Annotated in this window: 49 protein-coding genes, 1 other RNA gene and 1 pseudogene (1 of these 51 cut by a window edge); 31 read left to right on the forward strand and 20 right to left on the reverse strand. The window is 67.2% G+C overall.

Annotated elements, in window-relative coordinates; genetic code table 11:
* Together A9G05_RS19575 and A9G05_RS19580 are read left to right on the forward strand one after the other, a co-directional pair.
* Positions 1-295, forward strand: a 295-nt coding sequence (locus A9G05_RS19575) for a calcium-binding protein (RefSeq protein ID WP_305879754.1), incomplete at its 5' end; no start/stop codon positions are given.
* A 130-nt stretch (positions 296-425) separates the two neighbouring features.
* Positions 426-1,499 (forward strand): nitronate monooxygenase family protein, encoded by a 1,074-nt coding sequence (locus tag A9G05_RS19580; RefSeq protein ID WP_069562538.1) that lies wholly within the window; start codon positions 426-428, stop codon positions 1,497-1,499.
* 64 nt (positions 1,500-1,563) lie between these two features.
* Here A9G05_RS19580 and A9G05_RS19585 read toward each other — a convergent pair whose 3' ends face one another.
* Positions 1,564-2,712, reverse strand: a complete 1,149-nt coding sequence (locus A9G05_RS19585; RefSeq protein ID WP_069562539.1) for an acyl-CoA dehydrogenase family protein — start codon at positions 2,710-2,712, stop codon at positions 1,564-1,566.
* 77 nt (positions 2,713-2,789) lie between these two features.
* Positions 2,790-3,085: pseudogene (locus A9G05_RS19590) on the reverse strand (hypothetical protein); the annotation flags it as partial.
* 495 nt (positions 3,086-3,580) lie between these two features.
* Between A9G05_RS19590 and A9G05_RS19600 the strand changes: the two are divergent.
* The 3 genes from A9G05_RS19600 to A9G05_RS19610 all read left to right on the forward strand — a co-directional run bounded on the left by A9G05_RS19600 (position 3,581) and on the right by A9G05_RS19610 (position 7,116).
* Positions 3,581-4,534: a TAXI family TRAP transporter solute-binding subunit gene (locus A9G05_RS19600; RefSeq protein WP_069562542.1), complete on the forward strand. Its 954-nt coding sequence runs from the start codon at positions 3,581-3,583 to the stop codon at positions 4,532-4,534.
* Between the two features lie 150 nt (positions 4,535-4,684).
* On the forward strand, positions 4,685-6,712 hold the full coding sequence (locus A9G05_RS19605) for a TRAP transporter permease (RefSeq protein ID WP_069562543.1): 2,028 nt from the start codon (positions 4,685-4,687) through the stop codon (positions 6,710-6,712).
* Positions 6,709-7,116, forward strand: coding sequence for a DUF1850 domain-containing protein (locus tag A9G05_RS19610; protein ID WP_069562544.1), 408 nt, complete (start codon positions 6,709-6,711; stop codon positions 7,114-7,116). The genes A9G05_RS19605 and A9G05_RS19610 overlap by 4 nt, the downstream gene beginning before the upstream one ends.
* A 185-nt stretch (positions 7,117-7,301) precedes the next feature.
* Here the strand turns inward: A9G05_RS19610 and recR are convergent, their stop codons facing one another.
* From recR to ffs, 4 genes are all read right to left on the reverse strand, one after another.
* Positions 7,302-7,901 carry a recombination mediator RecR gene (recR, locus tag A9G05_RS19615; RefSeq protein ID WP_069562545.1) on the reverse strand — a complete coding sequence of 200 codons (600 nt, stop codon included), beginning with the start codon at positions 7,899-7,901 and terminating at the stop codon, positions 7,302-7,304.
* 204 nt (positions 7,902-8,105) lie between these two features.
* Positions 8,106-8,432 carry a YbaB/EbfC family nucleoid-associated protein gene (locus tag A9G05_RS19620; protein WP_044412787.1) on the reverse strand — a complete coding sequence of 109 codons (327 nt, stop codon included), beginning with the start codon at positions 8,430-8,432 and terminating at the stop codon, positions 8,106-8,108.
* An 11-nt stretch (positions 8,433-8,443) separates the two neighbouring features.
* Positions 8,444-10,597 carry a DNA polymerase III subunit gamma/tau gene (gene dnaX / locus A9G05_RS19625; RefSeq protein WP_069562546.1) on the reverse strand — a complete coding sequence of 718 codons (2,154 nt, stop codon included), beginning with the start codon at positions 10,595-10,597 and terminating at the stop codon, positions 8,444-8,446.
* Positions 10,598-10,803: 206 nt separating this feature from the next.
* Positions 10,804-10,900, reverse strand: an RNA gene (gene ffs / locus A9G05_RS19630) — signal recognition particle sRNA small type.
* Between the two features lie 322 nt (positions 10,901-11,222).
* Between ffs and A9G05_RS19635 the strand changes: the two genes are divergently transcribed.
* Positions 11,223-11,504, forward strand: coding sequence for an HU family DNA-binding protein (locus A9G05_RS19635; RefSeq protein WP_044412796.1), 282 nt, complete (start codon positions 11,223-11,225; stop codon positions 11,502-11,504).
* A gap of 46 nt (positions 11,505-11,550) precedes the next feature.
* Here the strand turns inward: A9G05_RS19635 and ligA are convergent, their stop codons facing one another.
* The 4 genes from ligA to A9G05_RS19655 all read right to left on the reverse strand — a co-directional run bounded on the left by ligA (position 11,551) and on the right by A9G05_RS19655 (position 19,188).
* Positions 11,551-13,923, reverse strand: coding sequence for an NAD-dependent DNA ligase LigA (gene ligA, locus A9G05_RS19640; protein ID WP_069562547.1), 2,373 nt, complete (start codon positions 13,921-13,923; stop codon positions 11,551-11,553).
* Positions 13,924-13,993: 70 nt separating this feature from the next.
* Entirely contained in the window at positions 13,994-14,803 is an 810-nt protein-coding gene (gene zipA, locus A9G05_RS19645) for a cell division protein ZipA (RefSeq protein ID WP_069562548.1), read from the reverse strand.
* A 212-nt stretch (positions 14,804-15,015) separates the two neighbouring features.
* A complete protein-coding gene (gene smc, locus A9G05_RS19650; protein ID WP_069562549.1) occupies positions 15,016-18,504 on the reverse strand; it encodes a chromosome segregation protein SMC in 3,489 nt (1,162 codons plus the stop codon).
* Between the two features lie 24 nt (positions 18,505-18,528).
* The gene (locus tag A9G05_RS19655) at positions 18,529-19,188 is read right to left on the reverse strand and encodes a GntR family transcriptional regulator (RefSeq protein ID WP_069562550.1); all 660 of its coding nucleotides are present in this window, start codon (positions 19,186-19,188) and stop codon (positions 18,529-18,531) included.
* Positions 19,189-19,447: 259 nt separating this feature from the next.
* On the opposite strand from A9G05_RS19655, the gene A9G05_RS19660 reads away from it, so the two are divergent.
* The 6 genes from A9G05_RS19660 (at position 19,448) to guaD (ending at position 27,051) form a co-directional block, all read left to right on the forward strand.
* Positions 19,448-20,584: an alkane 1-monooxygenase gene (locus tag A9G05_RS19660; RefSeq protein WP_069562551.1), complete on the forward strand. Its 1,137-nt coding sequence runs from the start codon at positions 19,448-19,450 to the stop codon at positions 20,582-20,584.
* Positions 20,585-20,805: 221 nt separating this feature from the next.
* On the forward strand, positions 20,806-22,260 hold the full coding sequence (gene xdhA, locus A9G05_RS19665; RefSeq protein ID WP_069562552.1) for a xanthine dehydrogenase small subunit: 1,455 nt from the start codon (positions 20,806-20,808) through the stop codon (positions 22,258-22,260).
* Positions 22,253-24,646 (forward strand): xanthine dehydrogenase molybdopterin binding subunit, encoded by a 2,394-nt coding sequence (gene xdhB / locus A9G05_RS19670; RefSeq protein ID WP_069562553.1) that lies wholly within the window; start codon positions 22,253-22,255, stop codon positions 24,644-24,646. Before xdhA ends, xdhB begins: the two co-directional genes overlap by 8 nt.
* A gap of 20 nt (positions 24,647-24,666) precedes the next feature.
* On the forward strand, positions 24,667-24,804 hold the full coding sequence (locus A9G05_RS27705) for a hypothetical protein (RefSeq protein WP_165665115.1): 138 nt from the start codon (positions 24,667-24,669) through the stop codon (positions 24,802-24,804).
* Complete coding sequence (gene xdhC / locus A9G05_RS19675; protein ID WP_069562554.1) at positions 24,801-25,649, forward strand: xanthine dehydrogenase accessory protein XdhC; 849 nt, start codon at positions 24,801-24,803, stop codon at positions 25,647-25,649. Before A9G05_RS27705 ends, xdhC begins: the two co-directional genes overlap by 4 nt.
* A gap of 100 nt (positions 25,650-25,749) precedes the next feature.
* Complete coding sequence (guaD, locus tag A9G05_RS19680) at positions 25,750-27,051, forward strand: guanine deaminase (protein WP_069562555.1); 1,302 nt, start codon at positions 25,750-25,752, stop codon at positions 27,049-27,051.
* A gap of 77 nt (positions 27,052-27,128) precedes the next feature.
* Here the strand turns inward: guaD and A9G05_RS19685 are convergent, their stop codons facing one another.
* Positions 27,129-28,805: a DEAD/DEAH box helicase gene (locus A9G05_RS19685; protein ID WP_044409057.1), complete on the reverse strand. Its 1,677-nt coding sequence runs from the start codon at positions 28,803-28,805 to the stop codon at positions 27,129-27,131.
* 350 nt (positions 28,806-29,155) lie between these two features.
* Between A9G05_RS19685 and A9G05_RS19690 the strand changes: the two genes are divergently transcribed.
* From A9G05_RS19690 to A9G05_RS27370, 4 genes are all read left to right on the forward strand, one after another.
* The gene (locus A9G05_RS19690; protein WP_069562556.1) at positions 29,156-29,947 is read left to right on the forward strand and encodes a crotonase/enoyl-CoA hydratase family protein; all 792 of its coding nucleotides are present in this window, start codon (positions 29,156-29,158) and stop codon (positions 29,945-29,947) included.
* 25 nt (positions 29,948-29,972) lie between these two features.
* Complete coding sequence (locus tag A9G05_RS19695; RefSeq protein ID WP_256548470.1) at positions 29,973-30,653, forward strand: alpha/beta fold hydrolase; 681 nt, start codon at positions 29,973-29,975, stop codon at positions 30,651-30,653.
* An 86-nt stretch (positions 30,654-30,739) separates the two neighbouring features.
* Positions 30,740-31,474 (forward strand): ABC transporter substrate-binding protein, encoded by a 735-nt coding sequence (locus A9G05_RS19700; protein ID WP_256548469.1) that lies wholly within the window; start codon positions 30,740-30,742, stop codon positions 31,472-31,474.
* Positions 31,475-31,607: 133 nt separating this feature from the next.
* Positions 31,608-32,276 carry an ankyrin repeat domain-containing protein gene (locus A9G05_RS27370; RefSeq protein ID WP_139131192.1) on the forward strand — a complete coding sequence of 223 codons (669 nt, stop codon included), beginning with the start codon at positions 31,608-31,610 and terminating at the stop codon, positions 32,274-32,276.
* Positions 32,277-32,282: 6 nt separating this feature from the next.
* On the opposite strand, the gene A9G05_RS19710 is transcribed toward A9G05_RS27370, so the two are convergent.
* A complete protein-coding gene (locus tag A9G05_RS19710; protein ID WP_170832302.1) occupies positions 32,283-33,497 on the reverse strand; it encodes a PilT/PilU family type 4a pilus ATPase in 1,215 nt (404 codons plus the stop codon).
* A 143-nt stretch (positions 33,498-33,640) separates the two neighbouring features.
* Here A9G05_RS19710 and A9G05_RS19715 point away from each other — a divergent pair, with 143 nt between their 5' ends.
* From A9G05_RS19715 to A9G05_RS19740, 6 genes are all read left to right on the forward strand, one after another.
* Positions 33,641-33,919, forward strand: a complete 279-nt coding sequence (locus A9G05_RS19715) for a peptidylprolyl isomerase (RefSeq protein WP_069562560.1) — start codon at positions 33,641-33,643, stop codon at positions 33,917-33,919.
* Between the two features lie 118 nt (positions 33,920-34,037).
* On the forward strand, positions 34,038-35,342 hold the full coding sequence (locus tag A9G05_RS28330; RefSeq protein ID WP_069562561.1) for a PAS domain-containing methyl-accepting chemotaxis protein: 1,305 nt from the start codon (positions 34,038-34,040) through the stop codon (positions 35,340-35,342).
* Positions 35,343-35,485: 143 nt separating this feature from the next.
* Entirely contained in the window at positions 35,486-36,979 is a 1,494-nt protein-coding gene (locus tag A9G05_RS19725; RefSeq protein ID WP_069562562.1) for a glycosyltransferase family 39 protein, read from the forward strand.
* Positions 36,972-37,973, forward strand: a complete 1,002-nt coding sequence (locus A9G05_RS19730) for a glycosyltransferase family 2 protein (protein WP_069562563.1) — start codon at positions 36,972-36,974, stop codon at positions 37,971-37,973. The genes A9G05_RS19725 and A9G05_RS19730 overlap by 8 nt, the downstream gene beginning before the upstream one ends.
* Entirely contained in the window at positions 37,970-38,359 is a 390-nt protein-coding gene (locus tag A9G05_RS19735) for a GtrA family protein (RefSeq protein WP_069562564.1), read from the forward strand. Before A9G05_RS19730 ends, A9G05_RS19735 begins: the two co-directional genes overlap by 4 nt.
* Positions 38,356-39,165 (forward strand): ChbG/HpnK family deacetylase, encoded by an 810-nt coding sequence (locus A9G05_RS19740; protein ID WP_069562565.1) that lies wholly within the window; start codon positions 38,356-38,358, stop codon positions 39,163-39,165. The genes A9G05_RS19735 and A9G05_RS19740 overlap by 4 nt, the downstream gene beginning before the upstream one ends.
* A gap of 9 nt (positions 39,166-39,174) precedes the next feature.
* Here A9G05_RS19740 and A9G05_RS19745 read toward each other — a convergent pair whose 3' ends face one another.
* Positions 39,175-40,137 carry a FecR domain-containing protein gene (locus tag A9G05_RS19745; RefSeq protein WP_069562566.1) on the reverse strand — a complete coding sequence of 321 codons (963 nt, stop codon included), beginning with the start codon at positions 40,135-40,137 and terminating at the stop codon, positions 39,175-39,177.
* Complete coding sequence (locus A9G05_RS19750; protein WP_069562567.1) at positions 40,130-40,669, reverse strand: sigma-70 family RNA polymerase sigma factor; 540 nt, start codon at positions 40,667-40,669, stop codon at positions 40,130-40,132. The genes A9G05_RS19745 and A9G05_RS19750 overlap by 8 nt, the downstream gene beginning before the upstream one ends.
* Positions 40,670-40,847: 178 nt before the next feature.
* Here A9G05_RS19750 and A9G05_RS19755 point away from each other — a divergent pair, with 178 nt between their 5' ends.
* Entirely contained in the window at positions 40,848-43,772 is a 2,925-nt protein-coding gene (locus A9G05_RS19755; RefSeq protein ID WP_083272616.1) for a TonB-dependent receptor, read from the forward strand.
* A gap of 12 nt (positions 43,773-43,784) precedes the next feature.
* On the opposite strand, the gene A9G05_RS19760 is transcribed toward A9G05_RS19755, so the two are convergent.
* On the reverse strand, positions 43,785-44,699 hold the full coding sequence (locus tag A9G05_RS19760) for a LysR family transcriptional regulator (RefSeq protein ID WP_069562568.1): 915 nt from the start codon (positions 44,697-44,699) through the stop codon (positions 43,785-43,787).
* Positions 44,700-44,794: 95 nt separating this feature from the next.
* On the opposite strand from A9G05_RS19760, the gene A9G05_RS19765 reads away from it, so the two are divergent.
* Complete coding sequence (locus A9G05_RS19765) at positions 44,795-45,784, forward strand: sodium-dependent bicarbonate transport family permease (protein ID WP_069562569.1); 990 nt, start codon at positions 44,795-44,797, stop codon at positions 45,782-45,784.
* 63 nt (positions 45,785-45,847) lie between these two features.
* On the opposite strand, the gene A9G05_RS19770 is transcribed toward A9G05_RS19765, so the two are convergent.
* The 3 genes from A9G05_RS19770 to A9G05_RS19780 form a co-directional block, all read right to left on the reverse strand.
* Positions 45,848-47,437 (reverse strand): ABC-F family ATPase, encoded by a 1,590-nt coding sequence (locus A9G05_RS19770; RefSeq protein ID WP_069562570.1) that lies wholly within the window; start codon positions 47,435-47,437, stop codon positions 45,848-45,850.
* A 185-nt stretch (positions 47,438-47,622) separates the two neighbouring features.
* Positions 47,623-48,231 (reverse strand): FMN-dependent NADH-azoreductase, encoded by a 609-nt coding sequence (locus A9G05_RS19775; protein ID WP_069562571.1) that lies wholly within the window; start codon positions 48,229-48,231, stop codon positions 47,623-47,625.
* A gap of 54 nt (positions 48,232-48,285) precedes the next feature.
* Positions 48,286-48,798 (reverse strand): hypothetical protein, encoded by a 513-nt coding sequence (locus A9G05_RS19780; RefSeq protein ID WP_139131193.1) that lies wholly within the window; start codon positions 48,796-48,798, stop codon positions 48,286-48,288.
* A 100-nt stretch (positions 48,799-48,898) separates the two neighbouring features.
* Between A9G05_RS19780 and A9G05_RS19785 the strand changes: the two genes are divergently transcribed.
* The 4 genes from A9G05_RS19785 to A9G05_RS19800 all read left to right on the forward strand — a co-directional run bounded on the left by A9G05_RS19785 (position 48,899) and on the right by A9G05_RS19800 (position 51,839).
* A complete protein-coding gene (locus A9G05_RS19785; protein ID WP_069562573.1) occupies positions 48,899-49,807 on the forward strand; it encodes a LysR substrate-binding domain-containing protein in 909 nt (302 codons plus the stop codon).
* Between the two features lie 83 nt (positions 49,808-49,890).
* Positions 49,891-51,078, forward strand: a complete 1,188-nt coding sequence (locus tag A9G05_RS19790; RefSeq protein WP_069562594.1) for an MFS transporter — start codon at positions 49,891-49,893, stop codon at positions 51,076-51,078.
* An 18-nt stretch (positions 51,079-51,096) separates the two neighbouring features.
* Positions 51,097-51,444, forward strand: coding sequence for an MmcQ/YjbR family DNA-binding protein (locus A9G05_RS19795; protein ID WP_069562574.1), 348 nt, complete (start codon positions 51,097-51,099; stop codon positions 51,442-51,444).
* A gap of 86 nt (positions 51,445-51,530) precedes the next feature.
* Positions 51,531-51,839 carry a DUF2834 domain-containing protein gene (locus A9G05_RS19800; protein ID WP_069562575.1) on the forward strand — a complete coding sequence of 103 codons (309 nt, stop codon included), beginning with the start codon at positions 51,531-51,533 and terminating at the stop codon, positions 51,837-51,839.
* On the opposite strand, the gene A9G05_RS19805 is transcribed toward A9G05_RS19800, so the two are convergent.
* Together A9G05_RS19805 and A9G05_RS19810 are read right to left on the reverse strand one after the other, a co-directional pair.
* Entirely contained in the window at positions 51,830-52,795 is a 966-nt protein-coding gene (locus tag A9G05_RS19805) for an alpha/beta fold hydrolase (protein ID WP_069562576.1), read from the reverse strand. The two genes, A9G05_RS19800 and A9G05_RS19805, sit on opposite strands and share 10 nt — an antisense overlap.
* Before the next feature lie 89 nt (positions 52,796-52,884).
* A complete protein-coding gene (locus A9G05_RS19810; RefSeq protein WP_069562577.1) occupies positions 52,885-53,715 on the reverse strand; it encodes an undecaprenyl-diphosphate phosphatase in 831 nt (276 codons plus the stop codon).
* A gap of 236 nt (positions 53,716-53,951) precedes the next feature.
* Between A9G05_RS19810 and A9G05_RS19815 the strand changes: the two genes are divergently transcribed.
* From A9G05_RS19815 to A9G05_RS19825, 3 genes are all read left to right on the forward strand, one after another.
* Entirely contained in the window at positions 53,952-55,583 is a 1,632-nt protein-coding gene (locus A9G05_RS19815; RefSeq protein ID WP_069562578.1) for a methyl-accepting chemotaxis protein, read from the forward strand.
* An 82-nt stretch (positions 55,584-55,665) separates the two neighbouring features.
* Positions 55,666-56,229 (forward strand): nicotinamide riboside transporter PnuC, encoded by a 564-nt coding sequence (gene pnuC / locus A9G05_RS19820; RefSeq protein ID WP_069562579.1) that lies wholly within the window; start codon positions 55,666-55,668, stop codon positions 56,227-56,229.
* A protein-coding gene (locus A9G05_RS19825; RefSeq protein WP_069562580.1) for an AAA family ATPase crosses the window boundary here: on the forward strand, positions 56,226-56,410 show its 5' portion. Its footprint extends 340 nt past the window's final position; the window shows 185 of its 525 coding nt (coding positions 1-185); the start codon lies at positions 56,226-56,228; the stop codon falls past the right edge of the window. Before pnuC ends, A9G05_RS19825 begins: the two co-directional genes overlap by 4 nt.

The raw sequence follows: 56,410 nt of genomic DNA on the forward strand, positions 1-56,410 counted from the left end.
CCTCTTCACCCAAGGCATCAACAGCACCGACCTCTGGCTCCAACGCACCGGCAACAACCTGGAACTCTCCGTCCTCGGCTCCGACGACAAGGTCACCATCAGCAACTGGTACACCAGCGCCTCGAACCACGTCGAGACGATCAAGACCGCTGACGGCAAGACCCTTCTCGACAGTCAGGTACAGAACCTGGTCAACGCCATGGCCGCCTTCGCGCCGCCGACAGCGGGCAACTACAACCTCACGCCTGAGCAACGGGCTCAACTGGAGGTGGTGATCGCCGCCAACTGGCACTGACACCACCCGCTTTCGACAGGGCCCCGCAAGGGGCCTTGTTCGTCTTGGGCGGCAGCGCGGCAATCCGCCCGCTCTACCGCGCTGTATTTGGCAGTATCCTGTCGCCCTTTCCCCTGCCAGGAGCGCTGCCATGTCCCGTTGGCCCGATACCCGTATCCAAAATCTGTTCGGCATCGAACTGCCCATCATCCAGGCGCCGATGGCGGGGCCGTCCTATGCGGAGATGGTGGTGGCGGTGGCGCAGGCCGGTGGCTTGGGTTCGCTGCCCTGCGCGATGTTGAGTGCCGAGCAGATCCGCCAGGAGGTCGGGCGGATTCGCGAAGGGACTGCGGCGCCAATCAACCTGAACTTCTTCGCCCACTCGGCGCCGGTGCCGGATGAGGCCAGCCTGGCGGCCTGGAAGCAGCGCCTGGAACCCTACTACCTGGAACTCGACCTGGACCCGGCCGAGCCGGTGCCGCTGTCCAACCGTGCACCGTTCGATGAGGCACTCTGCGAGCTGGTGGAGGCGTTGCGCCCGGAGGTGGTGAGCTTCCACTTCGGCCTGCCGGAGGCGGCGCTGGTGGAGGGGGTGAAGGCGACCGGGGCGAAGGTGATTTCGTCGGCCACCACGGTGGCCGAGGCGCGCTGGCTGGAGGCCCGGGGTTGCGATGCGATCATTGCCCAGGGTGCGGAGGCCGGCGGTCACCGCGGGCTGTTCCTCGATACGCGGGTGGACACCCAGGTAGGCACCTTTGCGCTGCTGCCCCAGGTGGTGGATGCGGTACGGGTGCCGGTGATTGCGGCCGGTGGCATCGCCGATGCACGCGGCATCGCAGCGGCTTTCGCGCTGGGGGCGGCGGCGGTGCAGTTGGGTACGGCCTATCTGTTCACCCCGGAGGCGCGCCTGCCTGCCCTGCACCGCCAGGCGCTGGCACAGAGCCGGGACGACGGTACGGCCATCACCAACCTGTTCACCGGGCGCCCGGCGCGGGGGATTCTCAATCGGGTGATGCGTGAGGTGGGGCCGTTGAGCGACCTGGCGCCGGCCTTCCCGCTGGCGGGCGGTGCGCTGGCCCCGTTGCGGGCCAAGGCCGAGGCGGCGGGTGCCGATGATTTCATGTCGCTGTGGTCGGGCCAGGCGGCGGCGCTGTCGAAGCACCTGCCGGCGGGCGAGCTGACTCGGGTGCTGGCGACCGAGGCTCTGGAGCGCATGGGGCGCTGAAAGGCCTCTGCACGTTCATGCGCCGAGGGTGGAGCCCCGGTGCCTCATGGCACCGGACGTGGGCTCAGAGGCCCATCTGCTTGCTGATGATCTCGTTCATGATTTCCCGCGAGCCGCCGCCGATGGAGAGGATGCGGTTGTCGCGGTAGAGCCGCTCCACCAGGCTCTCGCGCATGTAGCCCATGCCACCGAGCAGTTGCACGGCGTCGTAGGTGACCCGGTCCGCCATGTCGGTGGCGAAGTTCTTGGCCATGGAGATTTCCTTGATGACGCTCTTGCCGGCGGCCATCTTCGCGGCCTGGCGGTAGGTGAACTCTCGGGAGACCTCGACCTGGGTGGCCATTTCCGCCAGGCGATGTTTGAGCACCTGGAACTTGCCGATGGGCTTGCCGAAGGCTTGCCGCTCGCGGGCCCAGCGCTCGGCTTCTTCCAGGGCCATCTGGGCGGTCATGTTGGCCATGATGGCGAGGGCCAGCCGCTCGGACTGGAAGTTGGCCATGATGCAGGCGAAGCCCATGTTCTCGACGCCGATAAGGTTGCCCACCGGGACGAGGCAGTCCTCGAAGAACAGCTCGGCAGTGTCGGAGGCCCACCAGCCCATCTTCTTCAGTTGGCGCCCGACGCTGAAACCGGGAGTGCCCTTCTCGATCAGCAGCAGACTGACGCCACCGAAGCCGTCGCCGCCGGTGCGCACCGCCACGGTGTAGTAGTCGGCGCGCACACCGCTGGTGATGAAGGTCTTGCTGCCGTTGACGCGGTAGAAGTCCCCTTCGCGCACCGCGCGGGTCTTGAGGTTGGCCACGTCGGAGCCGCCGGAGGGCTCGGTGACGGCCAGCGCCATGATCTTCTCGCCGGCCAGCACCTGCGGGGCAATGCGCTCGCGAAGCTCGGGGCGGCCCCACTTGACCAAGGGCGGCAGGCCGATGTCGAGGGAGCCGAGCCCGGCCACCAGGCCACCGGAGCCGCTGCGCATCAGCTCTTCGCTGGCCGCCACCTTGGCGAACAGGTCGCCCTCGTGACTGCCGCCGTATTGCTCGGGGTAGCCGATGCCGAGGATGCCAGCGGCACCGGCCTTGAGGTAGAGCTCGCGGGGGAAGGACTCGGCCTCTTCCCAGTCGTCGATGTGGGGGAGGATTTCCCGCTCGACGAAGCGGCGAACCGAATCACGCACCAGTTGATGGGATGGGTCGAAGTATTCCTGGCAGGCCGGCATGGCGTAGCTCCCTGGCGAAAGTCAGGAAAACTTACCGAGCGCTTGCTTGGTTTTCAAGGCGTGACATGCGCCATCGATCAGGACGTATGCGCCGCACCGAAGCGCTCCCGATAGGCCGAAGGCGGGAACCCGACGGCGTTGCGGAAGGCCACGCGGCGGGCCAGTTGGCTCACTTCCAGGGGCTCGTGCAGGTGCTGGCGGCCCAGTGCATCAGGGTGGACAGGTCATTGCGCGACGCCTGCACCATCGGGGCTGGAATGAACTGCGCCTGGCCGCCGACCCGCTGGGGCGGCATGACCAGGCGCCGGGCCACAGTGTTGGCCACCTGGGTGCCGAAGTCCCGCGCTACGAGGTGCGGGCAGGCGTCGATGCCGTCGGTCAGGGGGCACCGTCTGCGCGTGTTGAGGAGGGCGCGCTGTGGCCTCCCCTTCCTCACCGGCTTGCGCGGGCGCTACCGCTCCGGCAGGCACCGTCGCATTTGGCGGCGCCCAACATGAGCGGATTAACGCCTACTCAATAAGCCGGATAGGCGGTTTTCCGCTTACCAAATCCCCTCCCACTGGCTCCACAGGCCGCGCTGCAGGCGTTGCGAAGGCTGGCACGGCACCTGCAATATCGGCTGCGTTACCGCGCTCGATACTGCCGATACCGCAGTCATAACAACGACAAAAGGCCAGCACGCGTATACACGCCCCTCCCCGGCAACACGCCGGAGACCTGCCTTCGCCGCCTTCCCGCGGTCCTTGTCCCTCGTTGTGAGCTGCACCGGCGTTCCTGCGCGGCGGGTGACGTTCGCGCCTGCTCGTGGCTGGCCGACGTCGTCTAACGTGTAGCTCTGCATAAATCCAACAACGACGGAGAAACGTCCATGCGACTGACCAAGAAACTCAGCCTGCTCGCTGCTGCCGCGGCCTTCACGGCCAGTACTGCGGCACTGGCTGCGCCCACCTTCATCAACGTACTGACCGGCGGCACCAGCGGCGTGTACTACCCGATCGGCGTGGCGCTGTCCCAGCTGTACAGCAACGGTATCGCCGGGTCGAAAACGTCGGTGCAGGCGACCAAAGCATCGGTGGAGAACCTCAACCTGCTGCAAGCCGGGCGCGGCGAACTGGCCCTGGCGCTGGGCGACTCCGTCGCTGACGCCTGGAACGGCGTGGAGGATGCCGGCTTCAAGGCTCCGCTGAAGAAGATCCGCGCCATCGCCGGGACCTACCCCAACTACATTCAGATCGTTGCCAACGCCGAGTCGGGCATCCATTCGCTGGCGGACCTGAAGGGCAAGCGCATTTCCGTCGGCGCGCCGAAGTCCGGTACCGAACTCAACGCCCGCGCCATCTTCAAGGCTGCCGGGCTGACCTACGAGGACATGGGCAAGGTGGAGTTCCTGCCCTATGCCGAGTCGGTCGAGCTGATCAAGAACCGCCAGCTCGACGCCACCCTGCAATCCTCCGGGCTGGGCATGGCGGCGATCCGCGACCTGGCTTCGACCATGAAGATCCGCTTCGTGGCCATCCCGCCGGAGGTCACGGCGAAGATCGACAACGCCGCCTACCAGGCGGCCACTATCCCGGCGGGCACCTACGACGGCCAGGACGCCGACGTCCCCACCGTGGCCATCACCAACATCCTGGTCACCCACAGCGGTGTGTCGGACGAGGTGGCCTACCAGATGACCAAGCTGATGTTCGAGAACCTGGATCGCCTGGGCAACGCCCATTCCGCTGCCAAGGACATCAGCCTGGAGAACGCCACCCAGAACCTGCCCATCCCCCTGCACCCCGGTGCCGAGCGCTACTACAAGGAAGTGGGCGCCCTGTAGCCCACCCGGACAGGGGGCTACCGCCCCTCCGCCTTCCCCGTCGCGCAGCGTTCCGGCATTGCCCCAGGCCGGAACGCTCGCGGACCGAGGCACGGCGCTACGGTGCCGGCCTCTGCTTCTTGCATTGATGTCGTGATGAGGCTTCACCCCATGAGTGAACAAGACAATGGCCTGGCTGCCAGTCCTTCCGACTGGCCAAAGGCGCTTTTTGCCGTGGCGCTGCTGTTTTCCATCTTCCAGATCGTCACCGCCGCCTTTCACCCGGTCTCGACCCAGGTGCTGCGTGCCGTACACGTCGGCTTCCTGTTGCTGCTGGTGTTCATCAGCTACCCGGGGCTCGGCAAGGGCCGCCCCTGGCAGCCGCTGGCCTGGCTGCTGGGCCTGGCCGGCATGGCCACGGCGATCTACCAATGGGTGTTCGAGGCGGACCTGATCCAGCGCTCCGGGGACCTGACCACCGGCGACATGGTCGTCGGCCTGACCCTGATCCTGCTGGTGTTCGAGGCCGCACGGCGGGTGATGGGCATCGCCTTGCCGATCATCTGCGCCCTGTTCCTGGCCTACGGCATGCTCGGCCAGTACCTGCCGGGGGACCTGATGCACCGGGGCTACGGCCTGGACCAGATCGTCAACCAGCTGTCATTCGGTACCGAGGGCCTGTACGGCACACCGACCTATGTTTCGGCCACCTACATCTTCCTGTTCATCCTCTTCGGGGCCTTTCTCGAGCAGGCCGGAATGATCCGGCTGTTCACCGATTTCGCGATGGGTCTGTTCGGCCACAAGGTCGGCGGGCCGGCCAAGGTGTCGGTGGTGTCATCCGCCCTGATGGGAACCATCACCGGCTCCGGCGTGGCCAACGTGGTCACCACCGGCCAGTTCACCATTCCGCTGATGAAGCGCTTCGGCTATCGCCCGGCCTTCGCCGGCGGGGTCGAGGCGACCGCGTCGATGGGCAGCCAGATCATGCCGCCGATCATGGGCGCCGTGGCCTTCATCATGGCCGAGACCATCAACGTGCCGTTCTTCGAGGTGGCCAAGGCGGCGCTGATTCCGGCGCTGCTGTACTTCGCCTCGGTGTTCTGGATGGTGCACCTCGAAGCCCGCCGTGCGGACCTGCGGGGCCTGCCGAAGGACGAGTGCCCCAACCCCTGGAAGGCGGTGCGGGAGCGCTGGTTCCTGCTGATCCCGTTGCTGATCCTCATCTACCTGCTGTTCTCCGGCCGCACGCCGCTGTTCTCCGGCACCGTCGGCCTGGCACTGACGGCCATGGTCATCCTCGGCTCGGCGATCATCCTGCGGGTTTCGTCCAAGGCGCTGCGTTTCGCCTTCTGGATCGCCCTGGGCGTGCTCTGCGCCGGCTTCTTCCAGCTCGGTATCGGCGTGGTGTTCGGCGTCATCGGCCTGCTGGTGGCAGCGTGCTGGTTCGTCAAAGGCGGCCGCGAAACGCTGACCCTGTGCCTGCACGCTCTGGTGGAGGGTGCGCGCCACGCTGTCCCGGTGGGGATCGCCTGCGCCCTGGTCGGCGTGATCATCGGCGTGGTGTCGCTGACCGGGGTGGCGTCCACCTTTGCCGGCTACATCCTCGCCATCGGTCAGGACAACCTCTTCCTGTCGCTGGTGCTCACCATGCTGACCTGCCTGGTGCTGGGCATGGGCATCCCGACCATTCCCAACTACATCATCACCAGCTCGATCGCTGCCCCGGCCCTGCTGGACCTGGGCGTTCCGCTGGTGGTCTCGCACATGTTCGTCTTCTACTTCGGCATCATGGCCGACCTCACGCCACCGGTGGCCCTGGCCTGCTTCGCCGCGGCGCCCATCGCCAAGGAGCGCGGCCTGAAGATCAGCCTGTGGGCCGTGCGCATCGCCGTGGCCGGCTTCGTCGTCCCCTACATGGCGGTCTATTCGCCGGCGTTGATGCTGCAGGGTGACAGCCTGCTGGCGACGCTGTACGTAGTGGCGAAGGCGGTGCTGGCCATCGGCATCTGGGGGGCGGTGTTCACCGGCTTCCTGAACGCCCGTCTGGCCTGGTGGGAACGTGGGCTGGGTTTCGCCGCCGGTGCCAGCCTGATCCTCGCCACGCCCATCAGCGATGAGGTGGGCTTCGTCCTCAGCGCCGTGTTCGTCGCCCAGCACCTCTGGCGCGCCCGACGCGCCAGGGCGCAAACGACATGATCGGCTTGTGCCTGGGCATGGCAGGGGCGGTGTGGGCAGAGCTGCCCGTGCCGTCCTTCACCCTGGCCTGGACCCACACCATCGAGAAGATCCGCTGGGAGGAAGACTACCGCGTCACCGCCGAGGGGCTGTTGCTCGGCGAAGCGCGGGTCAAGGGCTCCGGTGCCGGCATGGAGATTCCCGACGGAGCCGTCCTGCGTGAGGGTAGTTGGCATTACCAACGGCAGATGCCGCCGCTGCAACCACTTCGCCTCGGGCGCACACCCGAGGCGGGGGACTATCAATTGTGCGTGGACCAGCGCTGCCGCCCCCTGAGCGACTGGCTAGGCCCACCCACGACGCGCCAGCCGGCACTGGAGCTGTGGAGCTGCGAGCTGGGTGCCCGAAAATCGCTCGACGACTGACGCCACCCCGCGCGACCTGTGCGGGGCCTACCCTCTTCCGCGTCAGCAGGCTGCCGAAGAACGTCGACAAGGCAACCGATGCAAGCCGAAAGCGACCAACGAAGCGCGGTATACGTGGGCTATATGAGCATGTTGAAAGCGTTTCAACGCCGCAGCAGCAGCGCCTCTAGCCTTTCAAGAGCCTGTCAGAGGCCGATGGGGCGGCGGCCGGCCAGGGCGTGGGTCAGGGTGCCGCCGTCCACCAGCTCCAGCTCGCCACCCAGCGGTACGCCGTGGGCGATGCGCGAAGCGATCAGCCCCTTGGGTGCCAGTAACTGGGCGATGTAGTGGGCGGTCGCTTCCCCTTCCACGGTCGGGTTGGTGGCGAGGATCACTTCGCTGAAGGCACCGGCCTCGATCCGCTCCATCAGTTCGGGAATGCCGATGGCTTCCGGCCCGAGGCCATCCAGGGGCGAGAGGTGTCCCTTGAGCACGAAGAAACGGCCGCGATAGCCGGTCTGCTCCACGGCGAAGACGTCCAGCGGCCCTTCCACCACGCACAACAGTGAGTCGTCGCGACGCGGATCGGCGCACTGCGGGCAGAGGTCGTCCTCGCTCAGGGTGCGGCATTGCTTGCAATGCCCGACGCCTTCCATTGCGGCGGTAAGTGCCTGAGCCAGGCGCAGGCCGCCGCTGCGGTCACGCTCCAGCAACTGCAGCGCCATGCGCTGGGCCGTCTTCTGGCCTACACCGGGCAGGATGCGGAGGGCGTCGATCAGTTGGCGGATCAGCGGACTGAAGCTCATTCAGAAATCTCGGATTGGGGCTGAAACGAGCTCCGGCGCCCTGCTCGCTTCCGACCTCTATTTACAGTCGCTGTCGCCAGGAGCGATCAGACGGCATGCAGTACAAGGCGTGAACGGCTACGGGCACCGGAGTTTACGTCTGTAAATGAGGATGCCCGGAGCCGTTCGCAACGCAGTAATGCGTGCTGGCTGGGCGCTCCCCACTTAGAAGGGCATCTTGAAGCCGGGCGGCAGTTGCAGGCCGGCGGTCATGCCGGACATCTTCTCCTGGCTGTTCTGCTCGATCTTGCGCACGGCGTCATTGACGGCGGCGGCGATCAGGTCTTCGAGGATTTCCTTGTCTTCCTGCATCAGGCTGTCATCCAGGCTCACGCGCTTGACGTCGTGACGGCCGTTCATGACCACGCTCACCAGGCCCGCACCGGATTGACCGGTGACTTCGGCGTTGGCCAGCTCTTCCTGCATCTTCTGCATCTTTTCCTGCATTTGCTGGGCCTGTTTCATCAGGCCTGCCATGCCACCCTTCATCATGATGGTTGTCCTCAGCGGTCAAGGGGTTCAATGGTGTCCGGGCGCACGCTGGCCCCGAACTGTTCGATCATCTTCAACACCAGCGGGTCGCTGGCAATCGAGTCTTCGGCATCACGCTGGCGGGCCGCACGTTTGCGGGCGGCAGCCTGGGCCGGGGTTTCCTGCTCGGGGCGACGGATCTCCACTTCCAGCGTCAGGGTGCGGCCGTGGTACTGGTTGAGGGCCTCGTTCATGCGCCGTTGCTGGGTGGCGTTGAACAGGGCGCTCTGGGCCGGGTCCAGGTGCAGGTGCCAGGTGTCGCCATCCACCGCCACCAGGGTGCAGTTGGCGGCGATGTTGCCGGTCATGCCGCTGATGCCGAGGCGCGGGAACAGGTCCAGCCATTCGGCAGCCAGGCCAGTGGCCGGCTGCACATCCGGCAGGACCTCGGGCTCAGCCACCACTGCTGCCTCGCCGATGGGAAGCTCGTCGAGGTAGGCGATGGAATCGGCGTCCGCCTGATAGTAGTCGTCATAGTCCCCGGGCGGCGGCTCTTCGTCGTCGAAGGGCGCTTCGGTGGCCGGCACAGCTTCTGCAAGAGACACCGGCGCTGCGGCGACAGGGGCTGATACGGTCGCTTCGGCTACAGGCTCGGGCTCGGGCTCGGGCTCGGGCTCGGGCTCGGGCTCGGGGGCAGGCTGCGCGACTGGCGCGGACGCGGCCACTGCTGCGGGCTCTTCCCAGGGCAGGTCGACCGGCACCTCGGCGGGAGGCTCGGCAACCACGGCGGGCTGCGGCTCCACCACCGGCTCGCTCAAAGCAACGGGCTCGACCGGCGCTACAGGCTCGGGTTCAGGCTCGGATACCACGGCGGCAGCAGGCGCGGCCTCGACCACCGGTTCCGGCGCCGGCTGAAGGGCCGGCACGACCGCCGGAGCGGGCGCGGCGACAGGAGCCGGCATGGGCGGCTGGGTCACGGGCGCGGGGATGACGGCCGCCGGAGCCGCGACGGCGGCTCCGGCCACGGGGTTCTGGCTGGAATCAGCTGTGGCCTTGCTGATCCCCGGGTCCTTTAGCACCACCCTCGGCGCACCGTCGGCATCGGCCGGGCGGAACGCCAACATGCGCAGCAGCACCATTTCGAAGCCGCCGCGCGGGTCCGGCGCCAGGGGCAGGTCGCGACGACCGATCAGGCCCATCTGGTAGTAGAACTGCACGTCTTCCGCCGGCAGTGCCTCGGCCAGCGCCAGCACGCGGTCGCGGTCGCCCTGGCCGTTGTCGACGGCATCGGGCAGAGCCTGGGCGATGGCCACACGGTGCAGCACGTTGAGGATTTCGGCCAGCACGCCGTTCCAGTCCGGGCCCTGCTCGGCCAAGTGGCGGATGGCCTCAAGCACGCCACGGGCATCGCCCTGCAGCAGCGCGTGGAGCACGCCGTAAACCTGGCCGTGGTCGAGGGTGCCGAGCATGGCGCGCACGTCGGCGGCCAGAACCTTGCCTTCACCAAAGGCGATGGCCTGGTCGGTGAGGCTCATGGCATCGCGCATGGAGCCATCGGCGGCGCGGCCCAGCAGCCACAGCGCATCCGCCTCGAAGGGGACGCTTTCGGCAGTGAGCACGTGGGTCAGGTGCTCCACCACGCGCTCCGGCGGCATGTTCTTCAGGGAGAACTGCAGGCAGCGGGAGAGGATGGTGACGGGCAGCTTCTGCGGGTCGGTGGTGGCCAGCAGGAACTTCACATGGGGCGGCGGCTCTTCGAGGGTCTTGAGCAGCGCGTTGAACGAGTGCGTGGAGAGCATGTGCACTTCGTCGATCAGGTAGACCTTGTAGCGACCGCGGGTCGGCGCGTACTGCACGTTGTCCAGCAGCTCGCGGGTGTCCTCGACCTTGGTGCGGCTCGCGGCGTCCACTTCGATCAGGTCGACGAAGCGACCTTCGTCGATCTCGCGGCAGACCGAGCACTGGCCACAGGGCGTGGAGCTGATGCCGGTCTCGCAGTTCAGGCACTTGGCGAGGATGCGCGCGATGGTGGTCTTGCCCACGCCACGGGTACCGGTGAAGAGGTAGGCGTGGTGCAGGCGCTGGTTGTCCAGGGCGTTGATCAGGGCCTTCAGCACATGGGTCTGGCCGACCATTTCCCGGAACGAGCGGGGACGCCATTTGCGCGCAAGAACCTGATAACTCATTGAAAACCGTCGCAGCAGTGAATCGGGAGGGGGCTAATGCTAGCGGAGCAACTTGCAAATTGCACCCGAGATGCACACTCGTGACGAACTTCTTTCGGTAGCAGGAACGCCATAAAGGACGGAACGTGACACGACCGTGCTCACGCAATGCGTGGCGGAGAAATCAGCAAGAAGGGGATGAAGCGAGGGGAGGTATAAGGAGGCGACCCCACCAGCCACACCCCGGCACTCGATTTCACCGCTGCGGCTGCTCCCTTCCGGGCCTGACCGGGTTCACGGCTGATCAATGCGGGGGGACCGGCAGGGCCACCATAACGCAGCTCGCCAGATCGGCGAGCCGCGCCATTGTACTGGCTCTTGGCAAACTTACAACCGCTGAAATCACTTTTCCTGACAAGCACTTGCGCTCAGCCCCGGAAGCGACTCACGCTGCCGCGCCTTGAAAACGAAGTACACGCAGGCGCGCCCACGGGCGAATGGATGACACGAAAGAGTGGCAAGGGGCACCAACAGCGGCCTACACCAGTGCAACCCGACTCCCTGCAACGCGTGGGAAATCGATCTGTGCTAGCGTGCCCCCGCCCCGCTTAGGGCCGGGCACCTTCATCTTCATCGGAGCACTCCCATGGCACTCACCAAAGACCAACTCATCGCTGACATCGCCGACGCCACCGACGCTACCCGCGCCACCGTGCGCGCCGTGCTGGAGCAACTGAGCGAGATCGTCAGCGACTCGCTGGAGAACGGCGATGAGATCACCCTGCCGGGCATCGGCAAGCTCAAGGTCAGCGAACGACCGGCGCGCACCGGCCGCAACCCGCAGACCGGCAAGAGCATCGAGATCGCCGCGAAGAAGGTGGTCAAGCTGGTACCGGCCAAGGCCCTGACCGACGCCATCAACGGCTGATACGAAAAGGCCTAGCATCGAGCCCGGCCTTTTCATGTGTGGCACCTCAGACGGCGCCGAGGGTCTTCAGCTCGGCGAGGAATTGCTCCTCGTCCAGCACCCGCAACCCCAGTTCGGTGGCCTTGGCCAGCTTGGAGCCAGCCCCCGGCCCGGCGACTACGCAGTGGGTACGCGCCGATACCGAACCCGCCACCTTGGCCCCCAGGGCTTCCAGCTTGTCCTTGGCCTGGTCGCGGCTCATGGCCTCCAGCGTGCCGGTCAGCACCCAGGTCTGCCCGGCCAGGGGCAGCCCTTCCACCGCCTTGCGCTCGCACGACCAGTGCATGCCGAACTCCAGCAGTTGCGCCTCGATGCGCAGGGCGTGCTCGCGATTGGCCGGCTCGTCGAAGAAGTCGCGCAGGGAGCGGGCGGCCTTTTCGTTGAGGCGCTCCACCTGGCGCAGGTCCAGCCAGTCGGCCTGGATCACGCCCTGCAGGCTGCCGAAGCGGGCCGCCAGCTTCTCGGCGCCGGTGGTGGCGATGCCGGGGATGTTCTGCTTGTCGATGAAGCCACCCAGGGAGGCACAGGCGGTGAATTCGGCACTGACGTCGCCTTCGTCCTGCAGGATGACGCCGCGGGCCAGCAGGTCGGCAATCACCTGGCGGTTGTGGTCGTCGCCGAAGAAGTTGTGGATCTCCGACGCCACTTCCAGCCCCACGTCGGGCAGGTAGGTCAGCACTTCCGGCAGGGCCTGTTCCAGGCGCTTCAGCGAGCCGAGGGCGCGGGCCAGCAGCTTGGCGGTCTCTTCACCGACATCGGGAATGCCGAGGGCGAAGATGAAGCGCGCCAGGGTCGGCTTGGCGCTGTCCTGGATCGCCGCCAGCAGGTTGCGGGTCGAGAGGTCGGCGAAGCCCTCCAGCTCCACCACCTGCTCGTAGGTGAGGGTGTAGAGGTCGGCGGGCGACGCCACCAGACCGGTGTCCACCAGTTGCTCGACGATCTTGTCGCCCAGGCCATCGATATCCATGGCGCGGCGGGAGGCGAAGTGGATGATCGCCTGCTTGAGCTGGGCGCCGCAGGCCAGGCGGCCGACGCAGCGGTACACCGAGCCTTCGCTGGTGGTGGCCTTGCCCTTGGCACGCTTGACCAGTTGGGTGCGCTCGACAGCGGAGCCGCACACTGGGCACTGCTCCGGTACGTGCACCGGACGGGCATCCGCAGGACGGCGCTCGGCCACCACCTGCATGACCTGGGGAATCACGTCGCCAGCGCGGCGGATGATGACGGTGTCGCCGATCATCAGGCCCAGGCGGGCGACTTCGTCCATGTTGTGCAGGGTGGCGTTGGCGACGGTGACGCCCGCCACCTTGACCGGCTTGAGGCGCGCTACGGGCGTCACCGCGCCGGTACGGCCGACCTGGAACTCGACATCCAGCAGCTCGGTCAGCTCCTCCTGGGCGGGGAACTTGTGGGCGATGGCCCAGTGCGGGGTGCGGGCACGGAAGCCCAGTTGCTGCTGGTCCTCCAGGGTGTTGACCTTGAACACCACGCCGTCGATGTCGTAGGGCAGCGCCATGCGCCGCTGGCCGATATCGCGGTAGTAGTCCAGGCAGGCCTCGACGCCCTTGGCGAGGCGCAGCTCACGGCTGATGGGAATGCCCCAGCCCTTGAGGCGCTCCAGCATGCCCACCTGGGTGGGGGCCAGTTCGGTGCTGACCTGACCGATGCCGTAGCAGCAGAACTCCAGCGGGCGGCTGGCGGTGATCTTCGGGTCCAGCTGGCGCAAACTGCCGGCGGCGGCGTTGCGCGGGTTGGCGAAGGTCTTGCCGCCGCTCTCGGCCTGGCGGGCGTTGAGTTCCTCGAAACCGGCCTTGGGCATGTACACCTCGCCGCGCACTTCCAGCACCTGCGGCCAGCCTTCGCCCTTCAGCTTGAGCGGTACGTTGCGGATGGTGCGCACGTTGGCGCTGATGTCCTCGCCGGTGGTGCCGTCACCGCGCGTCGCGCCGCGCTCCAGCACGCCGTTGCGGTACAGCAGGCTGACGGCCAGGCCGTCGAGCTTCGGTTCGCAACTGTATTCCACGGCTGCTCCACCGCCGAAGAGGCCGCCGCCGGACAGGCCGAGACCACTCTGCACGCTGCGATCGAAGGCGAGAAGGTCCTCCTCCTCGAAGGCGTTGCCCAGGCTGAGCATGGGCACTTCGTGGCGCACTTCGCCGAAGGCGCTGAGGGCCTCGCCGCCGACACGTTGAGTGGGCGAATCGGGGGTGACCAGTTCCGGGTGCTCGGCCTCCAGGGCCTGCAGCTCGCGGAACAGGCGGTCGTACTCGGCGTCGGGCACGCTGGGCTCGTCGAGGACGTAATAGCGGTAGTTGTGCTCATCCAGTTCGGCACGCAGTGCCTGGATGCGCTGGGCGGCATTGCCTGAGGTGTCGTTCATGATGCGGGGCTCTTTTCCGTGCAAACGAAAAGAGCAGCCTGGGCTGCTCTGTTTCGGTGGATCTTCCGGTTCAGCGCTTCTGGGTCAGGCTGCGACGCTCGAACTCGACGATGCGCTGGCGGTAATGCTCGATGGTCTGGGCGGTCAGCACGCTGCGCTGGTCGTCCTTCAGCTCGCCGTTCAGCTCCTGGGAGAGCTTGCGGGCAGCGGCCACCATCACGTCGAATGCCTGCTTCGGGTGACGCGGGCCGGGCAGGCCGAGGAAAAAGCTCACCGCACGGGTGCTGAACAGGTCGATGTCGTCCAGATCGAAGGTACCGGGCTTGACGCCGTTGGCCATGGAGAACAGCACCTCGCCATTGCCGGCCATGCTCTCGTGACGGTGGAAGATGTCCATCTCGCCGAAACGCAGGCCGCTCTCGAGAATGTTCTGCAGCAGGGCCGGCCCCTTGAAGCCACCTTCGTCACGGGCAACCACGTTGATCACCAGCACTTCCTCCACGGGCGGCAGGTCCTGGGCCTTGGCCGGGCGCGCCGCCTTGGCGGAGGCAGCTTCCTCGACGGGAGTCAGCAGAGTCGGTACCGGCTCGTCCAGCGCCAGGTCGCCCTGGCGTGGCTCGTTGCGGCGCTTGTTCAGTTCCCTGGCGCTCATGCTGGGCAGGTCTTCCTCGTCCAGCAGCGGCTCCCCACGCTCGCGAACGCGGGCTGGCCCGAGGAGGCTGGGGTCCTCCTCTTCATCGGGAAGGTTGGAGAAACTGCGATCGAGCTTGAACTTGAGCTTGCCTTTGCCGCCACTCATGCGGCGCCAGCCATCAAACAAAATGCCGGCGATTACGATGACGCCGATGACGATCAGCCACTCGCGCAGACCGATTTCCATTAATCCTGTGTCCCCTGGTCAAAAAAAATTCTGATAGTGATGAAGAAAGGACATCCGGTCCCCTGAAAACGTGGCGCCCAACTCCATGTTCCCAATGGCGTTTTCCACGTGTCAAAAAAATTGGGCATTAAGCTAGCACGGCCAGCCCAGCAGAGAAACCTCTGTTCACGAGGCCTGCAGGGCAACCCGGTCGGCAATCACCGCCGGATACATCAGGCCTCTACGAGGGAAAGCGCCTCCTCGACATCCACGGCGACCAACCGTGAGCATCCCGGCTCGTGCATGGTCACGCCCATCAACTGGTCGGCCATCTCCATGGCGATCTTGTTGTGGGTGATATAGATGAATTGGACCTTCTCCGACATTTCCTTGACCAATCGTGCATAACGGCCGACGTTGGCGTCGTCCAGCGGCGCATCCACCTCGTCGAGCATACAGAACGGCGCAGGGTTGAGCTGGAAGATGGTGAAAACCAGCGCCAGCGCGGTGAGGGCCTTTTCGCCACCGGACAGCAGGTGGATGGTGCTGTTCTTCTTGCCCGGCGGGCGCGCCATGATGGCCACCCCGGTGTCCAGCAGGTCTTCGCCGGTCAGTTCCAGATAAGCGTGCCCTCCCCCGAAGACCTTGGGGAACAGCGCCTGGAGGCCGGCGTTGATCTGGTCGAAGGTTTCCTTGAAGCGGTTGCGGGTCTCCTTGTCGATCTTGCGGATGACGTTCTCCAGGGTGTCCAGCGCCTCCACCAGGTCATCGTTCTGCGCGTCCAGGTAGCGTTTACGCTCGGACTGCTGCTGGTATTCGTCGATGGCGGCCAGGTTGATCGGGCCCAGGCGCTGGATGCGCGCGGCCAGTCGCTCCAGCTCCTCGTCCCAGGCCGGCTCGCTGGCGCCCTCGGGCAGCGTGGCGAGCACGCCGTGCAGGTCGTAACCGTCTTCCTGCAATTGGTCCTGCAGCGCCTTGCGGCGCACGGTCAGGGCCTGCCACTCCATGCGTTGCTGCTCCAGTTGGCCGCGCAGCAGTTGCGACTGCTGCTCGGCCTGGGTGCGGCGCTTCTCGGCGTCACGCAGTTCGCGGTCGGCATCTTCGAGGGCGAGCCGGGCAAGCTTGAGTTCATCTTCCACCGCCATACGGCGTTCCAGCAGCTCTTCCAGCTTCATGCGCAGCTCTTCCAGCGGGGCTGCGCCCTCCTCCAGGTTGAGGCTGAGCTGCTCGCGACGCTCTTCGAGGCGTTCGAACTGCTGGCTGAGGCGCTCCAGGGCCTGGCGTGTCGAGTCGTGCTGGGCGCGCAGGGAGCCCAGGCGCACGGCCAACTGGTGGGCCTGGTCCTTGTGCTGGCGCGCTTCCTGACGGATGCGGTCGAGTCGTTCGCGCAGCTCATCGCGCTCGGCCAGCAGGCGTTCGCGCTGCTCGGTGTCAGTGGCCATGGCGTCCAGAGCGTCCTGCAGTACCAGGCGGGCTTCGCCCAGTTGTTCGTGCTCCAGGGCGCGCTGCTCATCGAGTTCGGCCAGCTCCGCTTCCAGGCGCTGGCGACGCAGGTTGAGCTGCTCGACCCGAGCCTGCTGGGCGGACAGGCGGGCCTTCACCTCGGACAGGCGCCGCGCCTCATCCTGCACCTGGCGGCGTTGTTGTTCACGGGTTTCTTCCTGCTGGCGCTGCTGGACCCGCAGGGTTTGCAGGGCCTCGTCGAGGCGCTCCAGTGTGGTTTCGCGCTCGCCACGCTCGGCGTGCAGGCGCTCCAGCTCCTGGCCACGGGCCAGCAGGCCGCTTTCCGCTTCGCTGGCGCGACAGACACGGAGGAAGTTGCGCCCGACCCAGTAGCCATCGCGGCTGATCAGGCTTTCGTCGGCGGCCAGCGTGGCGCGGCCGGCCAGGGCGTCGTCCAGGCTCTCCACCGGACGCACGCGGCCGAGCCAGGGCGCGAGATCGAGCCGTGACTCGACCTTGTCCAGCAGACTGCCGGCGACTCGCGCCCCGCCTTGGCCGGCGGCTACAAGTCGCAGGTCGCCCTGACTGAAGCCGGCCAGATCGAGCCCCTGGAAGTCCTCCAGCTGCACGGCCTGCAGGTCCGCCCCGAGGACGGTCTCCACCGCCAGCTCCCAGCCCGCCTCCACCCGCAGGCCTTCGGCCAGGCGCGGGCGCTGGTCGAGTCCATGCTCACGCAGCCAGTCTGCCGTGCCGGCACCGGGGTCGAGAGCAGCCTGCTGCAGGGCTTCCAGCGAGGCGATACGGCCGTTGAGGCGCTGCAGCTCGCCCTGGGCCTGCTGCTGGGCCTGGCTGGCGCGCTGCAGTTCATCACGCAACTGCTCCAGACGCTCCACCAGGGCCTCTTCGGCGGCCTGCAGGGTTTCCAGCTCCAGTTCGCCAGCAGCGGCCTGTTCATTCAATTCGAGGATGGCTGCGCTCTCGGGGTCGGCGGCCAGTTGGGCGCGCTCGTCAGCCAGGCGACGCTCGCGCTCCAGCACGCGCTCCAGGCTCTGCTCCAGCTGCTGGATGCGCGCCTGCTGCACTTCGGCCTGGCGCCGAGGCTCAGCGCTGCGCTGGTTGAAGCCGTCCCAGCGCTCCTGCCAGCCCTGCATGCCGGCCTCGGCCTCTTCGAGCTGGGCACTGGCCTCTTCGGCGGCGGCGGCGCTGAGTTCCTGCTCGGGGATGAGCATGTCCATCTCTTCACCGAGGGTCGCCAGCAGGGTGCGGTCATGCCCCAGGTGGGACTCGGTCTCCTGGCGGGCGCGCTCGGCATCGCGCAGGTCGTCCTGCAGTTGCCGCTGGCGCTGCTGGCCGTGCTGGATGCTCTGCTCGACCCGGGCGATATCACCGCCCACGGAATAGAAGCGGCCCTGCACCAGGTTAAAGCGTTCGGACAGCTCATGATGGCCGTCACGCAGGCGTTCGATGGCGGCGTCGGCGTTGCGCTGCTCGGCCACCAGTGCCTCGAAGGCCACCTCCTGGCTGCCGATCACGCCTTCACGCTGCCCCACCTGCTCGTTCAGCGCCTGCCACTTGAGGGCGGACAGCTGGGCCTTGAGCTGGCGCTCCTCGGCCTTGTACTCCTGGTACTTCTCCGCCGCCTGGGCCTGCCGATGCAGGCGGTCGAGCTGGCGCTCCAGCTCTTCGCGCAGGTCGGTCAGGCGCGCCAGGTTCTCGTGGGTGCGACGGATGCGGTTTTCGGTCTCGCGGCGGCGCTCCTTGTACTTGGAGATGCCGGCGGCTTCCTCGATGAAGTTGCGCAGGTCCTCGGGCTTGGCCTCGATGAGCTTGGAGATCATCCCCTGCTCGATTATGGAGTAGCTGCGCGGCCCCAGGCCGGTGCCGAGGAAGATGTCGGTGATGTCCCGGCGGCGGCACTTGGTGCCGTTGAGGAAGTAGGTGTTCTGGCCATCGCGGCTGACGCGGCGGCGAATGGAAATCTCGGCGAAGGCGGCATATTCGCCCACCAGGGAGTTGTCCGAGTTGTCGAAGATCAGCTCGATGCTGGCCTGGGCCACCGGCTTGCGGGTGTTTGAGCCGTTGAAGATGACGTCGGTCATCGACTCGCCACGCAGATTCTTGGCCGAGCTTTCGCCCATCACCCAGCGCACAGCGTCAATGATGTTCGACTTGCCGCAGCCGTTGGGGCCCACCACCGCCGACATGTTGCTGGGGAAGTTGACTGTGGTGGGGTCGACGAAGGACTTGAACCCGGCCAGCTTGATGCACTTGAGCCGCATGGGCGCCTCTCCCGATCAGTGGCGTCAGTGACCAGCCAGGGCGGCGAGCACCAACTGGCAGTTGTGCTGGCCGTAGCCCACCAGCACTTCGCGGATGCGCGCCAGGTCGCGGTCGATCACCGCCTTGAGCAGTTGGGCGAAGGCGGTCATGAACTGCACCATCTCGCCTTTGCGCTGCTCCAGCGCCAGGTGATAGGTGCGGCTGATGGCCGGCAGCAGGTTCTCCACCGTTTCCTCCAGATAGGGGTTGTCGGCGAAGGCATAGGCCGCGCGCATGATGCTGAAGCTGGACTCGACGAAGCCGCCGATGTCGTGCTCCCGCAGGTTCTGTTCGAGACGCTGCTGGATGGCCAGGAAGGGCGCAAGGTCCTCTTCGCTCTTCCAGCGCTGGGCAACGGCACAGCCCAGCAGAATGTACATCTCCATCATCAGCGCGTAGAGGCTCTGCACACGATGCGGGGTGAGCTCGGACACCTGGGCGCCGCGGTGCGGCAGGATGGTGATCAGGTGGCGGCGCTGGAGGATCAGCAGCGCTTCGCGCACCGACCCGCGACTGACGTTGAGGGCCTGGGTGACCTTCTGCTCCTGGATGCGTTCGCGGGCCTTCAGGTCCCCTCGGATGATGCGCTCGGCGAGGTGGTGGGCGATCTGTTCGGCGAGGCTGTCCGGTGCCTTGAACGTCATGGTTTTCCTTCGGTCTTGGCTGTGGGGGGTCGATCAGGCGCCCTCGGGGTCCGGCACAGCGGGCTGGTCGGAAGGGGTCATGCACGAGGGATCTGCGCAGGACGCGGCAGGGGGCAAAGTGTAACACAGGGTGTTACCCGTCAAAGGTGACAGACGGCGGGCATTCAGACCTAAAGGTCGGTCGCCCCGCACCGGATTGAGGCGCAGGATTGTCCGACAATCCTGAAAAACCCACCCACCCGCACGGACGGAGCCCACCATGTTCGAACGCCTGCCCTCCAACTGGATGATCGCCCTGAAGAAAGTCGGCTACTGGATCTGGCTGATCCCGGTGGCCGGCATTCCCATGAGCTACTACTGGTCGCTGGGCAGCGACCACCCCAATGCCTGGCCCTGGCTGGTGATCACCATCGTCTTCGGGGTGATTCCGTTCCTCGATTTCGTCGTCGGCCGCGACCCGGCCAACCCCGACGAGTCGGACGACGTGCCGTTCATGGAGGGCCAGGGTTACTACCGCTTCCTCAGCCTGATGACCCTGCCGCTGTTGCTATTGATGCTGGCCTGGAGCGGCTGGGTGTTCGTCCATCACCCGGACTGGAACTGGGTGGGCAAACTCGGCTGGGTACTCTCGGTGGGCACGGTGATGGGCGCCATCGGCATCACCGTCTCCCACGAGCTGATCCACAAGGACCCGCTACTGGAGCAGAGCGCCGGCGGTATCCTCCTGGCGGCGGTGTGCTACGCCGGCTTCAAGGTGGAGCATGTGCGCGGCCACCATGTGAACGTCTCCACCCCGGACGACGCCTCCTCTGCCCGCTTCGGCCAGAGCCTCTACCAGTTTCTGCCCCACGCCTATAAGCACAACTTCCTCAACGCCTGGAACCTGGAGGCCCAGCGCCTCAAGCGCAAGGGGTTGCCGGCGCTGCACTGGCGCAACGAGCTGGTGTGGTGGTACGCCCTGAGCGTCGCCATGCTGGTCGGCTTCTCCCTCGCCCTGGGCTGGCTGGGCGGGGTGTTCTTCCTGGTACAGGCGGCGATGGCCTTCACCCTGCTGGAGATCGTCAACTACGTGGAGCACTACGGCCTGCACCGCCGCAAACTGGACAACGGCCGCTATGAGCGCACCAGTCCGGCGCACTCCTGGAACAGCAACTTCCTGCTCACCAACCTGTTTCTCTTCCACCTGCAGCGCCATTCGGACCACCACGCCTACGCCAAGCGCCGTTACCAGGTGCTGCGCCATTTCGACGACAGCCCGCAGTTGCCCAACGGCTATGCCGGGATGATCGTCCTGGCGCTGTTCCCGCCGCTTTGGCGCGCCGTGATGGACAAGCGGGTGCGCGCCTACTATGCCGGTGAAGAACACCAGTTGACCGACCAGCAACAGGTGGCCTGACCCGCCCCTCTCCCTCTCTCCATCCAAGCGCCCCGCCCCAGAGCGGGGCGTTTGCATTCCGGTCTACCCTTGCTCCGGAGCCCCGGCACGGCGCTTGCTAGAAAGCTCGAATAATTTTCTGACTTTCAGGTCAGAAAATTATTGACCGAAAAGTCAACGGACTCTAAATTCGCGGCCATACGAGCCCTCGTAAACAACAATAAAGTGCCTGGAGGTCTTCCTTGATCCAGTTTCTACTCAACCGGGAGCTGCGCACCGAACATGCGCTCGACCCCAACGTCACGGTGCTGAACTACTTGCGTGAGCACCTGGGCAAGACAGGAACCAAGGAGGGCTGCGCCTCCGGTGATTGCGGTGCCTGCACCGTGGTGGTGGGCGAGGTGGTCGACGACCGCATCCGCTACCGCACCCTCAATGCCTGCCTGACGTTCGTCTCCTCGCTGCACGGCAAGCAGCTCATCACCGTCGAAGACCTCAAGCACAAGGGCCAGTTGCACAGCGTCCAGCAGGCCATGGTGGACTGCCATGGTTCCCAGTGCGGCTTCTGCACCCCCGGTTTCGTCATGTCGCTGTTCGCCCTGCAGAAGAGCCGGGCCGCCTCCGGCAGCACCGGCTACGACAAGGCCCAGACCCTGGAAGCCCTGGCCGGCAACCTGTGCCGCTGCACCGGCTACCGCCCGATCCTCGATGCCGCCGAGCAGGCCTGCTGCCAGACGCAGCCCGACCAGTTCGACGCCGCTGAAGCCGAGACCCTCGCCCAGCTCAAGGCGATTGCCCCGCGCGACACCGCCGAGCTGAACAGCGGCGACAAGCGCTGCCTGGTGCCGCTGACCATCGGCGACCTGGCCGAACTCTACGTTTCCAACCCGCAGGCCCGCCTGCTGGCCGGCGGCACCGACCTGGCCCTGGAAGTCACCCAGTTCCACCGCGAGCTGCCGGTGATGATCTACGTCGGCCACATCGACGCCATGAAGCGCATCGAGACGGATGCCGACTTCATCGAGATCGGCGCCGCCACCCCGCTTTCCGACTGCTACGAGACCCTGTCCCGCGAGTACCCGGATTTCGGCGAACTGCTGCACCGCTTCGCCTCACTGCAGATCCGCAACCAGGGCACCCTTGGCGGCAACATCGGCAACGCCTCGCCCATCGGCGACGCGCCGCCGCTGCTGATCGCCCTCGGCGCCGAGATCGTCCTGCGCAAGGGCAACCAGACCCGCACCCTGCCGCTGGACGAATACTTCCTGGACTACAAGGTCACCGCCCGCCAGGAGTCCGAGTTCATCGAGAAGGTGCGCGTGCCCCGCGCCCGCAAGAACCAGGTGTTCTGCGCCTACAAGGTCTCCAAGCGTCTGGACGACGACATCTCCGCCGTCTGCGCCGCCTTCAACCTGGTGATCGAAGACGGCGTGGTGCGCCGCGCTCGCGTCGCCTTCGGCGGCATGGCCGGCATCCCCAAGCGCGCCAGCGCCTGCGAACAGGCCCTGGTCGGCTCCGCCTGGTACCCGGGCACCGTCGAGCGCGCCTGTGAAGCCCTGGCCCAGGACTTCAGCCCCCTCACCGACTTCCGCGCCAGCAAGGAATACCGTCTGCTGGCGGCCCAGAACCTGCTGCGCAAGTGCTTCCTCGAACAGCAATCCCCAGCCGTCGAAACCCGGGTGACCGCCTATGTCTAAGCACCATTTCAAGACCCAGGAAGAACTGGCGGCGCTGTTCCGTGCCGACATCGCCACCGGCGTCGGCAAGAGCGTCAAGCACGAGAGCGCGCCCAAGCACGTCACCGGCGAAGCGGTGTACGTCGACGACCGCCTGGAGTTCCCCAATCAGCTGCACGTCTATGCCCGCATGAGCGACCGCGCCCACGCGCGCATCGTCCGCATCGACACCCGCCCCTGCTACGCGATTCCCGGCGTGGCCATCGCCATCACCGCCGAGGACGTGCCCGGGCAACTGGACATCGGCCCGGTGGTGGCCGGTGACCCGCTGCTGGCGGACGGCAAGGTGGAATACGTCGGCCAGGTGGTGCTCGCCGTGGCTGCCGACAGCCTGGAAACCGCACGCAAGGCGGCCATGGCCGCCCTCATCGAGTACGAAGACCTGGAGCCCGTGCTCGACGTGGTCGATGCCTACCGGAAGAAGCACTACGTGCTCGACCCGCACCAGCACAAGCGCGGCGACTCCGCCACCGCCCTGGCCGCTTCGAAGCACCGCCTGCAGGGCCACCTGCACATCGGCGGGCAGGAGCACTTCTACCTGGAGACCCAGATCTCCTCGGTGATGCCCAGCGAAGACGGCGGCATGATCGTCTACACCTCCACCCAGAACCCCACCGAAGTGCAGAAGCTGGTGGCCGAAGTACTGGGCGTGCCGATGAACAAGATCGTCATCGACATGCGCCGGATGGGCGGCGGCTTCGGCGGCAAGGAAACCCAGGCCGCCGGCCCCGCCTGCCTCTGCGCGGTGATCGCCCACCTCACCGGCCGGCCCACCAAGATGCGCCTGCCGCGCATGGAAGACATGAGCATCACCGGCAAGCGCCACCCCTTCTACGTCGAGTACGACATCGGCTTCGACGACCAGGGCCTGCTCACCGGCATCGAACTGCAGCTCGCGGGCAACTGCGGCTACTCGCCGGACCTCTCCGGCTCCATCGTCGACCGCGCGATGTTCCACTCGGACAACGCCTACTTCCTCGAACACGCCACCATCAACGGCCTGCGCTGCAAGACCAACACCGCCTCCAACACCGCCTACCGCGGCTTCGGCGGCCCCCAGGGGATGGTCGCCATCGAAGAGATCATGGACGTCATCGCCCACCACCTGGGCAAGGACCCGCTGGCGGTGCGCAAGCTCAACTACTACGGCAAGGACGAGCGCAACGTCACCCACTACTACCAGACCGTCGAGCACAACCTGCTCGCCGAGATGACCGCCGAACTGGAGGCCAGCGCCGAGTACGCCCAGCGCCGCGACGCCATCCGCGCCTTCAACGCCCAGAGCCCGGTGCTGAAGAAAGGCCTGGCGATGACGCCGGTGAAGTTCGGCATCAGCTTCACCGCCACCTTCCTCAACCAGGCCGGCGCGCTGATCCATGTCTACACCGACGGCAGCATCCACCTGAACCACGGCGGCACCGAGATGGGCCAGGGCCTCAACACCAAGGTCGCCCAGGTTGTGGCCGAAGTGTTCCAGGTGGACATCTCGCGCATCCAGATCACCGCCACCAACACCGACAAGGTGCCCAACACCTCGCCGACGGCCGCCTCCAGCGGCACCGACCTGAACGGCAAGGCCGCGCAGAACGCCGCCGAGACCATCAAGGGACGCCTGGTGGACTTCCTCGTCGGGCACTTCAAGGTCACCCCCGAGGACGTGGCGTTCAAGAACAGCCAGGTGCGCGTGCGCGACCAGTACCTCGCCTTCGAAGAGGTCATCCAGCTGGCCTACTTCAACCAGGTCTCGCTCTCCAGCACCGGCTTCTACCGCACGCCGAAGATCTACTACGACCGCGACAAGGCCGCCGGCCGCCCCTTCTACTACTTCGCCTACGGCATCGCCTGCTGCGAAGTGCTGGTGGACACCCTCACCGGCGAGTACAAGATGCTGCGCACCGACATCCTCCACGACGTCGGCGCCTCGCTGAACCCGGCCATCGACATCGGCCAGGTGGAAGGCGCCTTCGTCCAGGGCATGGGCTGGCTGACCACCGAGGAGCTGGTGTGGAACGCCAAGGGCAAGTTGATGACCAGCGGCCCGGCCAGCTACAAGATCCCGGCCATCGCCGACATGCCCATCGACCTGCGGGTGAAACTGGTGGAGAACCGCAAGAACCCCGAGCAGACGGTGTTCCACTCCAAGGCCGTGGGCGAGCCGCCCTTCATGCTCGGCATCGCCGCCTGGTGCGCCATCAAGGACGCCGTGGCCAGCCTCGCCGACTACAAGGCCCACCCGCAGATCGACGCACCGGCCACCCCCGAGCGCGTGCTCTGGGGCGTCGAGCAGATGAAGGCGCTGCAACGCAAGGCCGAGGCCGCCAGCAACGCCCATGTGGAGCCTGCCTGAGGGCAGCCGGGAGGCGACCGATGACCCCACGTCCGATCCTGCACGACACCCCGGCCCGGCCAGCAGCCGCCACCGACACGCCTCGCCCCGGCGAGCGTGACGACTGGCGCCTGTCCCGCTCGCGCCGTCCGCTGCGCAACTGGAGGCTGAGCCGATGAGCTGGATCAACGCCCTTGCCGAGCTGCAGCAGCGCGGCGAACCCAGCGTGCTGGTGACCATCATCGAAGAGCGGGGCTCCACGCCCCGCAACGCCGGCTCGAAGATGGTGGTCACCGCCGAGCGCATCTACGAAACCATCGGCGGCGGCCACCTGGAGTTCAAGGCCATGGCCATCGCCCGGGAGATGCTCGCGAGCGGCAGCCGCGACACCCGCCTGGAGCGCTTCAGCCTGGGCGCCAGCCTCGGCCAGTGCTGCGGCGGCGCCACCGTGCTGCTGTTCGAGCCGATGGACCAGCCCCAGGCGCAGATCGCCCTGTTCGGCGCCGGCCACGTCGGCCGCGCCCTGGCCCCACTGCTCGCCAGCCTGCCGTGCAAGGTGCGCTGGATCGACTCGCGGGAAAGCGAATTCCCCGAGCAGGTGCCCGCCGGCGTGGAGAAGGTGGTGAACGACGAGGTGGTCGACGAAGTCGACGCCCTGCCCTCCGGCAGCTACTTCATCGTCATGACCCACAACCACCAGTTGGACCTGGAGCTGACCGCCGCCATCCTCAAGCGCAACGACTTCGCCTACTTCGGCCTCATCGGCTCGCGCACCAAGCGGGTCAAGTTCGAGCACCGCCTGCGCGAGCGCGGCTTCGCCAGCGAAACCGTGCAGCGCATGCGCTGTCCCATGGGGCTGGCCGAGGTCAAGGGCAAGCTGCCGGTGGAGATCGCCATCTCCATCGCCGGTGAGATCATCGCCACCTACAACGCCACCTTCGGACAGAAGGACAATGGCCAGGACGTGAAGAAGGGAGAAACGGTCGCCCGGCTGGTGCCCAGCTCCCGCCGCGAACAGGCCTGACCAGACGACGCACAGGAAAGCGGGCGTCCCCCGGCGCCCGCTTTTCCACGCCCGCGCGAAACGCGGGCCCTCAAGTACCGCATTGACCGACGAGACTGCCATGACCCGTTTGATTGCCTACCGCTCCGCCCTCCTCCACAGCATCGCCGACCCTGCAGAAGTGGGCGTCGAGGCCTCCTACGAATACTTCGAGGACGGCATCCTGCTGGTGGAGGATGGCCGCATCGCCCGCATCGGCCACGCCCGCGACCTGCTGCCCCAGCTCGACGGCGTGGAGATCCGCGAATACCCCAACGCGCTGATCACCCCCGGTTTCATCGACACCCACATCCACTACCCGCAGACCGGCATGATCGCCTCCTACGGTGAGCAGTTGCTGGACTGGCTGAACACCTACACCTTCCCTACCGAGCGCGCCTTCGCCGACCCGGCCCACGCCCGCGAAGTAGCCGACCTGTTCCTCGGCGAGCTGCTGCGCAACGGCACCACCACCGCCCTGGTGTTCGGCACCGTGCACGCCACCTCCGTGGACGCCTTCTTCGAAGCCGCCCAGGCGCTGGACCTGCGCATGATCGCCGGCAAGGTACTGATGGACCGCAACGCCCCGGACTACCTCACCGACACCGCCGAATCCGGCTATGCCGACAGTAAGGCGCTGATCGAGCGCTGGCACGGCAAGGGCCGCCTGCACTACGCAGTGACCCCGCGCTTCGCCCCCACCAGCACCCCCGAGCAACTGGAGCTGGCCGGCAAGCTCTATGGCGAATACCCCGGCCTGTACATGCACACCCACCTCTCCGAGAACAAGGCGGAGATCGAATGGGTCAAGTCGCTGTTCCCCGAGCGCAAGGGCTACCTGGACGTCTACGACCACTACCGGCTGATCGGCGAGCGCTCGGTGTTCGCCCACGGCGTGCACCTGTGCGACGAGGAGTGCCAGCGCCTGGCCGAGACCGGCTCTGCCGTGGCCTTCTGCCCCACCTCCAACCTGTTCCTCGGCAGCGGCCTGTTCGACCTGCAGAAGCTGGAACAGCACGGCGTGCGCGTGGGCCTGGGCACGGACGTCGGCGCCGGCACCAGCTTCTCCCAGCTGCAGTCACTGAACGAGGCCTACAAGGTCATGCAGCTGCAGGGCAAGAAGCTCGACCCGTTCAAGTCCCTCTACCTCGCCACCCTGGGCGGCGCCCGCGCGCTGTACCTGGACGACCACATCGGCAACTTCCAGGCCGGCAAGGACGCCGACTTCGTCGTCCTCGACTACCAGGCCACCCCGCTCATGGCCTACCGCATGCAGCAGGCCCGCAGCCTGGCGGAGAAACTGTTCGCGCTGACCATCCTCGGCGACGACCGCACCGTGAAGGAAACCTTCGCCGCCGGCCGCTCGGTACATCGCCGCGCCTGAACCACGCCACGGTTTCCAGACGCAGAAACGCAACGAGGGGGCCAATTGGCCCCCTCGTTGCGTTACAGCAGTGCGGATCAGTCTTCGCGGTAGCGACGCAGCTTCAGCGACTTGCCCGCCACGCGGGTGTCCTTCAGCTTGCCCAGCAGGCGATCCAGGCCCTCTTCGGGCAGCTCGATCAGGCTGAAAGTCTCGCGGATCTGGATACGACCGATGGCTTCGCGCGCCAGGCCACCCTCGTTGAGGATGGCGCCCAGCAGGTTCTTCGCGGCGATGCCGTCGCGGGTCCCCAGGGCGGTGCGGCAACGCACGCGGCCTTCGCCGACCGGCAGCGGCGCACGACGCTCGCGGTATTCACCGCGCTCGCCACGCTCACCGTCACGCTCACGGCGCTCACGGGGCTGGGGAGCGCCCGGTACCAGCGGCTGCTCGCGCTCCACGTCCGCCAGGTTCAGCGACTGGCCGTTGGTGGCCTTGCGCAGCAGCGCAGCGGCCAGGGCACGCGGGCTGCAGCCGATGTCGGCGATCAGGCGGTCGAGCAGTTCGCCATGGCTGGCCTCGGCGTCGGCCACCAGGGGGGCCAGGCTGTTGGTCAGCTTCCTGATCCGTGCATCCAGTACCTGGGGCGCGGTGGGCAGACGGACTTCGGCGACCTTCTGGTTGGTCACGCGCTCGATCACCTGCAGCATGCGGCGCTCGCGCGGGGTGACCAGCAGCAGGGCACGGCCTTCACGACCGGCACGGCCGGTACGGCCGATACGGTGCACGTAGGACTCGGGGTCGTACGGCATGTCCACGTTCACCACGTGGGTGATGCGCGGTACGTCGATGCCGCGAGCGGCGACGTCGGTGGCGACGACGATGTCCAGGCGGCCGTCCTTGAGGGACTCGATCACGCGCTCACGCTGGTTCTGGGCGATGTCGCCGTTCAGCGCAGCAGCCTTGTAGCCCTTGGCTTCCAGGGCGGAGGCCAGGTCCAGGGTGGCCTGCTTGGTGCGCACGAAGGCGATCAGCGCGTCGAACTCCTCGACTTCCAGCAGGCGCAGCACGGCACCGACCTTCTGGTCGGCGTGGACCATCAGGTGGGCCTGCTCGATGCGGGCCACGGTCTGGGTCTTGGCAGCGATCTTGACGTGCTGCGGCTCTTTCAGGTGACGCTCGGCGATCGAACGGATCGACGGCGGCAGGGTGGCGGAGAACAGCACGCTCTGACGGCTTTCCGGCAGGGCCTCGAAGATCACTTCGAGGTCTTCCATGAAGCCGAGCTTGAGCATCTCGTCCGCTTCGTCCAGCACCATCTGCTGCACGGTGGCGAGCATCTTCTCGTCACGGCGCAGGTGGTCGCACAGGCGGCCGGGGGTGGCCACGATCACCTGGGCGCCCTGGCGCAGGGCCTTGAGCTGCGGGCCCATGGGCGCGCCGCCGTAGACGGCCACGACGTTCAGGCCGGGCATCTGCTTGGCGTAGGTTTCGAAAGCGGTGGCGACTTGCAGTGCGAGCTCGCGGGTCGGTGCCAGGATCAGCGCCTGCGGCTCACGTTTGGCCGGATCGATACGGGAGAGGATCGGCAGCGCGAAGGCTGCAGTCTTGCCGGTACCGGTCTGGGCCTGGCCGATCATGTCGTGCCCGGCGAGGATCACCGGAATCGACTGGGCCTGGATGGGGGAAGGCTCTTCGTAGCCCACTGCAGCGATGGCAGCGAGAACATTGGGGTGAAGGCCGAGCGCGGCGAATCCGCCGATATCCTGGGTCATGGGTATGCCTCATGTGCATCCGCAAAGACCCAAACCCAAAGCTGCATATGCCGAAAGACCTTGTGGGTCACCCTGGCAGCCTGGGAGAGAATTTGCGAGTTGCTTATTGGTTGGAGTGTTACGTCTAGGGTAGTCCGCGATGCGGACGGTGCAGCTGAAGGCGAATGCCCCGAAAGATGCAGTTCCTGAACGGGGCCCAGTTAGGGCCGGCGCGCATCATACAGCAAAAGCTGACAAGCGCGCAGCGTTTTTCTCACGCAAAGCGCCAGACGGCTCTGGTCGCATGGACAACGCCACACGCAACGGCTATATCCTCCGAGCCCCCGCCCTTCCCTCCGAGGACCGCCTCCATGTCCCACGCCCAAACCGGCCGCGTGACCCGCGAACAGCGCGGCCACATCCTGCTGCTCGGTCTCGACCGCCCAGCCAAGCGCAACGCCTTCGACCAGGCGATGCTCGATGACCTGGTGCTGGCCCTGGGGGACTACGAGCGGGATGACGAGGCACGCTGCGCACTGGTGTTCGCCCACGGCGAGCACTTCACCGCCGGCCTCGACCTGGCCAACGTCGCCGAGACCTTCCGCAACGGCTGGCAACTGCCCGAGGGCGCCGTCGACCCCTGGGGCACCTTCGGTGGCCCGCGCCTGAGCAAACCGCTGCTGGTGGCCGTGCAGGGCTACTGCTTCACCATCGGCATCGAACTGATGCTCGCCGCCGACATCAACCTCTGCGCCAGCAACACCCGTTTCGCCCAGATGGAAGTCCAGCGCGGCATCTTCCCCTTCGCCGGCGCCACCCTGCGCCTGCCCCAGGTGGCCGGCTGGGGCAACGCCATGCGCTGGCTGCTCACTGGCGACGAATTCGACGCCCACGAAGCCCTGCGCCTGGGCCTGGTGCAAGAGGTGCTGGCCAGCGAAGAGCTGATGCCCCGCGCCCTCTGGCTGGCCGAGCGGATCGCCGCCCAGGCGCCACTGGGCATCCGCGCCACCCTCGCCTCCGCACGGCAGGTGGTGAACGAGGGTGAACTCGCCGCCGCCCGCGCCCTGCCGGCGGTCGCCCAGCGCCTGCTGACCTCGGAGGACGCCCGGGAAGGCCTGCAAGCCATGCTCGAGCGCCGCCCTGGCACCTTCAAGGGACGCTGAAGCCATCGCACCACTGCTGATCCTGCTGCCCGGCCTGGACGGCAGCGGCCTGCTGTTCGCCCCCCTGCGCCAGGCCCTTGACGGGCGCCTGGACTGCCAGGTGCTCGGCTACCCGACGATGGCGCCCCAGGACTACGACAGCCTGGTCGAATGGGCGGAACAGCAACTGCCGAAAGACCGGCCCTTCATCCTGCTCGGAGAATCCTTCTCCGGCCCCGTCGCCTTGAAATTGGCGCTGCGACACCCGCCGGGCCTGATGGGGCTGGTGCTGGCCTGCAGCTTCGCCCACCGCCCTCGACCGGGGATCGCTCTTCTCACACCGCTGATCCGCCGACTGCCCCTCGACGCCGTGCCGGGTTGGCTGCTGCGCTTTGCCCTGCTGGGCGCCGACGCGCCCGCGTCGACCCTGGCGGCCCTGCGCCAGAGCCTGTCCCTGGCCCCACCAGCCTGTCTCGCCGCGCGCCTGCGCGCCGTCGCCACGGTGGACCTGCGGGCCCGCCTGACGGAACTGCAGGTTCCGTCGCTCTACCTGCAGGCCCGGCAGGACCGTTTGGTGCCGGCACGGACCGCCCGGGCAATGGCGCGCCGCACCCGCGGCTTCAATCTCGTCCGCCTGGACGGCCCCCACGCACTGCTGCAGGCCCACCCCCTGGCCTCGGCCGAGGCCATCATGGCGTTCTACCGGCAGCACCTGGGTGTGAACTGAATCATCGGGAAGAGATGATCGCCGTCACCCTGCACCTTCCCGGAGCTTTTCTATACTCGTTGCACAACCTCGAACCGGACCGCCCTGTGCCCGCCAAAGCGCCCTGGATCATCGCCCTGCTCTGCCTCGCATTCGGCCTCCAGGCACAGCCACGTCAGGTGGACCTGTACCTGCCCGATGCACCGCCCTTGACACTGGTTCAGGACGCCAAGGGCCACGGCATCGTCGGTGACGCCGCACTTTTGGCGCTCAAGCGCGCCGGCTACCGGGTGCGCATCCGCGTCGAGCCCTGGGCCCGGGCGCAGAAAACCGTCATGGACGGCCGCGACCTGCTGATCATCCCCCTCTCCCGCACCCCCGAGCGCGAAGCCCATTACACCTGGGTGGCACCGGTCATGGCGCTGGACCGGGTGTTCTTCAGCCTCGACGAGCCGGTGAAGAACTTCGGGGAGGCGCGCCAACGCTACCGGCAGATCGGCGTGGGGCTCGGCACCGCCCAGAGCGACATCCTCCACCGCGAAGGCTTCGCAGGCGAACAGATCCGCCACCTGATGCTGGGTGACAAACCCGTGCAGTTGTTGCTGATGGGGCGCATCGACGCCTGGTTCACCGGCGCAATCGAAGGGCTCTACATCTGGCCCCAGGTCACCGACCGGAAACTGCACATCAGCCCGCCACTGGCCACCACCGACCTCTACATCGCCTGCTCGCGCCAGTGCGACCCACAATTGGTCGACGCCGTCGCCCAGGCCATGCAGGCCCTGCGCGACGAAGGCCGCATAAAGCACATCCAGAAACACTACCTGCCTGGGGTTCGGTGAACAGGGCGAGGCCCAAAACCATCGACAGCCCAAGCAGCGCGTCCTATGATTCGCGCGCCCTTCGGTGGCGATTCTGCCGCCAGGGTCGATGATCTGCCTCTTCCCTGTCCGTCGGCGATGGCCGGCCCGCAGCATGAACACTCAATGTGTCATCTCACTGATCAAGCGCATCGAGCTTGATCACCTGTTCGACCTTGCACTCAACAGCGCACCCGACCTTCACAACGAACCGCCCCTGCCTCCTTGCGGCTGCATACACCCAGAACACGAATACGCATTCGGCCGGTTGTTCGATGCGGTCCGCTTCCAACCTCATCAGTTGAATCAACTGCTGGCAGCAGAACGAAGCTTGGTGACAGCCGGTAACGGGTTGGGTGAAAACGTCCTGCACTGGATGGCGGTTGAAAACCGTGTACAGGAAATCGAATTACTCCGAGGGCTGGGTTCTCCGATTCCTGGCCCAGCCCTGGTCGAAGCCGTGGAAATGGGCCATGCCGAAACGGTGATCCTGTTATTGGAACTGGGCGTGGAAGTAGACCGACACGGCTGCCGTATCGCCCTGATGGAAAGCGGTCTGGCATCGAGCAAGCGCAGCCTCATCGACCGTTACTTCCGCCAGTTCGGCCACTACCTGATCGATCAGCCCGACACAGTACGCCCCCGGCGTATGCACCGGCGCCAGAAGCGGCAAGAGCATCGCCCCAATCACCGGCAACCACTGGCCACTCAACCCAATCGACGGCTGAGCCCGCGTCGCCCCGCGAACCAGTTGCTGCGACAGCTCCAAGCGCTGGACGACTAACTCCGATCAGAAATGCTTGCCCGGGTCTTCCGGCGGCGTTTCCTCGGGCAGTTCCTCCAGCTTCAGCTCCAGGCCCCAACTGGCCGCGTCCTGGGTACGGGGCGCGGCCGGTGGCGGGGTGGGAGCGGCGGCTGGAGCCGGCGTCGGCGCGGGGGCTGGGCCATCGCGGTAGAGCTTCAGCTTGAGGCGCAGGTTGTTGGCGGAGTCGGCATTCTTGATCGCCTCGTCCTCACTGATAGCGCCTTCCACCACCAGGTCGAACAGCGCCTGGTCGAAGGTCTGCATGCCCAGGGCCTTGGACTTCTCCATGATCTCCTTGATGGAGCTGAAATCACCGCGCTTGATCAGGTCGCTGATGGTGGAAGTGCCCAGCAGCACCTCCACCGCCGCGCGACGCTTGCCGTCGGAGGTGCGTACCAGGCGTTGGGAGACGAAGGCCTTGAGGTTGTTGCCCAGGTCGTTGAGCAGCTGCGGCCGGCGCTCCTCGGGGAAGAAGTTGATGATGCGGTCCAGCGCCTGGTTGGCGTTGTTCGCGTGCAGGGTGGAAATGGCCAGGTGGCCGGTGTCGGCGAAAGCCAGGGCGTGCTCCATGGTCTCGCGGTCGCGGATCTCACCGATCAGGATCACGTCCGGCGCCTGGCGCAGGGTGTTCTTCAACGCCGCGTGGAAGCTGCGGGTGTCCACCCCCACCTCGCGCTGGTTGATGATGGATTTCTTGTGCCGGTGCACGTACTCCACCGGGTCTTCGATGGTGATGATGTGCCCGCCGCTGTTGCGGTTGCGGTAGTCGATCAGTGCCGCCAGGGAGGTGGACTTGCCAGAGCCGGTGCCGCCGACGAAAAGCACCAGGCCGCGCTTCTCCATCACCACCTTGAGCAACACCTCGGGCAGCTTGAGGTCCTCGAAGCGGGGGATGTCCAGCTTGATGTTGCGCGCGACGATAGAGACCTCGTTGCGCTGCTTGAAGATGTTGATGCGGAAGCGCCCCACGTTGGGCACTGAAATCGCCAGGTTCATCTCCAGCTCACGGTCGAATTCGACGCGCTGCTCCGGGTCCATGATCGACTCGGCGATACGCGCCACGTCCCCCGGCTTGAGCGGGTCGGCGCTCAGCGGCTTGAGCACGCCATTGAACTTGGCGCAGGGCGGCGCGCCGGTGGACAGGTAGAGATCCGAGCCATCCTGGGAGGCAAGGACCTTCAGCATCGAAGGGAGATCCATGGGGCGTGTATCCGTGGGGCGGGACAAGGTAACGGTAGGCGAATTTCGCCAGTGGGCACGGCGCGTGCCGTGAAGGCGACGAACTGTATGGCCCGACCCGCGACTGGCACAATGAACGGCTCCACAAACCAAGAGGAAATCCCATGGCCAAGGCCCTTGCCCGCCACATCCTGGTCAAGACCGAGGCGGAAGCCGAACAGATCAAGCAGCGCCTGGCCAAGGGCGAAGATTTCGCCGTGCTGGCGAGGAAGCACTCCATCTGCCCATCCGGCAAGCGCGGTGGCGACCTGGGCGAGGTGCGCCCCGGACAGATGGTGCGGGTGATCGATCAGGTGATCTTCAAGAAACCGGTGCGCACCATCCACGGCCCGGTGAAGAGTCAGTTCGGCTATCACCTCGTGCAGGTGTTCTTCAGGGACTGAAACAGTCCTACGCGCCACGTCGAGGCATCCCCCTTCCGCCATCGGCCACCCCCTGGGGATGCGGCGATTGCCTTCCGCTACCGTGGGCGGCTTTCGTAACTGATAGAGGAAGCCGACCATGTGGTTTGCCAGGAAGAAGCCGGCCGCGCCGCCCGTATCGCTGGGGGAGCTCGAGCTGCGGGCCATCCGCAATGCCATGGCGATGATCGAGTTCAGCCCGGACGGCACCATCCTCGATGCCAACGCCGCGTTCCTCGGCGTCGTGGACTACCAACTGGACAACGTACTTGGGCGCAACCACAGCCTGTTCTGCACCCCGGAACTGGTGCGCAGCCCGGCCTACGAAGAGTTCTGGCGCCGCCTGCGGGCCGGCGAGCACTTCAGCGACCGTTTCATGCGCCTGACCCGCAGCGGCCGCCAGGTATGGCTGGAGGCCACCTACATGCCGGTACTGGATGAAACCGGCCAGACCATCCGCATCCTCAAGGTCGCCACCGACATCACCCGCCAACTGGAAGCCGAGCACGTTCACGAGAGTTACGTGAACGCCATCAACCACGCCATGGCCGCCATCGAGTTCGACCTCGAAGGCCGGGTGGTGGGCGCCAACGCCAACTTCCTCGGCCTGATGGGCTACAGCCTCAACGAGGTGCAGGGCAAGCACCACAGCCTGTTCTGCTGTGCCGAGGAGGCCAGCGGCAGCGACTACCAGCACTTCTGGGACCGCCTGCGCCACGGCGAGTACATCTCCGATCGGTTCCGCCGGGTCACCCGCTCGGGCAGCACCATCTGGCTGCGCGCCACTTACAGCCCGCTGTACGACTCCACCGGCCGCCCCTACGGCGTGGTCAAGTTCGCCACCGACATCACCCCACAGATGCTGCGGCGCGACACCGAGGCCGCCGCCGCGCAACTGGCTCAGGACATCGCCCGGGAAACCGACATCACCGCCGACCGCGGCACCCGCACCGTGGCCGAGACGGTCCAGGTGGTCACCGAGATCGCCGACGACCTGGCCGCCGTGGCCGGGCAGATCGAAGGCCTCAACCAGCAGTCGGAGCAGATCACCAATATCGTCCAGGTGATCCGCTCCATCGCCGACCAGACCAACCTGCTGGCGCTCAACGCTGCCATCGAGGCCGCCCGCGCCGGCGACCAGGGGCGCGGCTTCGCGGTGGTCGCCGACGAGGTTCGCCAACTGGCCTTCCGCACCAGCCAGGCCACGGTGGAGATCAAGGCCGTGGTGCAGCAGAACCAGAGCCTGGCCCACGATGCGGTGACCGGCATGGCCACCACCCAGACTCGCGCCCAACGCGGCGTGGAGCTGGCCAACCAGGCCGGCACGGTGATCACTGAAATCCGCTCCGAAGCCCAGCGCGTAGTCGACGCCGTGGCCCAGATCGCCCTCTCCTACACGGACTGACCCACCTGCGGCTCACTCCCGGCCGGCGACCTCCGCCGCCGGGACACCGATCATTCGTACAGCCGCCGTACAGCCGACCTTACTTACGCTTGGCACCGAGCCTGGACGGCTCCGAAAGCCCCCCAGGGAACGTACACCCGACCATGCAGACCTCTCCGACCATGCGCTGGCAGCGACTCGCGATCCCCGTCCTTCTTCTCCTGCTACTCCTGCGTCTCATCGCCGCCTGGGCACTCCCTCTCACCGACAAGACCGAAGCCCGCTACGGTGAGATCGCCCGCAAGATGTGGGAGACCGGCAACTGGGTCACCCTGTGGCACGACTACGGCGTGCCCTTCTGGGCCAAGCCGCCCCTGTCCACCTGGCTCTCCGCCGGCAGCATGGACCTGCTCGGCATCACCGAACTGGCAGCACGGCTGCCCTCGCTGCTGCTGGCCGTGGCCACCTTGTTGCTGACCTGCAGCCTCATCCGCCAGCGCAGCGGCCGCGACGCCGCCCTCGCCTGTGCACTGATCCTCGGCAGCGGGCTGCTGTTCCTCGGCACCGCCGGCACGGTGATGACCGACTCCGCTCTGCTGTTCTGCGTCACCTTCAGCCTGGTGGCGGTCTGGCGTGCCGTGGTCCTGGGCAGCCTGGCCTGGGGCTACCTGCTGTTCGTCGGGCTGGGGCTCGGCCTGCTGGCCAAGGGGCCGCTCGCCGGCGTGCTGGTGGGCTTGCCGGTGTTCTTCTGGGTCCTGCTGGGCAACCGTTGGCGCGCCCTCTGGCAGGGTCTGCCCTGGCTCACCGGCACTCCTCTGATGCTGGCCATCGCGCTGCCCTGGTACCTGCTGGCAGAACACTGCACCCCGGGCTTCCTGAACTACTTCATCGTCGGCGAGCACCTCAGTCGTTTCTTCGATGCCGGCTGGAAGGGCGACAGGTACGGCTTCGCCCACGCCACCCCGCGCGGCATGATCTGGCTCTACGCCTTCGCCGCACTGCTGCCCTGGTCACTGGTGATGCTCGCCTGGCTGGCGCGCCACGGCCGCCAACTGCCGCGCCTGGTACGTGACGAGGACGGCTGGGTGCTCTACCTGGCGCTCTGGACGCTGATGACGCCGCTGTTCTTCACCCTCTCCGGCAACATCATCTTCCCCTACCCCATGCCCATGCTGCCGGGCTGCGCCCTGCTGTTCGCCGAACTCTGGCTGCGTGCCCGGAGCAATCCCGACGGCAGCAGCACCCTGCCGCTGATCGCCGCCTTCGGCGCCCTGCTGCTGGCCGGGGTACTGGCCGTCAACCACGTGCAGGGGGACCGCTACCTGCGCACCCAGAAGGACGTGATCGCCGCCTGGCGGGCACAGCACCCGACGCCCGCCAGCGCGCTGGTGTACTGGAACAACAGCCGGACCTTCTCCGCCGAGTTCTATTCCCACGGCCGCGCCCGCACCACCGAAGACCCGGAGCAGTTGCGCGCCTGGCTGGCCGGCCGCCCCGGCAGCTTCATCGTCTGCCAGGACAAGGACCTGCGCCTGCTGCCGGCGGACATCCGAGTCCGCTTCGAGCCCGTGGCGCAGGTGCGCAATGCCGGCACCACCTTCCTGCTGCTGGGCGAAGCCGCCCCCATCCCGGACGTCGAGGGCCATCATCATGACTGATTACCTGATCCCGCCTTACCTGCTGGCCCTGCGCGCCCAGGAGCGACCGGTCGATCCGCTGGTCAGTTGCATCCTGCCGGCCTACAACGAGGCGGCCAACATCGTGCCGATGCTGCAGACCCTGCACGCCCTGCTCGACGCCGCCGGCTACCGTCATGAACTGGTGGTGGTGGATGACGGCAGCCGCGACGACACCGTGCAGCAGGTACTCGGCCAGTTGGAGGCGCTGCCGGTGAAGCTGATCCAACTGTCGCGCAACTTCGGCAAGGAGATCGCCCTGAGTGCCGGCATCGACCAGGCCCGGGGCGACGTGGCCGTGCTGATCGACTGCGACTTCCAGCACCCGCCGGAACGCGTCCCGGATTTTCTCGAACAATGGCGGCAGGGCTACGACATGGTCTACAGCGTGCGCGAACACCGCCGCGGCGAGCCCTGGATCAAGCGCGTGTGCACCCGCACCTTCTACCGCCTGACCAACAGCGGCTGCCGACACAAGATGCCGCCGGACACCCAGGACTTCCGCGTGCTCGACCGCTGTGTGCTGGAAGCCCTGCGCCAGATGCCCGAGCGCAACCGCTTCATGAAGGGCCTGTACCACTGGGTCGGTTTCACCCAGCGGCCGATGATCACCCGCGTCGACGAGCGCCGCGCCGGCCACAGCAGCTTCAACTACCGGCGTCTGCTGGACCTGGGCATCACCGGGCTCACTGCCTTCTCCAACCTGCCCTTGCGCATCTGGACCCTGGTGGGTTGCGCGATCTCGCTGCTCGCCATCGGCTATGCCGTCTGGGAACTGGTCCACACCCTGCTGTTCGGCAACCCGCTACGGGGCTGGCCGACCCTGGCCGTGGCGGTGTGCTTTCTCGGTGGAGTCCAGTTGCTGTCCATCGGCATCCTCGGCGAATACGTCGGGCGCATCTTCGACGAGGTCAAGCAGCGCCCCAATTACCTGATCAGCCGCATCAGCGGCCGCGACCAGGAGCCCCGCCCTTGAGCCGCGAGCTGTTCTGGTTCGGCGTGGTCGGCATCAGCGCCCTGCTGGTGCACTTCGCCAGCGTGGCCTGGGTGCTGGTACCCCTGGGGCTGGCGCCGCTGCTGGCCAACGTGCTGGGCTTCCTGCTGGCCTTCCAGGTCAGCTACTGGGGGCACCGGGTGCAGACCTTCCGCGCCACTGGCGTGCCCCATCGCCAGGCCCTGCCACGCTTCTTCGCCGTCGCCTGCCTGAGCTTCGCGGTCAACGAAGGGCTCTACGCCCTGCTGCTGCAGCACACGGCCCTCGGCTACCGCCCGGCCCTGCTGCTGGTCCTGGTCCTGGTGGCCGGGATGACCTTCGCGCTCGGCAAGCGCTGGGCCTTCCGCCTGCCGGGGCGTGCCGGATGACCCGCCATGCCCGCCCACCCCGCCGGCTGACCCTGTGCGCCGATGACTTCGCCCAGACCGACGCCACCAGCGGCGCAATCCTCGCGCTGCTGGGCGCCGGGCGCCTGTCGGCCACCAGCGTGATGAGCCAGTCGCCGCTGTGGCCCGAACACGCCCGAGCGCTCAAGGCCTTCGACGGCCAGGCGGACATCGGCCTGCACTTCAACCTGACCCATCCGTTCGAGCACGGTGCCCGTCCACTGCCCTGCTGGCTGCTGCTGAGCCAGCTCCGCGCCTTGCCCCGCGCAAGACTGCAAGACCTGGCGCTGGCCCAGATCGACCGTTTCGCCGAGCACTTCGGCCGCCTGCCGGACTTTATCGACGGGCATCAGCACGTCCATGCCTTCCCGGTGATCCGCGAGGCGCTGCTGGCCGCCATCGAACAACGCTGGGAACACATCGCACCGCCCTACCTGCGCGCGCCGGACCGGCTCGCCCACCCCGGCGACAGCGGGTTCAAGGCGCGTGTGCTGGCCAGCGCCTGCCGGGGTTTCCAGCAGCGGGCCAAGGCTCGGGGGTTGCGCACACCGCCCTGGTTCGCCGGCCTCTACGCGCTGACGCCGGAGGCGGACTTCCCAGGGCTCATGCACACCTGGCTGGACGCCTGCCCCGATCGCGGCCTGCTGATGTGCCACCCCGGCCACGGCCCGCGCGCCGCTGACGACCCAATTGCCGCTGCCCGGGAACGGGAATACGCCTTCCTCGCCAGCGATGCCTTCATGGAGGCCTGCACACAGCGGGACATCCTCCTCACGCGCTTCGGCTGACCCAGCCGCTCAGCGCTGGATGCGCATTCCCTCACCAACAGCCTCGACCCGAACTCCATGGCTCTGCACCAGCATGGCCAGTGCCAGGGGCAGGTCATCGACGGGGAAAGTGCCGGACACCCGCAGGTTCGCCGCAGCGGGCGACCAGGCCAGGGGTCGGTCGCTGTAGCGCATCAGCTCCTGCGCCCACTGCGCCAGCGGCATGTCCTCCGCCACCAGCAGCCCCTTGCGCCAGGCCAGAGCGGACTCGCGCGCGACCTCGACGACGCCGAACCGCTCATGGCTGAAGCGCACCTGCTGGCCGGCCTGCAGGACCACCTCGCGCGGCATCGCCCCTGGGTGATCGAGGGTCACCTTCACTGCCCCCTGGTAGACGGCGAGCAGGCTCGCGTCGGGGAAGGTGCGGACGCTGAAGCGCGTGCCCAGCGCCTGCATCAGCCCCTGCCCGGTGCGCACCCGCAGCGGCCGGGCCGGCACCTGCCGGTCCACGGCAGTGGTCACGTACAGCTCGCCGCGCTGCAGGTTCAGCAGGCGCTGGTCGGCGCTGAAGCGCACCTGCAGGGCCGAGTCGCTGTTCAGTGCCACCTGGGTGCCGTCCTCCAGCCACAGCTCGCGGCGCTCGCCCCGGGCAGTGAGGTAGTCGAGGCCCGCTCGGCTGCGCTGCCACAGCCACCACCCCAGCGGTGCCGAGCAGGTGGCCAGGAGCAGGCTGCGCAGCACCGTGCGGCGACTGCTAAGGGGGCGGGACAGCGCCTGCCGGGCCAGGCCCGGCGGCAGCGCGTCCAGGCAGTCCAGCAGCCGCTGGGCACGCTGCCAGGCACGCTCATGTTCGGGATCGTCGTGCTGCCAATGCTCCAGCTCGGCCCGTTCGGCAGACGTCAGCGGCCGCTCCTGCATCAGCAGCAGCCAGGACGCGGCCTGTTCCAGCACGGTGGTGGCGATGGGTTCGCCAGAGGGGCGCAGGTCAGGCATCGGGCATCCGGCTCAGGCAGACCAGGTAGCCCTGGTGGATGTACTGCTTGACGGTGGGCAAGGCGATGTTCAGGGCCTCGGCGATGGCTTTCTGCTTCATGCCGTCCAGGGTCGCCATGAGGAACGCCTGGCGCACACGCGGGCGCAGGGTGTCGAGCAACGCATCCACCTCATGCAGCGTCTCGAGGATGACGCTCTGCTGCTCCGGCGAGGGATGCTCCGGTTCGGGCAACTGCAACAACGCCTCCAGCCAGGCCTGCTCCAGGGAATGTCGCCGCCGCCAACTGACCAGCACGCACTGGGCGATGCGGGTCAGGTAGGCGCGTGGCTGCTGAATGACCCCGTCCTGCCGGGCGTCACGGCTGACCAGTACCCGCAGGAACACGTCCTGGGCCAGGTCATCGGCGACACCCCGCCCCCAGGAACGCAAACGATAGCTCAGCCACCCGCGCAGCCAGCCGTGATGCTCGGTGTACAGCGTGGTCACGGGGCAGCGCTCGGCAGGCAGGGGCGGGGATTCGGGGGAAGTCATCGCGGACAGGATCGGCACGGCAGGTCGCAAATGAAAACAATTATCACTAAAATTCGGGCCGCCACAAGCACGGATGAAAACAAGAACGATCCGCATATACCTTTTCCAATCTCGTGCGACAGAGGGAGTGACAGCCCGCATCGAGTGACGGGCCACACACCCTACGAGCGAGAGAACCATGCCAGCAGTCCACCGGCGCCCTGCCACTTCGCCCATCCCCATCCGCCTCTCCCCGATCAGCCTGGCCGTCGGCTGCGCATTGCTCGGCTGCCTGCTGGCCGGTGCCGCCGCCCCGCCCGTGCAGGCCACGGAGACGACCGCGCCCCACGACCGGCCGGACAGTACACACGACTACGACATCCCCCGCGGCCCGCTGGGTGCCGCACTGGGCCTGTTCGCCAGCCAGTCCGGGCTGCTGCTGTCCTACGATGCCGACCTGGCGCGGGGCCGCACCGCCCCCGCACTCAAGGGTCGCTACAGCGTGGCGGAAGCGGCCCAGCGCCTGCTGGCCGGCACGGACCTGGACCTGCTGCCCGGGGCCGCTGGCACCTACATCCTGCTGCCCCGGCACACCCCGCCCCAGGCCGGGCTCGAACTGAACCCGACGATGGTCGGCGCCACCGCCCTGCTCGACGACACGCAAGAGACCTACCGCGCGCCCCGCTCCTCCGTGCACCTGAGGCGGGAGGATCTGGACCGCTTCGGCACCGTTTCGGTGGGCGACATGCTCAAGGGCGTGGCGGGTGTGCAGGTGGGCGACAGCCGCAACGGCGGCGCGCTGGACGTCAACATCCGCGGCATCCAGGGGCAGAGCCGCATCGCGGTGCGGGTGGACGGCTCGGAGCAGGCGCTGGATGTCTACCGCGGCTACGGCGGCACCCAGCAGCGCAGCTACATCGACCCGGACCTGCTCAGCAGCGTGACCGTCGACAAGGGCCCCAGCCTGCGCTCCGGAGCCATCGGCGGCGCGGTGGAGATGACCACCCTCGGCGTCGACGACATCCTCGTCGACGGCCAGAACGTGGGGCTGCGCGTGACCGGCAACCTCTGGAACAACGGCGTCGAACCCGCCGACCGCGACGCCCACTCGCGGACCGAGGACCTCAGCGCCGTCCCCCGCGAAAAGCGCGGCAACCTGTTCAACTCGGCGGCCGAATCCGGAAGCGCCGCCTTCGCCTTCCACCACGAGCGGGTGGACCTGGTGGCCGCCTACGCCCACCGCAACCAGGGCAACTACTTCGCCGGCAAGCATGGCCAGGAGCGCTACCGCCTGTTCGACCGCCGGGGCGACGAGCAGCCCAGCGTGGCCAACACCTACAACGCCGGTGAAGAGGTACTCAACTCCTCGGCACGGACCGAGTCCTACCTGCTCAAGACCACCTGGCGGCTGGACGACGAACAGACCCTGGACCTGGGTTACCGCCGCTTCGACGGGCACATGGGCGAGATCATGCCCTCGGACATCTTCCGTTCCGGTACCGCCGGCATCTACCAGTACCCCACCAGCGACGTGGCGATCGACACCTACACCGCGCGCTACCACTACCTGCCCGCCGACAACCCGCTGCTGGACCTCAGTGCCAACCTGTGGATGACCGAGTCGAAGACCAGCTCCCTCAGCGCCGCCTGGATGGCACCGACCTCCCAGTTGTACCGCACCGACCGCAGTTGGGCCCGGCAGGATGACCGGCGCATCGGCGGCGATCTGGGCAACGTGTCGCGCTTCAGCACCGACCACGGCGACTTCACCCTGGAGCTGGGTGGCGCCTTCCAGGTGGAGGACCTGAAGCCGCAGAAAAGCGTGGTCGTCACCCAGCACGACATCAACGCCAACCGCATGCTGCGGGACGCCTCGCGCCAGGAGTTCAGCTTCAACGGCAAGCTGGAATACCAGCCCATCGAGGAAGTCACCCTGTGGGGCGGCGGCCGCTACAGCCACTACCGCACCCGCGACAACACCGTGCTCGCCGAGGCCCGCCGGGCAGACCGCGCGATGCGCTGGATCTCGGTGAGTGGCCCCACGGGCTGGGGCAGCATGATGTGGTTCCCCGACCAGAATGGGCAGTACACCGCCGCCACCGACCCGCGCCTGAACAACGGCATCGTCTTCGGCAACAGCAACGAGCCGTTCAACGGCGTGCCCTTCGACAGCTTCGGCGCCACCCAGGTGACGGTCTACCCGGAAGAGATCAGCAACGTCGTCACCGGGTACGACTACACCCCGCAGCGCGACAGCCACGGCGGCGGCTTCGCCCCGGCCTTCGGCATCAACGTCGAGTTCCTGCCGGACACCTTCGCCTACCTCACCTACACCGAAGGCCTGCGCCAGCCCTCGCTGTTCGAGACCAGCCAGGGCACCCACCAGGTCACCCCGGGCAAGCACCTCAAGCCCGAGCGCTCGCGCAGCTGGGAACTGGGCCTGAGCGCCCTGCGCAGCGACCTGTTGGCATCAGGCGACACCGCGTCCGCCAAGCTGGCGTTCTTCGACAACGAGATCCGCCACTACATCACCCGCTACTACGACCCGAGCCCGGGCCTCTGGGGGCAGATGACCTTCAGCAACACCGACCGCTACAGCACCCGTGGCCTGGAACTGCAGTCGCACTACGACGCCGGGCGCGTGTTCGCCGACCTCTCGGCCACCTACTACCTGAAGACCGAAACCTGCGACGCCGCCTTCGCCGCCAAACTGCGCGCCGCCGCCAGCCCCTACCAGCACACCCAGGACACACCGGACTGCACCCCGGGCAGCTACATGGGCTCGTACACCAACACCCAGAACCCGCCAAAGCTGTCGACCAACCTGCTGGCCGGCCTGCGCTTCTTCGACGAGACACTGACCCTGGGCGGGCGCATGACCCACACCTCCGGCCCGACCGCGCAACTGGACAAGCCCTGGCAGACCGGTGCCACCACGCCACAGATCGACTACCGCACGGTGACGCTCTACGACCTGTTCCTCACCTACAAGGTGCTGGAGCACGCCGAGCTGAACCTGTCGGTGCAGAACCTCACCGACCGTTACTACCTGGACCCGCTGGCGCAGAGCTTCATGCCGGCTCCGGGACGTACCTGGCGGCTGGGTATGCAGGCGCGGTTCTGAACCGCCAGACGCTCAGGCCGACTGGCGTTGCCGGTACCAGGCCTGGGCTATGTCATCGAGATGGGTGAGGAACACCGTCGCCAGGGGCGACAGGCGCTTGCCCCGGGGGTAGAGCGTCCACCAGTTCGATTGCAGCGGGAAACCCTGCACGTCCAGCACGGCCAACTGCTCGTGCTCGACGATGGGCGCCAGGGCATGGCGGGAGATGACCGACAGCCCCATTTCAGAGGCCACCGTCTGCTTGATCGCCTCGTTGCTGCCCAGCTCCACCCAGACCTGGGGCACGAAGCCGGCCTGCCGGAAATGCGCATCGCAGGCCAGCCGCGTGCCGGAGCCACGCTCGCGGAGGATGAAGCGCTGCTCCGCCAGGTCCGCCAGCGTCAGCCCCTGCCGGCCAGCCAGGGGGTGCGACTGGCTGGCGATCACCACCAGCGGGTTGGGCAGGAAGGCGTGGGTCTCCAGCTCCAGGTCGGCCGGCGGCATGGAGAGGATGTAGAGGTCGTCACGGTTGTCCCGCAGGCGCGCCAGCACCGCATCGCGGTTGAGCAACTCCAGGGCGATGTCGATCTGCGGATGGCTGGCGCAGAAGCGCCCGAGCAGGCTGGGCACGAAGTACTGCGCGGTGCTCGCCACCGCCAGGCGCAGGCGCCCCCGGGTCAACCCGCGCATGCCGTCGATGCGCTGCTCGAACGAGCCCCACTCCTCCACCATCGCCTGGGCCGTCTCGGCCAGCGCTTCGCCGGCCTCGGTGAGGTACAGCCGCCGGCCGATCTGCTCGTACAGCGGCATGCCCACCGCCTCGGACAGCTCCTTGAGCTGCATCGACACGGTGGGCTGCGTCACGTGGCAGGCCCGGGCAGCAGCGGTGATGCTGCGGTGCTCGGCCAGGGCGAGGAACAGGCGCAATTGCCGGAACGTCGCACTCATAACCTTTCCTCTAATCTTTGCATCGTAATTATTGATTTTTGATTATGTATTTCGCGCACTAGCCTATGGCCATCCCTGCTCTCTGGAAACCACCGATGTCCAACTTCCTCGACCCCGCGATCCTCTTCTTCCTCTTCGGCATCTTCGCCGGCCTGCTGAAGTCCAATCTGGAGATCCCCGCACCGATCTCCCGTTTCCTCTCGCTCTACCTGCTGATGGCCCTGGGCCTCAAGGGCGGCTTCGCCCTCGCCGCCTCCGGCTTCACCCCGGAAGTGGCGCGCTCCCTGGGCCTGGCCGTGGTGCTGGCGCTGCTGGTGCCGGCCTTGGCCTACCTGCTGCTGCGCCGCCTGCTCAACGGCTTCGATGCCGCCGCCCTGGCCGCCACCTACGGCTCGGTCAGCGCGGTGACCTTCATCACCGCCATCCAGTACCTGGAGAACCAGGGCCTGCCCTATGGCGGGCACATGGCTGCGGCCATGGCGCTGATGGAGTCGCCGGCGATCATCGTCGCCGTGGTGCTGGCCAACAGCCTGCGTCACCGCGCACCGGCCAGTCCGGCACTGGCCACCCCGTCCGGCTCCCCGGCGGGGGGCGTCGGGCTGGGCAAGGTGCTGCACGAGTCCCTCACCGACGGCGCCCAGTTGCTGCTGCTCGGCGCCATGCTGGTGGGCCTGGTGACCGGCGCCAAGGGCCAGGCCGCCCTCGCGCCGTTCTCGGTGGACCTGTTCAAGGGCATGCTGGCCTTCTTCCTGCTGGACATGGGCCTGCTGGCCGCACGCAACCTGGGCGACCTCAAAGGCCGTTCGCCCTGGCTGCTGCTCTACGCGCTGGCCGCCCCGCCGGTGCATGCCTGCCTGGCCCTGGGCCTGTGCGTGCTGGTCGGGGTCGAGGCCGGCAACGCCGCGCTGCTGATGGTACTGGCGGCCAGCGCCTCCTACATCGCCGTGCCGGCGGCCCTGCGCTTCGCCATCCCCGAGGCGAGCCCCTCGCTGTACTTCGGCATGTCCCTGGGGATCACCTTCCCCTTCAACATCCTGCTGGGCATCCCGCTGTACGTCGGCCTGGCCCACCGGGTGCTGGGCTGAAGCCGGCCCGCCTCCGGAAACGAAAAACCCCGCCTGAGCGGGGTTTTTCCTGTCCGGTCGTGATCAGACGATCACGCCCTGGCTGCGCAGGTAGTCATCGTAGGTGCCGCTGAAGTCGGTCACGCCGTTCTCCGACAGCTCGATGATGCGGGTGGCCAGGGAGCCGACGAACTCACGGTCATGGCTGACGAAGATCAGCGTGCCCGGGTAGTTCTCCAGCGCCAGGTTGAGCGCTTCGATGGATTCCATGTCCAGGTGGTTGGTGGGTTCGTCCATCACCAGCACATTGGGCTTCTTCAGGATCAGCTTGCCGAACAGCATGCGGCCCTGCTCGCCCCCGGAGATGACCTTGACCGACTTCTTGATGTCGTCGTTGGAGAACAGCATGCGGCCGAGGGTGCCACGCACCAGTTGCTCGCCGCCCTGGGTCCACTGGGCCATCCAGTCGAACAGGGTCATGTCGTCCTCGAAGTCCTCGGCGTGGTCCTGGGCGAAGTAGCCCACGTCGGCGCTCTCGGTCCATTTCACCTCGCCGGCCATCGGCGCCATCTCGCCCACCAGGGTGCGCAGCAGGGTGGTCTTGCCGATGCCGTTGGGGCCGATGATGGCGACGCGCTCGCCGGCCTCGATCTGCATGGACAGGTTCTTGAACAGCGGCGTGCCGTCGAAACCCTGGCTGACCCGCTCCAGGGTCACCGCCTGGCGGTGCAGCTTCTTGTACTGCTCGAAGCGGATGAAGGGGCTGACGCGGCTGGATGGCTTGACCTCTTCGAGCTGGATCTTGTCGATCTGGCGGGCACGGCTGGTGGCCTGCTTGGCCTTGGAGGCGTTGGCCGAGAAGCGGCTGACGAACTGCTGCAGTTCGGCGATCTGCGCCTTCTTCTTGGCGTTGTCCGAGAGCAGGCGCTCGCGGGCCTGCTCGGCGGCGGTCATGTACTCGTCGTAGTTGCCCGGGAACAGGCGCAGCTCACCGTAGTCCAGGTCGGCCATGTGGGTGCAGACGCTGTTCAGGAAGTGACGGTCGTGGGAAATGATGATCATGGTGCTGTTGCGCGCAGTCAGCACGCCTTCCAGCCAGCGGATGGTGTTGATGTCCAGGTGGTTGGTCGGTTCGTCCAGCAGCAGCACGTCCGGATCGGAGAACAGCGCCTGGGCCAGCAGCACGCGCAGCTTCCAGCCCGGTGCCACGGCGCTCATCGGGCCGAAGTGCTGGTCCAGGGGAATGCCCAGGCCCAGCAGCAGTTCACCGGCGCGGGACTCGGCGGTGTAGCCGTCCATCTCGGCGAACAGCACTTCCAGCTCGGCCACGGCCATGCCGTCGTCCTCGCTCATCTCCGGCAGGCTGTAGATGCGGTCGCGCTCGGCCTTCACCTTCCACAGCTCGCCGTGGCCCATGATCACCGTGTCGATGACGGTGAAGTCCTCGTAGGCGAACTGGTCCTGGCGCAGCTTGCCCAGACGGGTGTTGGGTTCGAGCATCACCTGCCCGCCGGACGGCTCCAGCTCGCCGCCGAGGATCTTCATGAAGGTCGACTTGCCACAGCCGTTGGCGCCGATCAGGCCGTAGCGGTTGCCGTTGCCGAACTTGACGGAAACGTTTTCGAACAGCGGCTTGGGGCCGAACTGCATGGTGATATTGGCGGTGGAGATCACGGGCGGAATCCTGGGCTGGGCGTGCAGGCACGCAAAAAAGGGCGCGATTGTAGCCGTTTAGGGCCCTCAGCGGGGAGCCGCCTGGCGAGCAGGACGGGTGAGGCCGCGACATTGCCGGCTCAGGAGGCCGAGCACAGCCATGAAAAAGCCCCGCCGAAGCGGGGCTCGTTCATCCAGCCTGCCGATCAGGCAACCGCGAACAGCTCGCCGATGCGCGACTGGGCGGCCTTGAAGGCGTTGGCACGGGGCTCCTCGCCATAGGCCAGGCCTTCGGCGCGGACGATCTCGATGTCGGTGATGCCGAGGAAGTTCAGCACCTGCACCAGGTAGGCCTCGTGGGCCTGACCGCTGGGCTGGCCGGCGTGGATGCCGCCGGCGGTGGAGACGATCACCACCTTCTTGCCACCGGCCAGGCCCTGGGGACCGGCTTCGGTGTATTTGAAGGTTTTGCCGGCGACGGCGATGCGGTCGATCCAGGCCTTGAGCTGGGTGGGCACGGTGAAGTTGTACATCGGCGCACCGATGACGATGGCGTCGGCGCCGAGGAATTCGTCCAGCGAGACTTCGGACAGGGCGACCTCGGCTTTCTGCGCGGCGTCGCGCAGCTCGGCGGGGGTGGCGCCGGCCATCAGGCTGGTGGCGGAGAGGTGGGCGTAGGCGTCCTGGGCGAGGTCACGGTAGGTGACCTGCACGGCCGGCTCGGCGGCCTGCCAGGCTTCGACCACGGCGCGGCTGAGTTGGCGGGAGGCGGAAGCGTCACCGAGGATGCTGGAGTCGAGGTGCAGAAGTTTCATGGGAAGGCCCCTGTGTCTGGCGATCAGCGGAGTGCGATCGGAATGGTGGCCATCCTACCCATGCAGCCAAACGACGATTAGTCGGTGCATTTGCGATGCAGCGTCCCACCCATGAGGCGAATCAGCGCAACGATGTTTGCAGGCCCCCAGGGTGCGGGTGAAGAAGCGCACGGCCTCGGCGTACTCGCAGACCTGGGGCACCAGGGCGTTCATCTCCTCGGAACAGGGCGCCATGAACACGAAGTGGCCAGCACCCGACACCGGGCGGAAGTCCGGCAGCTTGCGCAGCAGCGCGCGGGCGTTCTGCTCCAGCGGCAGCACGCGGTCCTCCTCACCGCTGTTGAGCGGCACCGGCTCCAGCCCCTTGCGCCCGAACAGCACGCCGGGGGGCGCCATCAGCATCACGGCACCGACACGCTCGTCGGCGAAGGGGTCGAGGTCGTCGCGGTCGGGCCAGGCTCGCCTCCCTGAGCCGGCGCCTCCGTCGATGGAGCGGCAGTGAGCCTGAGGTGTTGCAGGTATCGCGCCAGTCTTGGCCCGGCATTCACCGATACGCGAAGCGCTCAAGATACACAGCTCCGATAACCTCGTAGGCGGAGGCTTCATCAAGTCGACGAAATCCACCCACGAGTGCCATAGTGCGCCCTCTTCCGAGCGGTAGCGCAGCATGCAGGACCTCAACGACCTCTTCTATTTCGCCAAGGTGGTGGAGCACGGCGGCTTTGCAGCGGCCGGGCGCCTGCTGGGCATTCCCAAGTCCCGCCTGTCGCGACGCATCGCCGAGCTGGAGACCCGGCTCGGTGCGCGCCTGCTGCAGCGCACCACCCGCAAGCTGGCCCTGACCGACGTGGGCGAGCGCTTCCTGCGGCACTGCCAGGCGATGCTGCTGGAGGCGGAACAGGCCGAGGAAGCGGTGGCCAGCCTGACCAGCGAACCGCGCGGACGCATTCGCGTCACCTGCCCCACCGAAGTCGCCCGCACCCGGCTGCGCGGGGTGTTCAGCGACTTCCTCGAACGCTACCCGCTGGTGCAACTGGAAGTGGCGCTGGTGAACCACCGGGTCGACCTGCTGGCGGAGGGGGTGGACGTGGCCCTGCGGGTACGCGACCAGGAGGACGAGGAGCCCTCGCTGATCTGTCGCCACCTGGCGCCCGCCCGCGCCTACCTGGTGGCGACCCCTGCCCTGCTCCAGGCCGGCGCCCCTCAAAGCCCGGACGAGCTGGCACGGTTGCCGGTACTCGGCGCGCTGGAGCGCGACCGCAAACTGCACTACCTGCTGCGCGACGCCCAGGGCAACCGCCGCGACATCGTGCTCGAACCCCGGCTGGCCATCGAGGATTTCGAGGTGCGCAAGCAGGCGGCCTTGCGCAGCCTGGGCATCACCATGCTGCCGGCGATGCATTGCCGCCAGGAGCTTGAAGACGGCCGCCTGGTGAGGGTCCTACCGGATTGGGAGCTGCCGGGCGGCCACCTGCAGGCGGTCTACACCCACCGGCGCGGCCTGCTGCCGGCGGTGCGGGCGTGGATCGACCACCTCGTCGACGCCTGCCGCAGCGAAGCGCTGGAGCCCCTCTGAGCACTCGTTAGCTGGCTTTCCCTTGGCCTGCCGGCTGGAGGATGATGGGCGCCTCCCGCACCGAGCCCGAACCAGGTCCATCCATGCGCAGCGTCGAGCAGTCTGCCTCCATCACCCTGCAGATCGTCTCCATCGTCTTCTTCACCTTCATCAGCTTCCTGTGCATCGGCCTGCCGCTGGCGGTCCTGCCCGGTTACGTGCACAACGACCTGGGCTATGGCTCGGTGCTGGCCGGCGTGGTGATCAGCACCCAGTACGCCGCCACCCTGCTCTCGCGCCCCTTCTCCGGCGCGGTGGCCGACCGCCGCGGCGCCAAGCACGCGGTGCTGCTGGGCCTGGGCGGCTGCGCGCTGAGCGGCCTGCTGACGCTGGCCTCCACCTCCCTGCAGGGCCTGCCGAGCCTGAGCCTGGGCCTGCTGCTGGCCGGCCGCGTGGCACTGGGCGTGTCCCAGGGGCTGGTGGGCACCGGTTCGATCAGTTGGGGCATCGGCCGGGTCGGCGCGGAAAACACCGCGCGGGTGATCTCCTGGAACGGCATCGCCTCCTACGGCGCGGTGGCCATCGGCGCACCTCTCGGGGTGCTGCTGGTGAGTGGCCTGGGGCTATGGAGCATGGGCGCGCTGATCGCCCTGCTGGGCGCCGGAGCGTTGCTGGTGGCACGGGGCAAGGCACCGGCACCGATCGTGTCCGGCGTGCGCCTGCCGTTTCGCAACGTGTTCCTGCGCATCGCCCCCAACGGTGTGGCGCTGGCCCTGGGCTCCATCGGCTTCGGCACCCTGGCCACCTTCGTCACGCTGTACTACGCCAGCCGTGGCTGGAGCGGCGCGGCCTGGTGCCTGACGGCCTTCGGCTGCGCCTTCATCGGCGCGCGCCTGCTGTTCGCCGGCACCATCAACCGGCTCGGCGGTTACCGGGTGGCCATCGCCTGCCTGGGCATCGAGAGCCTGGGCCTGCTTCTGCTGTGGCTGGCACCGCAGCCCTGGCTGACCCTGTGCGGCGCCGCACTGACCGGTTTCGGCCTGTCGCTGGTGTACCCGGCCCTCGGCGTGGAGGCCATCTCGCGCATTCCCGCCTCCAGCCGCAGCTCGGCGCTGGGGGCCTACGCGGTGTTCTTCGACCTGGCCCTGGGCCTGGCCGGCCCGTTGATGGGCCTGGTGGCCAACGCCCAGGGCTTTGCCGCGATCTTCCTGGTGGCCGCCGGGCTGGCCCTGGCCGGCATGCTGCTGGGTCTCGTGCTGTTGCGCAGCGATGCGCGCCAGCGACCTCTCTAGACCTGCAAGGAGCTGCCCATGACCGCTGACGAGATCGCCGCGTTCTGCCTGCAATTGCCCGGCGCCCGGGAAGACCTCAAGTGGGGCGCGAACCGGGTGTTCTCGGTGGCCGGGAACAAGATGTTCGCCATCGTCGACTTCCTCGGCGAGGACCTGGCGTTCAAGGTCGACCCCGACCTGTTCCTCGGCTACGTCGACCGCCCCGGCGTGCGCCCGGCGCCTTACCTGGCCCGTGCCTTCTGGGTCAGCGTGGCGATGCCGCCCGCCCTCGGCGGCGCCGAGCTGAAGGCCCTGCTGACCCGCTCCCACCAACTGGTGGTGGCCCGCCTGCCGAAGTACAAGCGGGTGGGGTTGCTGCTGGACTGAGCCGCCTGGGGCGACCCGATGCCTCATTGCCGGCGCGGGGGCACTGCGGCAGACTCGGCGTCCATACCCATGACAAGGACGTTGCCATGCCTGCCCGATCCCTCGCCCTCGCCGCTCTCCTCGCCTTTGGTGGCTACACCCTCTATGTGATGGCCATCAGTGAACAGTCGCTGCTGGCCTTCGGCGCTCAATTGATGAGCCGGCCGGACACCGCCCAGGTGGTGATCGACCTGTACCTGGCCTGCGCCCTGATCGCGGTCTGGATGTACCAGGACAACCGCCGCCAGGGCCGGAGCCTGGCCTACCTGCTGTCCTTCTACCTGCTGACGGCGGTTTTCGCCTCCATCGGCCCGCTGCTTTACCTGGTGCTGCGCCGCCCAGCCACTCAGCGGTAGTGCCGGGCCAGGAAACTCAGCAGGCGCTCATTCACCGCCTCGGGCTGCTCGCTCTGCAGCCAATGCCCGCAGGCCTCGATCCGATGGACCTCCAGGGCTGGCACCACCTCCGGCATCTGTTTCAGCGTGTGGGCTTCCAGCAGGCCCACGGGGTCGTGGTCGCCGATGAGGAACAGCGCCGGTTGCAGCACCCGCTGCCCTTGCAAGGGCTCGGTCAGTGCCCAGTTGCGCTCGAAGTTGCGGTACCAGTTGAGCGCACCGCGAAAGCCCTGGCGCTCGAAGGCCTGGCAGTAGCCGGCGAAGGCTTCCGGCTCGCACCACACCGGCGGCTGGCCGGGGTCTTCGAGCCCATCGAAGAGCCGCGAACCGGCGGGACGCTCCTGGAGGAAATGCCCCAGCGGCACGGCGGCGGAACAGTGGTGCAGCATCATGCGCAAAGTGCGGGGGATGTCGGCATCCAGCTCCTGCTCGGCCAGGCCGACCTGCTGGAAGTAGAGGATGTAGTTGAAGCGATCGGCGAAGTGGCGGCGCATGGCCTCGGTGGCCGGCTGCCGGGGCCGGCCGCCAAAGGGCACGGCCATGCCCGCCACCGCCTGGACGCGCTGGGGCTCCAGCAGCGCCAGGTGCCAGGCTACGGGTGCGCCCCAGTCGTGCCCGACGACGCAGACGCGGGCCTGGCCGAGGGCGTCCATGGCGGCGCGGATGTCGGCGCAGAGGGTCAGCAGGTCGTAGGCGGCCGGGTCGGCTGGGGCGCTGCTGGCGCCATAGCCGCGCATGTCAGGCACCAGCACACGGTAGCCGCCACGGGCCAGGGGTTCGATCTGGTGGCGCCAGGCCAGCCAGCATTCGGGGAAGCCGTGCAGCAGCCAGACTGGCGGGCCGTCCTCCGGGCCGGCGAGATGCAGGGCGAGTTGAATGCCGTTGACGGCCAGCAGGCGGTGTTCGAGCGGGAGCATGGTGGGCCTCCGGGCAATGGCGGGGGCCCACTATGACAAAGGCGCGCCCGTGGCGCGCCTTCATCGATGCGGCGAATACCTCGGCCTCGTCAGGCCTGGGCGGTGCTCCAGTCCACCACGCCGAAGACCCAGGTGGCGAGGATCAGCAGGCCGAAGCCGATGCGGTACCAGGCGAACACGGCGTAGCTGTGGCTGGCGATGAACTTCAGCAGGGCACGCACCGCGAGCATGGCGAAGATGAACGACACCACGAAGCCCAGGGCGAATACGGGCAGGTCGGCAAGCTGGAACAGGGCGCGGTACTTGTAGCCCGAGTAGACGGCCGCGCCGACCATGGTGGGCATGGCGAGGAAGAAGGAGAACTCGGTAGCGGCCTTGCGCGAGAGGCCGAAGACCAGCCCACCGATGATGGTGGCGCCGGAACGGGAGGTGCCGGGCACCAGCGCCAGGCACTGGGCGCAGCCGACCTTGAGGGCGTGCTTCCAGGTCATCTCGTCCACCGTGTCGACTTCGATGGAGTGCTGCCGGCGCTCGGCCCAGAGCATGACCACGCCGCCGATCACCAGGGCGGTGGCGACGGTGATGGGGTTGAACAGGTGATGGTGGATGACGTCGGCGAAGGCCACCCCCAGCACCACGGCGGGGAAGAAGGCCACCATCAGGTTGAGCGTGAAGCGCTGGGCGCTGCTCTGCCGCGGCAGGCCGATCACGATGTCGAAGATCTTGCGCCGGTATTCCCAGACCACAGCGAGGATGGCGCCGAGCTGGATGATGATGTTGAAGGCTTTGAAGCGCTCGCCGCCGAAGCCGATCAGATCCGCAACGATGATCTGGTGGCCGGTACTGGAGATCGGCAGGAACTCCGTCAGGCCTTCGACGATGCCCAGCAACAGGGTCTGGAAGGCGGTCCACAAATCCATCGAATCTCCCCAGGGCGCACGCGGTCGTGGCCCGACTAAATTAAGTGCGTTGGTGTTGGTGCGGCTGGGCTGCCGAGCGGCTCTATGACCGACCTTGGTCGACTGGGTTCCCGAGGCCCCGACCGTCATGCTCAGGTTTGGGGCGAAAAGGCCGAAATGCTATCAGACAACACGCCTGCAGCGCGCCTCTGACGCCTTAGGGAAAAAACAACAATGTCGCGGGGAGTACCTCATTCATGAATCTGCGCAGCCTGCCCATCAGCCAGCGACTCTGGCTGATCCTCGTCGTTGCCGTGTCGATGCTGCTGGTCCTCGGGGTGCTGATGCTCCGCCAGAGCCATGAGGACCTGCTCGTCGGCAAGGAACTGAAGACCCAGCATGTGGTGCAGACCGCCCTGGGCACCCTGCAGTACTTCCAGGGCCTGGAGGCGGCGGGTACGTTGACCCGCGAGGCGGCGCAGAAGCAGGCGATGGAGGCCATCCGCGGCCTGCGCTACGACAAGACCGACTACTTCTGGATCAACGACCTGGGCCCGCGCATGGTCATGCATCCGACCAACCCGAAGCTGGAGGGTCAGGACCTCTCCGGCTACAAGGACCCGGACGGCAAGCCGCTGTTCAACCTGATGGTGGAGGTGGCCAGAGCCAAGGGCGCCGGCTTCGTCCACTACCGCTGGCCCAAGCCGGGTGCCTCCGACCCGGTGCCGAAGGTGTCCTACGTGCAACTGTTCCAACCGTGGGGCTGGGTGCTCGGCTCGGGCATCTACATCGACGACTTGGAGAGCGAGTTCCGCGACCAGGCGCTCGAAGCCTCGGCCATCGGCCTGGTCATCGCCCTGCTGATGGCCGCCCTGGTGATGCTCATCGCCCGCAGCATCACCCGCCCGCTGAACGACGTGGTGGCCGCAATGGCCGACATCGCCAGCGGCGAGGGTGACCTCACCAGTCAACTGGACACCCACGGCCGCGACGAGGTGACTGCGCTGGCCGGCCACTTCAATGCCTTCACCGGCAAGCTGCGCGGGGTGATCCGCCAGTCCCTGGAGGCTGCCGGTGCGCTGGACCAGTCGGCCAGCGCCCTGGGCGGGATCGCCCAGGACGGCCACGCCCACAGCGAGCAGCAGTCCCAGCGCATGGAGCTGGTGGCCACTGCCATCAACCAGGTGACCTACGGCGTGCAGGACGTGGCGAAGAACGCCGAGCACGCCGCCGAGGAGGTGCGTACCGCCGAGGACCAGGCACGCCTGGCCCAGACCAGCATCGACGCCAGCATCCAGCAGATCAGCGACCTGGCCGGCACCATCGGCCAGGCGGTGGAGGTGATCCGTTCCCTGGCGGCGGAAAGTTCGCAGATCGGCAGCGTACTGGAGGTGATCCGCTCCATCGCCGAGCAGACCAACCTGCTGGCGCTCAACGCGGCCATCGAGGCCGCTCGTGCCGGGGAGCAGGGCCGTGGCTTCGCCGTGGTGGCCGACGAGGTGCGCCTGCTGGCCCAGCGGACGCAGAAATCCACGGCGGAGATCCAGAGCATGATCGAGCGCCTGCAGGCCAACTCCGAGGCGGCGGTGAAGGTCATCGACGAGAGCAGCCGGGCCACCCAGGCCACGGTGGAGCGCGCCAGCCAGGCCGGCGAAAACCTGGGGCAGATCGGCCAGTCGCTGCGCAACCTCACGAGCCTGAATGCCTCCATCGCCAGCGCCACCCTTGAGCAGTCCCACGTAGTGGAGGACGTCAACCAGAACGTCACCCAGGCCGCCAGCCTGGCCCACGATACGGCCATGGCCGCCGAGCAGACTCGCAGTGCCAGCCATCAGTTGAACGAGCTGGCCGAACGCCTCGGCCACCTGCTGCGCCAGTTCCGTATCTGAGCCCTCCCCTGCCCCACTTGCCGCCACTGGCGCGGCAGGTGGGAGCCGCTACAATCGCCCCTCCATCGAACGAGGGTCGCCCGTGTCACCGCTTGAACTCTTCGCCGCCGCGCTCGGCGTGCTGGCCGTCTGGCTCACCGCCCGGCAGAACATCTGGTGCTGGCCCATCGGCCTGGTGATGGTGCTGATCTACGTCTGGATCTTCTTCGAGGTGAAGCTCTATTCCGACATGCTGCTGCAGGGCATCTACGCCGTGCTGCAAGGCTACGGGTGGTGGCAGTGGACCCGGGGCGGCGCCCGCCATGACGGCCGCGAGGTCAGCCGCCTGACTCCGGCGCAACTGGCGACGGACCTGAGCCTGGGTGCCGCCGGCAGCCTGACGCTGGGCTATGTGATGGCCACCCACACCGATGCCGCCGTCCCCTGGCTGGACGCGGCGCTGACCGGGTTCAGCCTGGTGGCCCAGGTGTGGATGGCGCAGAAGCGCCTGGAATGCTGGGCGCTGTGGATCGTGGTGGATGTGATCTTCGTTGGGCTGTTCACCTACAAGGGGCTCTACCTCACCGCCGCGCTCTACGCGCTGTTCACCCTGCTGGCGGTGCATGGCTGGCGGCAGTGGCGCCAGCCCCTGGCGGCTTCGGTATGAAGGTGCTGGTAATGGCCGGCCCCGAGTCCAGCGGCAAGAGCTGGCTGGCCGGCGAGATCGCTACGCGCTTCGGCGGCCGGGTGGTGGGCGAGTACGTGCGCGAGTTCATCGACGAGCAGCAGCGCGACACCTGCTACGCGGACATTCCCCTGATCGCCCGGGGGCAGTTGCAGCGCGAAGA

It is taken from the genome of Pseudomonas sp. ENNP23, from assembly GCF_001728945.1.
In the GTDB taxonomy this organism is placed as follows: domain Bacteria; phylum Pseudomonadota; class Gammaproteobacteria; order Pseudomonadales; family Pseudomonadaceae; genus Metapseudomonas; species Metapseudomonas otitidis.

Bases quoted from the DNA above. Each gene is read 5' to 3' on its own strand.
- A9G05_RS19580 (WP_069562538.1), top strand. From the start codon at position 426: ATGTCCCGTTGGCCCGATACCCGTATCCAAAATCTGTTCGGCATCGAA.
- A9G05_RS19585 (WP_069562539.1), bottom strand. From the start codon at position 2,712: ATGCCGGCCTGCCAGGAATACTTCGACCCATCCCATCAACTGGTGCGT.
- A9G05_RS19600 (WP_069562542.1), top strand. From the start codon at position 3,581: ATGCGACTGACCAAGAAACTCAGCCTGCTCGCTGCTGCCGCGGCCTTC.
- A9G05_RS19605 (WP_069562543.1), top strand. From the start codon at position 4,685: ATGAGTGAACAAGACAATGGCCTGGCTGCCAGTCCTTCCGACTGGCCA.
- A9G05_RS19610 (WP_069562544.1), top strand. From the start codon at position 6,709: ATGATCGGCTTGTGCCTGGGCATGGCAGGGGCGGTGTGGGCAGAGCTG.
- recR (WP_069562545.1), bottom strand. From the start codon at position 7,901: ATGAGCTTCAGTCCGCTGATCCGCCAACTGATCGACGCCCTCCGCATC.
- A9G05_RS19620 (WP_044412787.1), bottom strand. From the start codon at position 8,432: ATGATGAAGGGTGGCATGGCAGGCCTGATGAAACAGGCCCAGCAAATG.
- dnaX (WP_069562546.1), bottom strand. From the start codon at position 10,597: ATGAGTTATCAGGTTCTTGCGCGCAAATGGCGTCCCCGCTCGTTCCGG.
- A9G05_RS19635 (WP_044412796.1), top strand. From the start codon at position 11,223: ATGGCACTCACCAAAGACCAACTCATCGCTGACATCGCCGACGCCACC.
- ligA (WP_069562547.1), bottom strand. From the start codon at position 13,923: ATGAACGACACCTCAGGCAATGCCGCCCAGCGCATCCAGGCACTGCGT.
- zipA (WP_069562548.1), bottom strand. From the start codon at position 14,803: ATGGAAATCGGTCTGCGCGAGTGGCTGATCGTCATCGGCGTCATCGTA.
- smc (WP_069562549.1), bottom strand. From the start codon at position 18,504: ATGCGGCTCAAGTGCATCAAGCTGGCCGGGTTCAAGTCCTTCGTCGAC.
- A9G05_RS19655 (WP_069562550.1), bottom strand. From the start codon at position 19,188: ATGACGTTCAAGGCACCGGACAGCCTCGCCGAACAGATCGCCCACCAC.
- A9G05_RS19660 (WP_069562551.1), top strand. From the start codon at position 19,448: ATGTTCGAACGCCTGCCCTCCAACTGGATGATCGCCCTGAAGAAAGTC.
- xdhB (WP_069562553.1), top strand. From the start codon at position 22,253: ATGTCTAAGCACCATTTCAAGACCCAGGAAGAACTGGCGGCGCTGTTC.
- A9G05_RS27705 (WP_165665115.1), top strand. From the start codon at position 24,667: ATGACCCCACGTCCGATCCTGCACGACACCCCGGCCCGGCCAGCAGCC.
- xdhC (WP_069562554.1), top strand. From the start codon at position 24,801: ATGAGCTGGATCAACGCCCTTGCCGAGCTGCAGCAGCGCGGCGAACCC.
- guaD (WP_069562555.1), top strand. From the start codon at position 25,750: ATGACCCGTTTGATTGCCTACCGCTCCGCCCTCCTCCACAGCATCGCC.
- A9G05_RS19685 (WP_044409057.1), bottom strand. From the start codon at position 28,805: ATGACCCAGGATATCGGCGGATTCGCCGCGCTCGGCCTTCACCCCAAT.
- A9G05_RS19690 (WP_069562556.1), top strand. From the start codon at position 29,156: ATGTCCCACGCCCAAACCGGCCGCGTGACCCGCGAACAGCGCGGCCAC.
- A9G05_RS27370 (WP_139131192.1), top strand. From the start codon at position 31,608: ATGAACACTCAATGTGTCATCTCACTGATCAAGCGCATCGAGCTTGAT.
- A9G05_RS19710 (WP_170832302.1), bottom strand. From the start codon at position 33,497: ATGGATCTCCCTTCGATGCTGAAGGTCCTTGCCTCCCAGGATGGCTCG.
- A9G05_RS19715 (WP_069562560.1), top strand. From the start codon at position 33,641: ATGGCCAAGGCCCTTGCCCGCCACATCCTGGTCAAGACCGAGGCGGAA.
- A9G05_RS28330 (WP_069562561.1), top strand. From the start codon at position 34,038: ATGTGGTTTGCCAGGAAGAAGCCGGCCGCGCCGCCCGTATCGCTGGGG.
- A9G05_RS19725 (WP_069562562.1), top strand. From the start codon at position 35,486: ATGCAGACCTCTCCGACCATGCGCTGGCAGCGACTCGCGATCCCCGTC.
- A9G05_RS19730 (WP_069562563.1), top strand. From the start codon at position 36,972: ATGACTGATTACCTGATCCCGCCTTACCTGCTGGCCCTGCGCGCCCAG.
- A9G05_RS19740 (WP_069562565.1), top strand. From the start codon at position 38,356: ATGACCCGCCATGCCCGCCCACCCCGCCGGCTGACCCTGTGCGCCGAT.
- A9G05_RS19745 (WP_069562566.1), bottom strand. From the start codon at position 40,137: ATGCCTGACCTGCGCCCCTCTGGCGAACCCATCGCCACCACCGTGCTG.
- A9G05_RS19750 (WP_069562567.1), bottom strand. From the start codon at position 40,669: ATGACTTCCCCCGAATCCCCGCCCCTGCCTGCCGAGCGCTGCCCCGTG.
- A9G05_RS19755 (WP_083272616.1), top strand. From the start codon at position 40,848: ATGCCAGCAGTCCACCGGCGCCCTGCCACTTCGCCCATCCCCATCCGC.
- A9G05_RS19760 (WP_069562568.1), bottom strand. From the start codon at position 44,699: ATGAGTGCGACGTTCCGGCAATTGCGCCTGTTCCTCGCCCTGGCCGAG.
- A9G05_RS19765 (WP_069562569.1), top strand. From the start codon at position 44,795: ATGTCCAACTTCCTCGACCCCGCGATCCTCTTCTTCCTCTTCGGCATC.
- A9G05_RS19775 (WP_069562571.1), bottom strand. From the start codon at position 48,231: ATGAAACTTCTGCACCTCGACTCCAGCATCCTCGGTGACGCTTCCGCC.
- A9G05_RS19785 (WP_069562573.1), top strand. From the start codon at position 48,899: ATGCAGGACCTCAACGACCTCTTCTATTTCGCCAAGGTGGTGGAGCAC.
- A9G05_RS19790 (WP_069562594.1), top strand. From the start codon at position 49,891: ATGCGCAGCGTCGAGCAGTCTGCCTCCATCACCCTGCAGATCGTCTCC.
- A9G05_RS19795 (WP_069562574.1), top strand. From the start codon at position 51,097: ATGACCGCTGACGAGATCGCCGCGTTCTGCCTGCAATTGCCCGGCGCC.
- A9G05_RS19800 (WP_069562575.1), top strand. From the start codon at position 51,531: ATGCCTGCCCGATCCCTCGCCCTCGCCGCTCTCCTCGCCTTTGGTGGC.
- A9G05_RS19805 (WP_069562576.1), bottom strand. From the start codon at position 52,795: ATGCTCCCGCTCGAACACCGCCTGCTGGCCGTCAACGGCATTCAACTC.
- A9G05_RS19810 (WP_069562577.1), bottom strand. From the start codon at position 53,715: ATGGATTTGTGGACCGCCTTCCAGACCCTGTTGCTGGGCATCGTCGAA.
- A9G05_RS19815 (WP_069562578.1), top strand. From the start codon at position 53,952: ATGAATCTGCGCAGCCTGCCCATCAGCCAGCGACTCTGGCTGATCCTC.